The sequence below is a fragment of the Lentilactobacillus sp. Marseille-Q4993 genome, assembly GCF_951230165.1.
Taxonomy (GTDB): domain Bacteria; phylum Bacillota; class Bacilli; order Lactobacillales; family Lactobacillaceae; genus Lentilactobacillus.
In genome coordinates this window covers 1-43,476 of sequence record NZ_CATNVB010000021.1, presented here as the reverse complement: position 1 = coordinate 43,476, position 43,476 = coordinate 1, and the positions used below count along the sequence as shown (strand labels likewise).

The 43,476-nt window shown below is 40.4% G+C and carries 34 protein-coding genes, 2 pseudogenes and 1 other annotated feature; of the genes and pseudogenes, 20 read left to right on the top strand and 16 right to left on the bottom strand.

Annotation, left to right across the window (positions count from 1 at the left end):
* Positions 1–299: 299 nt before the first annotated feature.
* Positions 300–2,060: a thiamine pyrophosphate-binding protein gene (locus QOW94_RS07545; RefSeq protein WP_283679749.1), complete on the top strand. Its 1,761-nt coding sequence runs from the start codon at positions 300–302 to the stop codon at positions 2,058–2,060.
* Positions 2,061–2,136: 76 nt separating this feature from the next.
* Here QOW94_RS07545 and QOW94_RS07540 read toward each other — a convergent pair whose 3' ends face one another.
* Positions 2,137–3,102 carry a 2-hydroxyacid dehydrogenase family protein gene (locus tag QOW94_RS07540; protein WP_283679747.1) on the bottom strand — a complete coding sequence of 322 codons (966 nt, stop codon included), beginning with the start codon at positions 3,100–3,102 and terminating at the stop codon, positions 2,137–2,139.
* 141 nt (positions 3,103–3,243) lie between these two features.
* Positions 3,244–3,482 (top strand) — a binding site (T-box leader).
* 120 nt (positions 3,483–3,602) lie between these two features.
* Between QOW94_RS07540 and brnQ the strand changes: the two genes are divergently transcribed.
* A complete protein-coding gene (gene brnQ / locus QOW94_RS07535) occupies positions 3,603–5,003 on the top strand; it encodes a branched-chain amino acid transport system II carrier protein (protein WP_283679746.1) in 1,401 nt (466 codons plus the stop codon).
* Positions 5,004–5,284: 281 nt separating this feature from the next.
* Here the strand turns inward: brnQ and QOW94_RS07530 are convergent, their stop codons facing one another.
* The 3 genes from QOW94_RS07530 to QOW94_RS07520 all read right to left on the bottom strand — a co-directional run bounded on the left by QOW94_RS07530 (position 5,285) and on the right by QOW94_RS07520 (position 8,404).
* Complete coding sequence (locus tag QOW94_RS07530; protein ID WP_283679745.1) at positions 5,285–6,418, bottom strand: GH25 family lysozyme; 1,134 nt, start codon at positions 6,416–6,418, stop codon at positions 5,285–5,287.
* Positions 6,419–6,618: 200 nt separating this feature from the next.
* Entirely contained in the window at positions 6,619–7,365 is a 747-nt protein-coding gene (locus QOW94_RS07525; RefSeq protein WP_283679744.1) for a gamma-glutamyl-gamma-aminobutyrate hydrolase family protein, read from the bottom strand.
* 226 nt (positions 7,366–7,591) lie between these two features.
* The gene (locus QOW94_RS07520; RefSeq protein WP_283679743.1) at positions 7,592–8,404 is read right to left on the bottom strand and encodes a helix-turn-helix domain-containing protein; all 813 of its coding nucleotides are present in this window, start codon (positions 8,402–8,404) and stop codon (positions 7,592–7,594) included.
* A gap of 147 nt (positions 8,405–8,551) precedes the next feature.
* Between QOW94_RS07520 and QOW94_RS07515 the strand changes: the two genes are divergently transcribed.
* On the top strand, positions 8,552–10,300 hold the full coding sequence (locus tag QOW94_RS07515) for an ABC transporter ATP-binding protein (protein WP_283679741.1): 1,749 nt from the start codon (positions 8,552–8,554) through the stop codon (positions 10,298–10,300).
* Positions 10,300–12,096 carry an ABC transporter ATP-binding protein gene (locus QOW94_RS07510; protein ID WP_283679740.1) on the top strand — a complete coding sequence of 599 codons (1,797 nt, stop codon included), beginning with the start codon at positions 10,300–10,302 and terminating at the stop codon, positions 12,094–12,096. Before QOW94_RS07515 ends, QOW94_RS07510 begins: the two co-directional genes overlap by 1 nt.
* 96 nt (positions 12,097–12,192) lie before the next feature.
* Here QOW94_RS07510 and QOW94_RS07505 read toward each other — a convergent pair whose 3' ends face one another.
* A complete protein-coding gene (locus tag QOW94_RS07505; RefSeq protein ID WP_283679739.1) occupies positions 12,193–12,624 on the bottom strand; it encodes an Hsp20/alpha crystallin family protein in 432 nt (143 codons plus the stop codon).
* A gap of 206 nt (positions 12,625–12,830) precedes the next feature.
* On the opposite strand from QOW94_RS07505, the gene QOW94_RS07500 reads away from it, so the two are divergent.
* Entirely contained in the window at positions 12,831–14,192 is a 1,362-nt protein-coding gene (locus QOW94_RS07500; RefSeq protein ID WP_283679738.1) for a hypothetical protein, read from the top strand.
* A 96-nt stretch (positions 14,193–14,288) separates the two neighbouring features.
* Here the strand turns inward: QOW94_RS07500 and QOW94_RS07495 are convergent, their stop codons facing one another.
* Positions 14,289–14,987 carry a VIT1/CCC1 transporter family protein gene (locus tag QOW94_RS07495; RefSeq protein WP_283679737.1) on the bottom strand — a complete coding sequence of 233 codons (699 nt, stop codon included), beginning with the start codon at positions 14,985–14,987 and terminating at the stop codon, positions 14,289–14,291.
* Between the two features lie 3 nt (positions 14,988–14,990).
* A complete protein-coding gene (locus tag QOW94_RS07490; protein ID WP_283679736.1) occupies positions 14,991–15,674 on the bottom strand; it encodes a VIT1/CCC1 transporter family protein in 684 nt (227 codons plus the stop codon).
* A gap of 129 nt (positions 15,675–15,803) precedes the next feature.
* Here QOW94_RS07490 and QOW94_RS07485 point away from each other — a divergent pair, with 129 nt between their 5' ends.
* The 5 genes from QOW94_RS07485 (at position 15,804) to QOW94_RS07465 (ending at position 19,813) form a co-directional block, all read left to right on the top strand.
* Positions 15,804–16,556 (top strand): NADPH-dependent oxidoreductase, encoded by a 753-nt coding sequence (locus tag QOW94_RS07485; RefSeq protein WP_283679735.1) that lies wholly within the window; start codon positions 15,804–15,806, stop codon positions 16,554–16,556.
* 326 nt (positions 16,557–16,882) lie between these two features.
* The gene (locus QOW94_RS07480) at positions 16,883–17,542 is read left to right on the top strand and encodes an amino acid ABC transporter permease (protein WP_283679733.1); all 660 of its coding nucleotides are present in this window, start codon (positions 16,883–16,885) and stop codon (positions 17,540–17,542) included.
* The gene (locus tag QOW94_RS07475; protein ID WP_283679732.1) at positions 17,523–18,212 is read left to right on the top strand and encodes an amino acid ABC transporter permease; all 690 of its coding nucleotides are present in this window, start codon (positions 17,523–17,525) and stop codon (positions 18,210–18,212) included. The genes QOW94_RS07480 and QOW94_RS07475 overlap by 20 nt, the downstream gene beginning before the upstream one ends.
* Positions 18,205–18,945 carry an amino acid ABC transporter ATP-binding protein gene (locus QOW94_RS07470; protein WP_283679731.1) on the top strand — a complete coding sequence of 247 codons (741 nt, stop codon included), beginning with the start codon at positions 18,205–18,207 and terminating at the stop codon, positions 18,943–18,945. Before QOW94_RS07475 ends, QOW94_RS07470 begins: the two co-directional genes overlap by 8 nt.
* 16 nt (positions 18,946–18,961) lie before the next feature.
* A complete protein-coding gene (locus QOW94_RS07465; protein WP_283679730.1) occupies positions 18,962–19,813 on the top strand; it encodes a transporter substrate-binding domain-containing protein in 852 nt (283 codons plus the stop codon).
* A gap of 47 nt (positions 19,814–19,860) precedes the next feature.
* Here QOW94_RS07465 and QOW94_RS07460 read toward each other — a convergent pair whose 3' ends face one another.
* Positions 19,861–20,880, bottom strand: a complete 1,020-nt coding sequence (locus QOW94_RS07460) for a polysaccharide deacetylase family protein (RefSeq protein WP_283679729.1) — start codon at positions 20,878–20,880, stop codon at positions 19,861–19,863.
* 71 nt (positions 20,881–20,951) lie between these two features.
* Positions 20,952–21,566 carry a TetR/AcrR family transcriptional regulator gene (locus QOW94_RS07455; protein ID WP_283679728.1) on the bottom strand — a complete coding sequence of 205 codons (615 nt, stop codon included), beginning with the start codon at positions 21,564–21,566 and terminating at the stop codon, positions 20,952–20,954.
* A gap of 178 nt (positions 21,567–21,744) precedes the next feature.
* Between QOW94_RS07455 and QOW94_RS07450 the strand changes: the two genes are divergently transcribed.
* Both QOW94_RS07450 and QOW94_RS07445 read left to right on the top strand, forming a co-directional pair.
* Positions 21,745–22,674: an ABC transporter ATP-binding protein gene (locus QOW94_RS07450; RefSeq protein WP_283679727.1), complete on the top strand. Its 930-nt coding sequence runs from the start codon at positions 21,745–21,747 to the stop codon at positions 22,672–22,674.
* Positions 22,667–24,295: an ABC transporter permease gene (locus tag QOW94_RS07445; RefSeq protein ID WP_283679726.1), complete on the top strand. Its 1,629-nt coding sequence runs from the start codon at positions 22,667–22,669 to the stop codon at positions 24,293–24,295. The genes QOW94_RS07450 and QOW94_RS07445 overlap by 8 nt, the downstream gene beginning before the upstream one ends.
* 61 nt (positions 24,296–24,356) lie before the next feature.
* On the opposite strand, the pseudogene QOW94_RS07440 reads toward QOW94_RS07445, so the two are convergent.
* Positions 24,357–24,563: pseudogene (locus tag QOW94_RS07440) on the bottom strand (helix-turn-helix transcriptional regulator); the annotation flags it as partial.
* A gap of 577 nt (positions 24,564–25,140) precedes the next feature.
* On the opposite strand from QOW94_RS07440, the gene QOW94_RS07435 reads away from it, so the two are divergent.
* Positions 25,141–26,658: an MFS transporter gene (locus QOW94_RS07435; RefSeq protein ID WP_283679725.1), complete on the top strand. Its 1,518-nt coding sequence runs from the start codon at positions 25,141–25,143 to the stop codon at positions 26,656–26,658.
* Positions 26,659–26,878: 220 nt separating this feature from the next.
* Positions 26,879–27,160, top strand: a complete 282-nt coding sequence (locus tag QOW94_RS07430) for a hypothetical protein (protein ID WP_283679724.1) — start codon at positions 26,879–26,881, stop codon at positions 27,158–27,160.
* Positions 27,161–27,296: 136 nt separating this feature from the next.
* Here QOW94_RS07430 and QOW94_RS07425 read toward each other — a convergent pair whose 3' ends face one another.
* Positions 27,297–29,138 carry a hypothetical protein gene (locus QOW94_RS07425; protein ID WP_283679723.1) on the bottom strand — a complete coding sequence of 614 codons (1,842 nt, stop codon included), beginning with the start codon at positions 29,136–29,138 and terminating at the stop codon, positions 27,297–27,299.
* Positions 29,139–29,176: 38 nt separating this feature from the next.
* A complete protein-coding gene (locus QOW94_RS07420; RefSeq protein ID WP_283679721.1) occupies positions 29,177–30,049 on the bottom strand; it encodes a DegV family protein in 873 nt (290 codons plus the stop codon).
* A gap of 212 nt (positions 30,050–30,261) precedes the next feature.
* On the opposite strand from QOW94_RS07420, the gene QOW94_RS07415 reads away from it, so the two are divergent.
* Both QOW94_RS07415 and QOW94_RS07410 read left to right on the top strand, forming a co-directional pair.
* A complete protein-coding gene (locus QOW94_RS07415) occupies positions 30,262–31,350 on the top strand; it encodes a PTS sugar transporter subunit IIC (protein ID WP_283679720.1) in 1,089 nt (362 codons plus the stop codon).
* 616 nt (positions 31,351–31,966) lie between these two features.
* Positions 31,967–32,584 carry a helix-turn-helix domain-containing protein gene (locus QOW94_RS07410; RefSeq protein WP_283679719.1) on the top strand — a complete coding sequence of 206 codons (618 nt, stop codon included), beginning with the start codon at positions 31,967–31,969 and terminating at the stop codon, positions 32,582–32,584.
* A 181-nt stretch (positions 32,585–32,765) separates the two neighbouring features.
* Here the strand turns inward: QOW94_RS07410 and carB are convergent, their stop codons facing one another.
* A complete protein-coding gene (carB, locus tag QOW94_RS07405; RefSeq protein WP_283679718.1) occupies positions 32,766–35,834 on the bottom strand; it encodes a carbamoyl-phosphate synthase large subunit in 3,069 nt (1,022 codons plus the stop codon).
* On the bottom strand, positions 35,827–36,885 hold the full coding sequence (locus QOW94_RS07400) for a carbamoyl phosphate synthase small subunit (protein ID WP_283679717.1): 1,059 nt from the start codon (positions 36,883–36,885) through the stop codon (positions 35,827–35,829). Before QOW94_RS07400 ends, carB begins: the two co-directional genes overlap by 8 nt.
* Positions 36,886–37,404: 519 nt before the next feature.
* Here QOW94_RS07400 and QOW94_RS07395 point away from each other — a divergent pair.
* The 3 genes from QOW94_RS07395 to QOW94_RS07385 all read left to right on the top strand — a co-directional run bounded on the left by QOW94_RS07395 (position 37,405) and on the right by QOW94_RS07385 (position 40,369).
* Positions 37,405–38,349, top strand: coding sequence for an aspartate carbamoyltransferase catalytic subunit (locus tag QOW94_RS07395; RefSeq protein ID WP_502867257.1), 945 nt, complete (start codon positions 37,405–37,407; stop codon positions 38,347–38,349).
* A 5-nt stretch (positions 38,350–38,354) separates the two neighbouring features.
* Positions 38,355–39,626 carry a dihydroorotase gene (pyrC, locus tag QOW94_RS07390; RefSeq protein ID WP_283679716.1) on the top strand — a complete coding sequence of 424 codons (1,272 nt, stop codon included), beginning with the start codon at positions 38,355–38,357 and terminating at the stop codon, positions 39,624–39,626.
* Between the two features lie 149 nt (positions 39,627–39,775).
* Entirely contained in the window at positions 39,776–40,369 is a 594-nt protein-coding gene (locus QOW94_RS07385) for an NADPH-dependent FMN reductase (RefSeq protein WP_283679715.1), read from the top strand.
* Positions 40,370–40,424: 55 nt separating this feature from the next.
* Here the strand turns inward: QOW94_RS07385 and QOW94_RS07380 are convergent, their stop codons facing one another.
* Together QOW94_RS07380 and serC are read right to left on the bottom strand one after the other, a co-directional pair.
* A complete protein-coding gene (locus tag QOW94_RS07380) occupies positions 40,425–41,603 on the bottom strand; it encodes a 3-phosphoglycerate dehydrogenase family protein (RefSeq protein ID WP_283679714.1) in 1,179 nt (392 codons plus the stop codon).
* A 12-nt stretch (positions 41,604–41,615) separates the two neighbouring features.
* Positions 41,616–42,695, bottom strand: coding sequence for a 3-phosphoserine/phosphohydroxythreonine transaminase (gene serC, locus QOW94_RS07375; protein ID WP_283679713.1), 1,080 nt, complete (start codon positions 42,693–42,695; stop codon positions 41,616–41,618).
* A 420-nt stretch (positions 42,696–43,115) separates the two neighbouring features.
* On the opposite strand from serC, the pseudogene QOW94_RS07370 reads away from it, so the two are divergent.
* Positions 43,116–43,476, top strand: a pseudogene (locus QOW94_RS07370) (transposase family protein); the annotation flags it as partial.

Here is a 43,476-nt window from a genome sequence, read left to right as displayed (position 1 = left end):
TTACTTAGATCAACCTAAGAGATTAACGACGAAGCAGCCATTTTTTGTTACGGCATCAAGTGCCAAAAAGAACCTCGGCTTTGCTTCGCTACCACTTTATCAAAAAAATGGTGAATCCTAGCTCCGTCGAGTTTTGGATTCACCATTTATCTTAGTAAGTTTTTGTTTGTTAAGGACTTAAAATTTGTGAAATAAATAACTTACAAAAAGTAAGTCGTTTTTCTTGAAATCGATTACAATAGCGATAGAATGGATTTGTATTTAAAAATGATTACTTCATTGAAAAGGGGATCTTGATTATGACAAAGATGATTGCTGGAGAAGCTTTAGTTAAAGTTTTAGCTGACTGGGGAGTAGACCACGTCTACGGAATTCCTGGAGGCTCGATCAACCATACCGTTGAGGGACTGTACCTTCAAAAGGAAAACGTGAAGTACATTCAGGTTCGTCACGAAGAGGTTGGGGCAATTGCAGCTTCTGCCGATGCTAAGTTTACTGGCAAAATTGGGGTAGCATTTGGTTCAGCTGGTCCTGGTGCAACTCACTTGTTTAATGGTTTGTACGATGCCAAGATGGATCATGTTCCAGTGTTGGCATTAGTTGGTCAAGTTGGTCAACCAGTAATGAACACTAACTTCTTCCAGGAAATGGATGAATCACAAATGTTCGCTGACGTTTCGGTGTTTAACCGGACGGTTACTACTGCTGACCAAATTCCGTACGTTGTTAATCAAGCAATTAAGGAAGCTTACAGACAAAAGGGAGTAGCAGTGGTTACTTTGCCAGAAGATCTTACTTCCACTGAAATTGACTACGAACCAACAAAGACACCTAAGGTAGCTGAAAACAACTTCACTCAAGTTGTCGATGACAAAGCAGTGAAGGATACGTTAGCAATGATCAAGGAAGCTAAACACCCATTGATTTACGCTGGTCGCGGTTTGCTTGGAGCTCGAGATGTGCTGACTAAGTTCTCAGAGCAATTCAACATTCCAGTCATGAACACCGTTCCAGCAACTGGAGTAATTGCAACTGACCATCCTAACGCAATCGGTACTTTTGGCCGGCTTGGAAGTAAGTCTGGTTTTGAAGCCCTTCAGCACACTGATTTAATCTTGTTCTTGGCTTCAGAATTCCCATTCGCAAACTTCTGGCCAAAGAATATCAAGATTATTCAAGTCAACAACAATCCGTTTGATATTGGTAAGACAGTTGATATTGACTACCCAGTAATTTCCGATGCTAAGGCATACTTACAGGCCCTGATCGATACCGGTGAGTCAAGACCAAAGGATGCTTGGCTTGAAGCTAACCAAGAAAATAAGAAGAACTGGGATAACTGGCTAGATGAATTAGCTGAAGATGATAGTAAGGGACTTAACCCTGAAACGATCACGAAACACGTTGCTGAAATGGCCGGTCCTAATGATACTTTTGCCATTGATACTGGTAACGTATCTGAATGGGGAGTTCGTGGTGTTCCAATGAACAAGAATCAACGGTTTGCGATTTCTGGATTATTTGCAACTATGGGCTTTGGTCTTCCCGGTGGATTAGCAGGTGCCCTCAGTGTTCCAGAAGGTCAAGCTTGGTCACTTTCTGGTGATGGTGGAATTGCCATGGTAGTTCCTGATATCATTACTGAAGCTCGCTATGGCCTACCAGTTATCAACGTTGTGTTCTCTAACCAACGGTTTGGTTTCATTTACAATGAGCAATTGGAAACTAAACAACACCTTTATGGGGTTGATTTGACTGATGCTGATTGGGCAAAGGTTGCTGAAGGCCTTGGCGGAATTGGATTTACAATTCACAACAAGCAAGAAGCAAATGATGTCTTTGCTAAGGTTGCCGACTTACAAAAAGGTGGCAATAAGAAACCAATTCTAATCAATGCGTTGATCAAACAAGACGATCCAGTCACAACTGCATTCATGCCATTAGATCCAAAACTCTATGGTGAGGATACAGTTAAGGAATACGCTGCTAAGTACGGAATTGATACTGAGAAGCAACCATCATTGGGTGAGATTCTTCGTGCAAAGGGCGACAATGATTAACAATTAACGAAAACCACAAACTAAAAAAGCGGAAACCAAATGAATTTGGTTTCCGCTTTTGCATAGTTCTGAGTTGCTATTTATTTACAATATAATTTGGTTCGCCACCCTTACTTGCAATCACAGTATTCTTAGCAACGATTTCTGCCATTGCATCTCTGGCTTCGACGGTGGCATTACCAATGTGGGGAGTCAGAATTACATTCTTTAGAGACTTGAAACCATCGGCAACTTCAGGTTCTTTTTCGTAAACATCAAGACCTGCTCCAGCAATTTCGTGATTTTTAAGTGCATCTAAGAGTGCTGTTTCGTCGATTACTGGACCTCTGGCTGCGTTTATTAAGAAGGCCGTTGGTTTCATTTGTTTAAATTGTTCAGCCCCAATCATATGGTGAGTATCTGGTGTGGCTGGAATATGGGGACTAACCACGTCTGCAGTTTTGATTAATTCATCAAAGGAAACAAACTTTGCTCCCAGTTCGCGTTCGGTTTCCGAATCTAATGGATGCCGGCCACTATAGATGATATTCATATCAAAGGCTTTCATTCGCCGAGCAACTGCCTGACCAATTTGCCCCATGCCGATGATCCCTAGGGTCTTGTTAGCTAATTCAGTTCCAAGGAAGAAGAGTGGTGCCCAACCAGAAAAACCAGTGGTCCGCATTAATTGATCACCTTCAACTATTCTGTGAGCAATTGAAACAATGAGCCCACAGGTAACTTCAGCAGTTGATGTTGTCGAAACTTTAGGTGTATTTGTTACGGGGATTCCCTTGCTCTTTGCGTATTCGGTATCGATATTGTTAAAACCAGCTCCGTAGTTTGCAATCAGTTTGAGATTTGGAGCGGCATCGATAATATCCTTATCTACTTTGGTTGAAAGGGGAGTAATCAAGAAGTCCTTATCGGTAACTTTACCTTTGAGTTCGTCCTTGGTAATTAGTGCCTTACTATCATCAAACACTTCAATCTCTAGGCCCCCATCTTTGAGAATGGATATTGCACTTTCTGGAATTCTTCCAGCGATTAAAACCTTAGCCATAAAAAAATCACTCCTTAAAAGTTGTTGTTCCACCTTTAATTATAATAGTTTTGGAGGCTTTAGAAAGCGGTTACCTTTTTTAATTAAGTAATTTAAAGTTGACATTCAAAATTCTTAGTTATAATATAATGGCAATTATTAATAAACGCTGTGAGAAAGCTGAGTACTTTTTCTTTGTTGATTAGCGAGCTTCGTTAGGTGAAAGGAAGCACAACTGGAAATTGGAAAATCCCTTTTGAGCGATGCATCGAAACAAAAAGTAACGTGCATTGGTGACACCCATTATTGTGTTGGCGTATCGTCGTAAGACCGTACGCGAGAGTTGATTCTAGCAATAGGATCATAATGTAAGGTGGTACCGTGCTACTAGCACCCTTAGTCCAAGTGGATTAGGGGTGCTTTTTTTGTTTCAGCAAAGGAGATGGTTTAATGGAATCCCAGATTGATATTAGTCAGATTATGGTTTTACATCAGAGTTTAAAAAATAGGAGAGTGTCATTATGGAAAAATTACCAGACTTAAATAATAAGCCGTTAACGAAGAAACAATATTTTGTCGTGAGTTCAATGCTCTTTGGATTATTTTTTGGAGCCGGCAACCTAATCTTCCCAATTCATCTTGGTCAATTAGCAGGATCACATTGGGTGATGGCAACGGTCGGATTTTTGGTTACCGCAGTGCTACTACCCTTGTTATCAGTTCTAGCTATCAGTGTCACTAAGTCAGAAGGGGTTTACGATGTTGGTAAACCATTAGGACCCTGGTTTGCATTAACATTCATGGTTTTAATTCACGCAACGATTGGTCCTTTGTTTGGAACGCCAAGAACAGCAACTGTTCCATTTTCTGTTGGTGTTCAACCCTTGCTTCCCCAATCAATGAGTCACGTTGGTTTGCTATTATTTTCTGCAGTATTCTTTGGGTTAGCGTTTTTGGTTTCCTATAAGGAGTCAAACGTTCTTACATCAGTTGGTAAAGTATTGAACCCAGTATTCTTGGTAATGCTGTTTTCTGTTTTTCTATTAGGATTCTGGAATCCAATGGGAAGTGCAGCTGCCCAAAAAGCAACCGCTGCTTACCAACACGCTTCATTCTTTAATGGTTTTCTTCAAGGATACAACACAATGGATGCCCTAGCTGGTTTAGCCTTTGGAGTCACCGTTGTCACAGCTGTTAAACAGTTAGGAAAAACTGAGCCAAAGGAAAACGCAGCGGTGACTGCTAAAGCTGGGGTTTTCGCAACCGCCGCAATTGGTTTGATCTACGTGGTTCTCGTTTGGCTTGGGGCAACTACGCTTACTAAGTTTAAAGTTTCAGCTGATGGTGGGGTAGCTTTCAACCAGTTAGTTGGTTTTTATCTTGGTGGCTTTGGTCACGCACTATTGGCAACATTATTAACAGTTACTTGTTTGACAACTGCGGTTGGTTTAGTTGCCGCCTTTGCACAGGACTTTCATAATCATTTTCCAAAGGTTAGCTATCGGGCTTGGCTTGGAATGATGTGTGCAGCTTCATTCTTAACTGCAAACTTTGGATTGGACACTATCATCGCTTGGTCTACTCCAATGCTGATGTTCCTTTATCCATTCGCAATGGTATTGATTTTGTTATCAGTATTTTCACCATTATTTGGCCGCGATCCAGTTGTTTATGGACTCGTTGTTGGATTTACAACAGTACCTGCATTGTTAGATATGGTTGCTGCATTCCCTCCAGTTGTTAGCCAAAGCGCATTTGGCCAAGCACTGACTAACTTCCAGCATGCTGTCTTGCCATTCGCAAACCTAGGAATGGATTGGGTAGTTCCCGCAGTTGTTGGGGCTGTTCTTGGTTTAGGATATCATTTCTTAAAGCCGGTATTTGCGGGTCAGAAGGCTGTATCTGAATCAGAAAAGAATTAGTTTCTTCTATAAGTATAGAAATATAGGGAGTGGGACAGAAAGCATACGAAGATGCTTTCGTCGTCCCACCCCCGCACAACCAACAGTAACTGAGGGCCATGAATAATGGTCCTCAGTCCTGATGGTTACTGCGTGTAGCAACAATTTGGATAAAAGCAAAAAAGTAACGATAAATTTCAAGAAAATGAAATTTATCGCTACTTTTTTTCGGTTTACCTAGTTATGTCCCAACCACTTGGGTTGATAAAATTAGTTTAGAGAGGAAGTAACTTCACTTTAAGCTAATTCTGATTTGGGTTGACCCCTCTTGTCAGGTAACCTCTCCAGATCCAGCCGCCATGTTTATTATCGTGACTGCGAACGTGGTAGTAAATGTTGTATCTACCGGTAGTTTTCTTATAAAGTTTTTCGTGACCATCAGTATACCAAGTTGCGTTTGGTAAGTATTTGTTGTAGTCGTACCGAATTCCTAAGTGCTTTGAGTACCTAGCTCCCTTTGTTGTGTGGAATGCGTATCGGCCCATTGATTTTCGCCAAATTAACTTAACGGATTGTGACCGCGAAGCTGAATATTGGTTGGTTTCCGGTTTTGGACCTGGAATGATAACGGCCGTACCGTCACCAGAATTACCATTGTTGGCAGTTGAACTACTATCACTGTTATCACTAGGCGTAGTTGCTGTGTGGTTGGAAGAACCAGTTGATGAGTTTAGATAGAAGTCATTGTTTAATTGACTAACATCTAAATCTGAACTTTCACCAGGGAACCGATAATCACTTGCCCATTGCCATGCATTTGCATCTGGATACTTGTTTCCAGTTGGGGTTGATGGCCAGTTTGCGATCCATCCTTTGTTTTGATCGTTTAAATCAATCTTGGTACCTACCCAACTGGACATTGTGTAAAGGTCGGTCTTGTTATAACCAGCGTTGTTGATAACCTGGTCAAACGCGGCAAGGTTTGCGTTATTCGCAGCTTTTGATAATGACCCAAGTTCTGAAGCTTCGAAGTCAACGACCATGACAACATTCTTACTATCGGTGACTTGTTGAACTGCGTTGATCATGTTCTGGGCCTCTTGTTGAGCTGCACCGGTACTAGTGAACCGAGCGAAATGGTAAAAGTTGATACTTAAACCAGCTTGCTGAGCATACTTAACTTGTTGTGATAGGTATGGATTTATGTATCCAGTTCCCTCAGAAGCCTTAATTGTAACGGCTTTTACCCCGTTATCAGCTAAAGTTTGATAATCACTTGCTGATAAGTTTGACTGCCAACTTGAAAGATCTACCATGTCGGTCAGTGGATTGCTACTTGATGGTGTTAGTGAAGCATGAACACCAGTTGAAGCTAAAAACACCCCAGCGGAAGCAATCAGAGTAACCCCTAACTTTGTAAACATTGTTTGTTTCATAAAAACATCTCCTAAAGTTTTTCCGCATGTTTCAACCGAATGGTAACACATTATTTCCATTATCTGAATAGGGTTTACGCTGGATAAGCTTTAGATAATAAAAACTTAAAAATGTCATTTGAACGTAAACTTAATTTGTCATAATAGTAAAAAACGCCATCGAGACGTAAAGTCTTGATGACGTTTGTTAAGCCAAAGGATTAGTTAGAACTAGTCCTTTTTTCGGCAACCTTTTCTGCTCGGTTAACAAAATCTCTAAATAGTTTTTTGGAGTCCTCATAGTGTTTATAAATATTCTCAGGATGCCATTGAACGCCAAGAATTTGGTCACTATCAATAGATTCAACCCCTTCAATTACTTGGTCATCTGCTCTGGCGGTAACCTTTAAGTAAGGGGCAATGTCCTTGATTGCTTGATGGTGACGAGAGTTGACGTATGGCCGCTCACCAATAATATCGTGTAGCCGACTATTAGGGTCAACGGTGATGTGGTGGGATGGCAGGTTTCCAGGCGCATCTTGACTGTGCTTTAATGTGGCATGCAGATCTTGTGAGAGGTCTTGGTACAAGGTCCCACCAAGACCAACGTTAATCAGCTGCATTCCGCGGCAAATTCCAAAGATTGCTTTTCCAGCGGTGACTGATTGTTTAAGGAGCTCAATTTCAAATAAGTCTCGTTTGCGGTAAGTCATTCCTAATTTTTGGAATGGTTCTTCACCGTAAAAGGTTGGGTCGACATCTGCTCCGCCAAGAAAGCAGACCCCATCAAACATCGTGATATAATCGCGAACGTCTTCGGGATCAACGCTTGGTAAGATTACAGGAACTCCACCGGATTTCACGATTGCTTCGATTGCTTGGCGTGGTGCAAACGCAGCGTTTCGTTCGTTGATAATATTTGTTGCTTCCGTTAATGTATCTGCTGGCATGGCTATTCTTGGACGCACTGTTTTTTCCTCCGAATTATTAAAATAAGGTATGAATGTTATAAAATAAGTAGTAAAATTAAAATTTGATGATAATAATTTAACCCATGGTATCACGGATTTAGGAAGCCTTCAATTAATTATCCCTTTTTGTCTGTTATTACTTTATCGAAGAAAGTGATAAAAAAATCGGTGGGGGCCAAATCTGGTTGGCACCGCACCAATTGAAGGTGGTCGTGATATTGATTTACATAAGTGGTTTTTGCCAGAAATGCTTGAAGAAACCATCTTTATCTTTTGATTTGCTTTTCGAATTCAAGCTTTGTTCAACTCTAAAGTTAGGGTTTGGTAAGTAAATCGTGGTTGCTGACTGATCAAAGTTGGCGACTGAATTAGCAACAACGGTTACCACGTTTGGCAGTTGTTTAATGGCATAGTGAGATGTAAGTGTTGGTTCTACTTCTGATTCCGATTTTTCTTCATTAGTACCATCATTGTTACTCTTAAGAGCCACTGCTGTTGGTGATGATTGAGAATCGGAAACCTGTTGAGTAGACTGCTTCTTAGTTTCCGGTTTTGAAGCTGATTCACTTTCGTGAGCAATTTCAATTGGTTTGGCAACTTCAATCATCTTGATCTTAGATTCCAGCTCAGCCACCTTTCGCTCAGAAGCATGACTCTGCTTTTCAGCAATCATTTGTAGCTTCTGCGACTGATCAAGCAATCTGGTCAGGGTTTCAATTTGTTCCTGCTGGCTACTGATTTGTTCGTTCAATGAGCTGAAGATTGATGAATTGATATTTGCCGTCTGAGTACTTGGGGCAGTAGCCTTTGGCCGTGACGCTTTTTTAGCCTTTGGTTCTTCTTGATCAGGTTCATCACTTTGAATAATGCTGACGATCTTTTCTTTCGCAGCATCGTTATAGTAAAGGGTCTGGCCCTTTTTGCCCGTTTCAGAGATTGCGTTACGGGTAATGGTTCTGTAGACACGCATCTTATTTACGCCAAGTTCATCGGCGATTTCTTTCATGGTCCAACCGAACTGAGAATTTTCAGGCAAATTATTCACCACCAATCTAAAGGATTACATTAATTATTATACATTAATTAATGGCAAATGAAATATTTAGCAAGGCCCGATTTGCCATTATTTACTAATTTTATGCTATTGTATTTGGGTTTAAAAGACTAACTGCGAGGTGAGAAAATGAATATCTTCAAGAAATTGGGATGGTATTTTAAACAAGAAAGGAAAACTTATTTAGTTGGGTTACTAGGACTGCTATTTGTAGCGGCACTGACAATTATCCCACCGCGAATTATTGGGTTATTAGTTGATGGAATTCATGGTCGGACACTATCAACTAGCCAGCTAATGACGTTACTGATTATTTTATTGGTCGTTTCTTTCGGCCAGTACTTTAGTCGTTACCTTTGGCGGACAGCTATTTGGGGTGGAGCTGCCAAACTAGAAATGATTCTTCGTGGACGCCTTTTTTGGCACTATCTTCAAATGGATACGGTTTTCTTCCAAAAGTATCGGACCGGTGATTTAATGGCGCACGCTACCAATGACCTGTCAGCAATTCAGCGGGTTGCCGGTGGTGGAATTCTTCAAGCAGCAGATTCCGTGATTACCGGGGGCTCAGTGTTAATTGCAATGTCGACCATGATTGATTGGCGGTTAACGTTGATTGCGATTATCCCCTTTCCGTTACTTGCTGTTATGGCTCGGTTTCTTGGTTCAAGAATCCATGTTGCGTTTAGGAAGTCGCAGGCAGCATTTTCTCGACTGAACAACAAAGCTCAAGAGAGTATTTCTGGCGTTAAGGTAATCAAATCGCTTGGTCAGGAAAGTGAAGATACCACCGACTTTGATTCTCAAGTTGATGACACGATTAAAATCAACCGACGGGTTAACTTTCTTGATTCTTTATTTGATCCCGTTACAACAATGATTATTTCCATCTCGTATGTCGCTACAATCGTTTATGGCGGTTATTTGGTATCTACAAGTCAAATTACGATTGGTGAATTGGTTTCCTTTGTTTCTTACTTGGCAATGATGATTTGGCCAATGTTTGCCCTTGGGATGTTGTTTAATACCCTTGAAAGAGGTAACGCGTCTTATGACCGGGTTATGGACTTGTTGGCTGAGAAGAGTGCTGTAATCGATGATCCTCAAGGAGTCAGTCAGCGACCAAACGGGGAAATTGATTATCAAATTAAGAGTTTTACCTACCCAGACGATGATAAGCCGGTGCTTCAGGATGTTGATTTTACAATCAAAGCTGGTTCGACGGTGGGGTTAGTTGGAAAGGTCGGCTCTGGAAAGTCGTCGATTGCTCGACTAATTCTTCGAGAGTTTGATAACTATGATGGCCAGATTAAATTTGGTGGCACAGATATTCGCCACTACAAGATGGATGCGTTAATTCCGGCGATTGGGTACGTTCCGCAAGATACGTTCCTATTTTCTGATACGATTCGGGAAAATATTCGGTTTGCTAAACCGGATGCTACTAAGAATGAAGTTGATATCGCTGCTAAAAAAAGTGATTTATTTAACCAGATTCAGAACTTACCGGATGGATATGATACTCAAGTTGGTGAGGAAGGTATCTCGCTATCTGGTGGTCAGCGACAGCGAATTGCCATTGCCAGAGCATTGATTATTGATCCGGAGTTGTTGATATTGGATGATGCACTATCAGCGGTTGATGCTGAAACGGAAAGTGAGATTCTTGGTAATCTCCGTGAGGAACGCCGTGGCAAGACGACGCTTATTTCTGCTCATCGGTTAAGTTCAGTTATGGATGCAGATGAAATATTGGTTATGAATGAGGGTCGGATTGTTGAGCGGGGAACCCATGAAGAGTTAATGAATCAAAACGGTTGGTATAAAGAAATGTTTGATGATCAACAATTAGATACTTCAGTGAAGGGGGCAGAGTAATGGACAATTCAAAGCATCAATCAGCATGGTCGAAAAGTATCCCTGTCCATGAACAAATGCGGATTATTTGGAGATTGTTTGCATATGCCAAACCCTTTAAGTGGTACTTCTTCAGCTCGATTATCTTTGCGGCTGGATTAAGTGTTGTTAATATCGTTTTGCCTAAAATTATTCAGGTGTTTATGGATGATCACTTGCGAGTTGGCGACAAAGATATGCGGATAATGTGGTTCTTTGCCGGGCTGTATTTCTTCGGCATGCTGGTTAAGACAATCGTTCAGTTCTCCCAAACATACCTGTATGAAATGGGTTCTGAGTACATGCTTGAGGATACGAGAAAACGGTTATTTAAAAAGCTTCACACTTTAGGGATGCGCTATTTTGATCAAGTCCCAAGTGGTTCGATTTTGTCACGGTTGACTAACGATACCATGGCGTTTCAAAGTTTCTGGGAGTTGTTTGGTAACTTGATGATTACCGTATTTTCAGTGGGAACCTCATTTGTTGCTATGTATATGGCTGATAGGCAAATTGCGTTGGCACTGTTAGTGTTCATGCCGTTCTTAATGTTAGTGATCTGGTATTACCAGCGTTACAGTTCGCGAGTTTATCGGGGAATGAGAGAGAAGTTGAGTGAACTTAATGCCAAACTGGCTGAGGCGATTACGGGCATTTCAGTTATTCAACAGCTACGTCAGGAAAAGCGGATCGATAGTGAGTTTGACGAAACTAATGATCAGTACTTTAAAACCCGAAAGGCAATGATTCGGATTAATTCGTTGTTACTGAGCCCCATCATTGACTTGCTATACTCGCTGGGTGTGATATTAGCTTTGACGATGTTTGGAGTTAGAGGACTTGATAGCGTAGTTCCCGCTGGATTGATTTATGCTTTCGTTACTTATATTGATAACTTCTACAACCCAATGAGTAGGATGATGGAAAACCTGAGTTTCTTCCAAGATGGAATCGTGGCCGGCTCACGGGTGTTAAGAATCATGGACGATAAAACATATGCGCCAACTCAAAATGCTGATGAGAACGCTAAGGTTGAGTTTGGTAAGATTGAATTCAAGCACGTAACGTTTGCTTATGATGGTAAGAACCCAATCCTTAATGATATTTCATTCGTAGTCAATCCGGGCCAGACACTAGCATTGGTTGGTGAAACTGGATCCGGAAAATCATCAATTATCAACATTTTGATGCGATTCTATGAATTTCAAAGTGGAGAAATTCTGATTGATGATCGGGATATTCGAACATACCCACTCGCGGAGCTGAGACGTAAATTCGGATTGGTGCTTCAAGAACCGTTCATGTTTTATGGAACGGTGGCTTCAAATATCAGAATGTTTAATGAAAAGATTACTGATGAACAAGTTAAAGCTGCTGGTGAATTTGTTCACGCAGACCAGTTCATTTCTTCACTTGAGGATGGTTATGACTCTAAGGTGATCGAACGGGGAGCTAGTTACTCAAGTGGACAAAAGCAGCTGATATCGTTTGCCAGAACAGTTGTGACTGATCCAAAAGTGTTGATTCTTGATGAAGCGACTGCGAACATTGATACGGAAACTGAACAGTTGATTCAGAAGGGCCTGGAAAATATTTCTAAGAACCGGACCACTGTGGCGATTGCTCACAGACTGTCCACGATTCAAAATGCGGACAAGATTATCGTTTTGGAGAAGGGCCGAATCGTTGAACAGGGTGATAATGATACTCTGCTTGAAAAGCAGGGGTACTATTACGACATGATCAAACTCCAAAACACAGCACATGAAAACAGTTAGTTGTAATATGAAATAATCATATATAAAAAGGCCTCAGCGGGAAAATCTGCTGAGGCTCTTTTTGATGGGGGATTCTATTATTAACGGTTATTACAGTTATTCAATCTCGATGTGGTTGCTATCTGTGGTTCCTTCTTGCTTTGGCAACGTAATGGCGAGAACGCCATTGCTGTACTTCGCAGTAACCTTCTTGTAATCAACGTTTGGTAGTTGATAGCTTCTTGATAGCATACCATGTGATCTTTCACTTGCAATTATGCGACCATCATCATCTTTGGTTGTTTTTTCAGAACTATGGTTGATACTTAGGGATAAAACATCATTTTTATAAGCAACGTTAATATCCTTCTTATCAACACCGGGGATGTCTACCTTAACTTGATAGTCGTTATCAGTTTCCTTGATATCAGTCTTTAAGTTGTCTTGGTCGAAAAAGCTATTGTCGACGTCATTAGGGCTGAAGAACCTTCTTGATAGTTTGTCAAAGAATGGATCCATATCAAACCGATTCATTAATGCGTTAGCCATAATCTATCGATCTCCTTTGTATCTTGATTTATCTTAATTGAAAGGCCCTTTATCAACCTTTCAATTATTATATTAGCACTCTCGTTCATAGAGTGCTAATATTTACATTTTTTACTTATCCTATGGCGTTTTCATGCAGAAAGTGATAACCTTAATGCTAGGATTGTACGCACTATGCGTATTTTAACTTGGTAGGAGGATGCTCAATGGCTTCAAAAAATAAGTTATTTAGGCAAATTATTGCGACGATGTCGGCGTTTGTTTTCTTTGCGCCAATCGCCAGCAGTCCAGTGGTAGCAGCCGCTGATGCCCCAGATTCAGTACAAACTAAAAAGGCTGAAAGTAAGACCAACGTGAATAAAGTTGTAAAATCTGAAATCGTTTATTCTGAAAAAGTTCCGGTGCTTAAGGTTAGTGTAAAGCCAACTAAGCAGGACAGTTTCAAGAAAAACGATAAATTAGTTTACAAATTTAGCACTAAGAACGTTGACCTTAAGAATATGAAAGCCAGCATCGAAAAGAACCTACCTTTCAAGTACCATAAGAAAAATAACCACGAATTGGATCTTGTCTTTACCAAGGATGTTGATTCAGGTAAGTATAGCCAAGCCTTCGCCATTCCTACCAAGCGCGTTGGCAAGAAGAGCAAGATAGAAGCTAACTTCGAAAAACAAACTATTAAAATTGAGAATAATATCATCAAATCAGCTAATTTTAAGAATGAAAAGTTAAGCGATGATGATTCAAAGAATAGCGATAAGAAGAAGGATAACAAGGATAAAAAGTCCGATAATAAAAGGGATTCTAATAAGGATGATCAAAAAGAATCCGCAGATTCAAAAGACTCTAAAGGCGTTGTAACAACTTATGATTCTGAGAGTGGCGTTTACACCACGACACCTACCAAGCAATTCTTTAACGACAACGAATCAGCAGTTTCAAGTAGTTCAACGGTGACAGCAGGAACTGCATCAAGTAATTCAGCAAGCACAACAACAAACAACCAAGTAGCCCAGACAACTGGTAATTACAGTGCCCCAGCAACTAATAATGGTTACTACCAACAACCAGCTAGTCAGTCAACTTCAAGTAATGGTTCTTATAACCAACCTAATTACCAAAACAGCTCAACTCGAAAGACCAGCTCTAATGGGTATGTTAAAGCCAGTTCTTCAAAACGAGCTACATCTAATAAGCAAACTCAAGCTCCAAAAAAGGCAACTACTAACAAACCAACTAGCACTACAAATACTCCTAAGAAACCAGCTACCAGCAAACCATCAAGTACTAACAATGGTGGTTCATCGAACACAGAGCAACCAGTTGAACATGAGAACCAACCTTCAACTACTAACGACGCACAAGATACTCCAAGTACGGTTGTTTTGAATCCTGAAGATCGTATCAACCAGAATATTGCCAATAGTAGTAATTCAGATCAATCTTCAACAACCAAGACTGATAGTCAAAGTCAGTCAACTTCTTCAGAATCTAACCAAGCATCTTCAACTACTTCTACTACTGCCACAACTTCATCAACAACTAGCACTGCAAACCAAGCAGCTTAGTTTGCGAATAAAACAATGTGAAAATAAAAAGCCATCTTAACACCAAAGATAGGCGGTAAGATGGCAACTTAAAACTGTTTGAATTTTTCCACTTAATTAAAGTAAAATTCCAATGCTATAGTGAATGATCATCGTGATAATTCCAACGATAACGTTTCTGATCATTGCAGTCTTCACAAGACCATTTCCAAGCTTGGCACTTAGGAACCCAGTAATTGCAACTGACAGACAAACTGCCAGAATGGTGGCTGGCCACTTAATTAATTCTGGAGATAAGGTCATTGCTACTAGTGGGAATAAACCACCGGCAGCTGCTGAAAATAATGATGAGAAAGCTGCGTTCCAAGGATTCATGTAATGCCCAATTTTAAGGTTGTACTTCACATCAATAATTGTTTTTAGTGGTGCTTTTGCCATTAAATCTTTTGCAATCTTCAAAGAGGTTTCTTTAGTGACTCCTTGGTCCATGTAATAATCGGCAACGGTTTGAACTTGTTGATCAAAATGAGTTTCTAATAATTGCTTTTCAGTACTAACTACGGATTTTTCAGTGTCTTTCTGGGTACTTACTGATGCGTATTCGCCGGAAGCCATTGAAAAGGCACAGGCTAACAGGTCAGATAAACCAGCAATAAAAATGGTAAAGTTATTTGTTGTGGCTACAGCAACACTGAACAATACGCCGACAACGGTAAGAATACCATCATTTGACCCTAAGACTCCTGCTCTCAGAGTGTTTAATTTTTCCTCGAGCGTTTGGGATTTATCCCGTTTCTCTTGCTTACTTGCGTCCATTGGTTATCTTCCTCCAATCAAACGGCCAATCGTATATGTAACTATCATGGTTAGCAAACCGGAAACCACGTTTCTGATTACACCGCGAGTTTTATTTGAATTGCCTAAATGAGCAGCGGTAAAACCGGTAACTGAAAGAGCAACGATTACTGATAAAATTGTGGCCTGCACTCGGATAGCGGTGGCAAAGCAGGTAATAGCAACCATTGGTAAAATTGAACCTAGTGGGAATGATATCATTGATGCAATTGCGGCAGAAAATGGGTTGGTAAATTCACCCATGTTAAAGCCATATCGTTGACGAACTGTGGTGCCCAAGGCGTCTTTAGCCATCATTTCCTTTGTGGCTTGATTAGCTAGCTCTGGGTTAATATCATCACTGATCAGCTGTTCCTTTACATAATTAAATTCATCGTCGTATGAGTTTTTAAGTGCCCTTTTCTGGGTTCTAATGGCATTTTGTTGGGAATCTTTCTGGGTGTTAACTGATACCCATTCTCCCATTGCCATTGAAACCGTCCCGGCTAACATGCCCGACATTCCGGAAATAAAGATAGCGTAAGTATCTGAAGTTGCCCCGGCAACGCCCACAACGATTCCGGCCACTGATAAAATGCCATCGTTTGCCCCCATTACCGCGGCCCGCATGACGTTAATTCTTTGGGCTAAGGTTTTCTTTTTTGGCATAACTAATTTCCTTTCTAGTTTAGAATAATTATTATCTAGCGACTCTTATTATACCCGATTACCTGATTATTGCAAATCAGTTTATTTGGCGTATCATTAACGGATAGTTTAAAAGAATGGGTGAAAAAAATGGAGAATAGTACTTTAAATGTGATCAATGACCATCGAAGCGTCCGCAAATTTACGGGTGAATTATTAACTAAAGACCAAGTTGATACCTTAATTGATGCTGCGACTCATGCATCAACGTCCACTTTTTCCCAACAGTATTCAATCATTAGTGTTACTGATAGGGATAAATTGGAAGCGATTGCTAAATTAACTGGTAATAAACAGTGGATATTAAAAAGTGGTCACTTTTTCGTGATGGTGGTTGATCAGTATCGGAACCTTCAGCTCGCTAAAACTGAAAACCAGGATCCATATATCTTAAGAACCTTTGATAAGTTCTTGGCTGGTACATTTGATGTTGGAATTGCGACCGAGAATATTATGCTGGCGGCTGAAAGTATGGGTCTTGGTGGTACCGTACTAGGAAGTATTCTTAATGATAGCCAGCAGATGATTGATTTGCTAGGGTTGCCTGAATTGACGTTTCCGCTTTTGGGGATTGCGGTTGGAGTACCAGCTAGTCGACCTGATTTAAAACCAAGAATGCCACATCCAATGCAACACTTTGATAATCAGTATCAATTAGGTAAAGAGTTTGAGCATAATTTAAACGAATATAATTCACAGCTTGGCAGCTATTACCAAAGTCGGAATAGTAATCAAAGAACGGAAACATTCACTTCTCACATAGTTTCCGAATTAGCTCGGGACCGTACGTTGAGATCTGAGTTGATTCAAATGATTTCTAAGCAGGGGTTTATTGTTGACTAGAGCTATTATTAGAATTCTTTAATATAAATCAGTTGACATTTTGGCTTTCTCATATTAAATTAATACGTAATCAAGAAGTTATGAAGAGATGTTGAGGAGAAGAGTAAATCAGTTTGAAGTATTCAGAGACTGTCGCTGGTGGGAAGACAGATTTCAGCTGATTGAAAGTGCGCTCCGAGTCCAACTAAGTTAATATTTATCAATTTGAGGCGACTGGTATTTGTCGCGAAATTGGGTGGAACCACGATTTATTCGTCCCTGTTGCTTATGCAATGGGGACTTTTTTAGTTACTTTTTGAAATTTAATGAAAGGGAGATGGTAATTGATGAGCTGGCCAATTATCCAGCAAAGTCTACCAATGTTTGCCAAGGGTTTCGAGTTGACCTTGTGGTTATCGTTTATTGGAATCCTTGGTTCAATAATCGTTGGGATCGTTGTCAGTATGGTGAGATTATTCAAGATTCCAGTTCTCCATCAGCTTGCAAGTATTTACGTTGAGGTCTCTAGAAACACGCCCCTGCTGATTCAGCTATTTTTCTTGTACTACGCGTTTCCAGTTATCGGTATTAAGCTTGGCGCAGAGCTAAGCGGAATTATTGGCTTGATTTTTCTCGGAGGTAGTTACATGGCTGAGGGATTTTCGGGTGGCTTTAACGGTGTCCCTAAAAGTCAGGTTGAGTCGGGCAAGGCAATTGGCCTTAGTCGATTCCAATTGGCAAGGTTTGTGATTTTTCCTCAGGGGTTCTCGAAAAGTGTCCCGGCATTAGCTGCCAATATTATCTTCTTGATTAAGGAAACATCGATCTTCACGGTCATTGCGATTCCTGAACTTACTAATACAGCTTTGGATTTAATTGGGATGTATTACCGTTCGAATGAGTATCTGTTTGTCTTAGTGGTCGCCTATGCAATCATCTTGATTCCGTTGTCCGTTATTCTGACTTATTTAGAAAAGAGGGTTCGCTATGGCACATTCGGGAATTAATGTTTTATTAGAGGGTGACAACTTTATCCGATTGCTTGGTGGCCTCTGGGTGACAATCAAGATTGCGTTTACGTCACTAGCGTTTGGTTTAGTGCTTGGGGTCCTCCTCGGAGTCCTAAGAACATTCAAAAACAGGCTGTTGAGATTTGTTTTACGTATCTATCTCGAGTTCTTTCGGGTTGTTCCCACTGTGGTGTTACTATTCCTTTTTTACTACATCCTGCCACGCCAACTTAACTTCAATTTACCAGCAAACGAGTTGGCAACCTTTGTATTTGCCCTTTGGGTTGCCGCTGAGATGAGTGACATTGTTCGGGGAGCGTTGATTTCGGTTCCTAAACACCAACAGGAGTCAGGAAAGGCAATTGGCCTTAGTCGCTGGCAACTTTACCGTTATGTTTTGATTCCCCAAGCCTTCAGTTTGGAATTACCAGCTACGATCAACCTAGCAACTCGGGTTATTAAAACGACCTCGATTTTGATGCTGATTTCAGTGATGGATGTTATCAATATTGGGCAACAAGTAATTGAAGCAAATAACCATACGTATCCAAACGGAGTGTTCTGGGTTTACGGAATTATTTTTTTGTTTTACTTTCTGATCGACTACCCGCTTTCATGGTGGGCGAGAAGATTAGAGAAAAAAGGATTGGAGAGAGAAAATGGCTGAAGAGATTCTTAAAGTTGAAAACATGCATAAGTACTACGGAAAGAAACACGTTCTTCACGACATCAACTTTTCGGTTTCCGAAGGCGAAGTTGTTACGTTACTAGGACCTTCTGGTTCTGGAAAGAGTACTCTAATCAGGACTTTGAATGGGCTCGAAGATTATCAAGAAGGGGCAATCTTTTTTCAAGGGACAAAAATAAATCCCGACGAAAAGCACTGGCAGCAATTACGCCAAAAGATTGGCATGGTATTCCAGAGCTATGATTTGTTTCCAAATTTAAAGGTTATCGATAATATTCTGCTTGGTCCAACCAAGGTTCAGGGAAGAAATAAAGAGGAAGTAGAATCAGAAGCTCACCAACTACTCGCCCAAGTGGGGCTTGAAGAGTTTGCGAATGCTTACCCAAGGCAACTGTCTGGTGGGCAAAAGCAGCGAGTTGCCATAGTTAGAGCGTTAGCACTTCATCCAGAGTTTATGTTGTTTGATGAAGTGACGGCTTCACTTGATCCGGAGATGGTTCGCGGGGTTCTCGAAATAATCGAAAACCTAGCCAAGAACGATAATATGACAATGATTGTAGTTACTCATGAAATGAACTTTGCCCAGCAGATTGCAGACCGGGTTCTGTTCCTTGAGGATGGGAACATTCTTGAACAGACCCCTGCTGATCAATTTTTTACAGATCCGCAAACAGACCGAGCTAAAGAATTTTTAGACAGTATGGATTTCTAACATTAGGAGGAAAACAATGAATAAAACTAGTTTGAAAAAAATTATTGCCGTTGTTGGTGTCTTAGCAACCTTATTACTGGTACTTGCAGGATGCGGTTCAAGTAAAAAGTCTAGCGATAGTAATAATCCAAGTTCAGTTCAACAAATTAAGAAAAACGGAACCATCAGAATTGCCGTATTTGGTGATTTACCACCATATGGTTGGGTAAACAAGGAAGGTAAGCGAGTCGGATACGATGTTACTTTAGCTAGAAAAGTCGCTAAGGACTTAGGGGTCAAGGTAAAATTCGTTCAAGTTAATGCCAACAACCGAGTTGATGCGTTAAATTCAAACAAGGTGGACTTAGTTCTCGCCAACTTCACGGTTACTCCTGAAAGAAAGCAGGTTATTGATTTCGCTAAACCATACATGAAGGTTTCCGTTGGGGTTGTTTCACCACGGAACAAACCAATCACTAAGACAAGTCAATTAAAGGGTAAGAACTTAATTGTTACCAAGGGTACAACAGCTGAAACCTACTTCACTCAAAAGCAAAAAGGTGTGGACCTATTGAAGTTTGATTCCAAGACTCAACAGTTTAACGCCTTGAAGAATGGTCGTGGGGTTGCGCTTGCTGACGATAACTCATACCTGTACGCATGGTCAAAGAATAATCCTAAGTACACAGTTGGGATTAAGAGCATCGGGCCTAAGTCATACATTTCTCCAGCAGTTAAGAAGGGTAATAAGTCACTTCTTAAGTGGACAAATAAGGAAATTAGTAAGTTGACTAAGGATGGCTTCTTCGAAAAAGATTATAATTCTACTTTGAAACCATACTTCGGTAAGGATGTTAAACCATCGGATATTATTTTACCAATTAAATAAAAACCAAAAAAGGAATTCGGAAACCTTGGTTTCCGAATTCCTTTTTATTATGGGTTGCGATAATCATTACGGCCAAAGTACTGAAGATCAGCTAATAATGGCTTTTGATTTAATTGTTCAAGAGTGACAAAATGATAGCCCCTTTTTTTAAGGGTTTTGATAATAGTTGGAACAGCTGCAACGGAGGTTGCGTGAATATCATGCATTAAAATAATTGACCCATTGTGGGTTGTCGCCAGAACGTGGCGGGCGGTTTTTGCTGTGTTTAGATATGCCCAGTCCCTTGAATCAACGTTCCATTGAATTAATGGTCGATCGAACAAACTACCGATACGACTGTTTACTGCCCCATAAGGAGCTCTTACATACTGAGGAATGATACCTGTTGCCTTATAGATTGCAGCGTCCGTTAATGCAATTTGGTGCAATGCCTTAGTGCTAGTCAACGAAGTTAGTTGCGGATGGTTCCAAGAATGGTTTCCGATTTGGTTTCCGGATTTCACAACCATCCGGGAAACCTTTGGGTAGCGTATTACACTACTGCCAACTTCAAAGAACGTTGCAGGTACGTTGTATTTTTTAAGCGTTTTTAGTAATTTTGGTGTCAGGGTTGGACTTGGCCCATCATCAAATGTTAAAGCAACAACCTTTTTAGGGGTTTTGATTGTTTTGAACTTATACTGTTTTGGCATATAACGATTGAGGATGACCCCTTTTAGCTTACTTAGGGGAATTGAGACCCGTTTGATTTTAAACTTATTCTTGGTTAAATGCATTGTTAGCGCCTTATCACTAATCGAAAAATTAGTGGCAGTTAGATGCCTAGGCAGTGGTAAACTGGCCAGCGCTTGGACTTGTTTACCTGTTAGTTTGTGAGTTGTTGCAATTTGAGATCTTGTTAGTTGGCGGATTGTCCCCAACCGGTGAAGGTTATTATTGGTTATTTTACCAAATGTTAACCTAGTAGTTTTGGCATCCTTTGCACTTGCTGGTTGAGGTGAGCTAATAATCACTGCCCCTAAGCTCAACGTAGTTCCAATGATTAAAGCGAGTTTTGTAATCTTCATGGGAATCCCCCCTTATTTTCTTTAATTTTACTACTTAACATAAAATTTAAGTTGCTAGAGGACCGTTTTATTTAACTGTTTTTAGGCTGTTTTCCCATTAAGCCATAAAAGAACAACTGGGTCATTTCTTCAGAAATTGGTAAGTAACCATTTGCGGTCGGCCCTGGGTTACCATTTGCCTTGGCATTTGAATAATACTGAATAAACATATCAAGATATGTCATTACCGCCTGATTGGAAATTTCGGGTTTAATGAAGCCATCTCTGCGCCCGCGAGTAATTACGCCTTCCCAGAATTTCACCTTCCCATGCTGGTAAACTTGCATGGCTTCATCACTACCGAACTGTCCTTGCAAGTCTTTCATTAAAAAATCAGCAAAGTCCAGATTCATGTTTTCGGTTTCCGAATGGCTTTCAAAAATCATTTTTTTGGCTAATTCTGGGAATGATAAGCTATCATCATCAACAAACTTCTGGAATTTATCGTATCCATCGGTAACTAAATCGAGAACTACTTGGTGAGCTAAGTTTTGCTTGCTGCCAAAATACTTATATATAGTCACTTGAGAGGAATCAGCTGCCTTGGCCAAATCGGCGACGCTGGTTTGCTTATAACCTTGCTTCAAGAAAAGTTTGGTTGCAGCCCGTTTAATTTTGGTTGCCTTGCTATCTTTGATTGGAATCACCCCCAACTTTATTCACTGAAATTATAACACTAAATAATTTCATTTTTTTAACAAATGCTCTTAAAATAGCGACTTAAGCAACTGAAATATAATTTAAAAATATTTCACTTTTTGTTTGACTTTCTACAAATTCCGAATTAATATTAAGGCGAAATATCGGGGTGGGGAGGTAATTATTATGAAAAAAGATGTCGTATTATCAATTGATCATTTAAGCAAAAAATTCGGGAAATTTGAGGCTTTAAAGGACGTCTCATTTGACGTTAATAAGGGTGAAGTTTTCGGGTTCATAGGTCCAAATGGAGCTGGTAAATCCACGACGATTCGAATTTTGCTAGGAATTTTAAAAGCAAGCGGTGGCACAGCAACTGTTTTTGGGCAAGATGTTTGGAAAGATAGTGTATCGATTCATAAACGCCTGGCCTATGTACCTGGTGATGTTTATTTATGGCCTAATTTGAGTGGAGGAGAAATTATTGATCTACTCCTCAAGTTAGGTGGTGCTAAGCATTCTGCTAGAACTGATGAGCTGATTAAACAGTTCAAACTAGACCCAACTAAGAAGGCTAGGGCTTATTCAAAGGGAAACCGGCAAAAGGTTGCCTTGATTGCTGCTTTTTCTACCGATTCAGACTTCTACATTTTTGATGAGCCCACATCTGGTCTTGATCCACTTAACGAGGAAATATTCCAGCAAAACGTTTTGAAACTAAAGCAAGAAGGTAAATCGGTCTTACTTTCAAGTCATATCCTTTCAGAAGTTGAAAAAATGTGTGATCGGATTGGCATAATTCGTGAGGGCCAAATTATTGAAACTGGCTCGCTTGACGAAATGAGACATTTAACTAGAACAGTGATTAGAGTAACTACCTCAGAACAATTATCTGAATTGCATAATCAACCTGGTGTTCATGGAGTGGAATCAGGAACGAAAACCAATGAAGTTACGTTTTCAGTTGATTCGGAGTATCTGGATAACGTAATGAAGTATCTAGCTGGTAAGGGAATAACCGCTTTGCAAAGCACACCACCAACCCTTGAGGATTTGTTTATGCGCTATTACAACGCAAATGGTAAGCAAGTAAAGGAAGTGGGTAGCCATGACTAACTTATTTGCAAAAACGGGTTTTCTGGCCCGATTTTACTTTAAGAAGGATAGGAATAAACTGATAATTTGGGCGGTAGTGTTGTTGATGTTGATGGTATCAATTGCCTACAAATTTGGTGATCTTTATGGTTCCCAAAAGCAGATTCAAGCAATCATGCCAACTCTGCGCTCAAAGTCGATGGTGTCCCTATTTGGAACGCTTGGATATCCTGCTAGCCTGCATATTCAAACTGCTAATGTGTTTGCCCAGGAAATGGTTATTTTCATGGCAATTATTACTGTCATTATGAACTTTGGGTTAGCGGTTTCTGGTAGTCGTGGGCAAGAAGATAATGGTGTCATTGAGATGATTAGGGCAAAAATGGTCGGCAAGATAGCGCCACTAGCTGCATCAGCAATTGAGATCATTATAATTAATCTTATTTTGGGAGTTCTGTATGGTGCCGGAATCCAAGCTGCAAATATGGCGGAATCAGACACGAATGGCGACTGGTTGTTGGGATTATCAATGGCAGCCGTTGGAATTATGTTTGGAGTTTTCGGTCTTCTTATGGCCCAGATTGCAGATCATTCAAATAATGCTATGATTCTTAGTTACTTTGGGTTTGCGATTGCCTACGTAGTTCGAATGGCCACGGATGTTACTAACCCTGATTATACATGGTGGTCACCAATTGGCTGGCTTGAAAAGACATCACCGTATCATGGTAATAACTGGTTGCCAGTAGTATGGATGATTGTCCTAACAATAATCTTATTGGGGTTGACCTTTTATCTTAATTTGCATCGAGATTTGGGTAGTGGGATTATTAGTTCGCGACCAGGTCGCCAACGAGCATCTGCTACCTTGATGGGTCCTGTAACTCTCTTGATGCGACTTGAGCGGACAACTATTATCGCTTGGATTCTTGGTAGTTTGATGCTTGGAGCATCATATGGGTCAATCTACAATTCAATTGGTGATATTTTGAAAACTAATCCTACAATGCAACAAGTATTTGGCAAGGCGGCAGTGGATTCTGCGAACCAGGGATTAGTGCTTAACTTTTCGGCGACAATTGCAATTGTTATCGCTGTAGTAGCAACTATACCAGCGATTCAAATCATGCTCAAATTAAAATCAGATGAGTCAAAGGGATGGCTTGAATTAATTAATTCTAAACCAGTATCGCGAATTAAAATGGTTTGCAGTTACTCTGCAGTTGCAATGGTCACTGGAATCATAACTTGGTTAGTTGGCATTGGCACGTTATTTTTAGTGGGTAATTCCACTTTGAAATCAAGTCAACAAATTGATGGCGCCAAAATATTGGCCACAATTTGGACTTATATTCCCGCAATCTTAGTAATGATGGCAATTGCAATGCTTATTATTGGCTGGCTTCCTAGGTTCGCCTCTTTTGTCTGGCTATACACGGCTGCTGGATTTGTAATTATGTATATGGGTGGTTTGTTAAAACTACCTGACTGGACGAAGAACGTTATTCCGTTTGGCTGGGTCAACAAGGTCCCCGTAAAAAATATTGATTGGTCAGTCTTTACATGGATGCTAGTATTATTTGTTGGGCTAATGATCATCGGTTGGATTGGTTATCGAAAACGGGATTTTCAGACTGACTAAACTGACTTAAAAGTAAAAAGAGGTTCCTTCGATAGAAGGAGCCTCTTTCAGTTTGCGATTATTATTTAACTGATTCCAAGTATGTCCAGCCGTTTTTATCCAGCAAGTCATCAATTGAAGTGCCGTAAATGCGGCTCAACTCAATCAGGTTGCCAATCTCTGGCTTTGCCCGGTTATTTTCCCACCGTGATACAGACTGCCGGGAAATTGATAATTTATGAGCAACTTGCTCTTGTGAAAAGCCTGAGTGAATTCTGGCGGATCTTAATTTTTCTGCTAAGTTTTTCGTAGGTAGTCACTCCTTTGACCTAATCCGTGTAACTTTGTTTTAGCTTACATACTATTAAACCGCCAAGGAGTGAAGAAATCTTGCCCAATTATGAAATTTTTAGTGAATGTTTTGTGAACGTTGAGCCTGTTTTTTGTGGAAAAGGACATAAATTAACGAATAATAGAAGCCAGCGAACGCAAAATTAACCATACAGTCGATTAATAGGGTCCTAGTTGAGAAATGAATTCCGATAACAAAAGTTGATAATACGAGTAGGACTGCGACTATTTTCATTACTCTAAATATAGTTAAAATTGAATTTTGGGGGTTATTTGCTGTCATATCTATCCTTTACTCCTTATGTCATTTTAATTATAAATTATCACGAAAGTGACTTTCTGAAAAGCAACCAACGGTTTACATAGCGATTTTTAAGGGTTCTTAGATTAAAATACAATGATAAGAAATGTTGGCGTGAAAGGGATTAGCCGTTTTTTCATAAACTGTCTTTTATTCATTAATAATTGTTGTAATATAGTTAGGTAAGCTTTTTTAAGGAGGTTTGGTTAACGCCATGACAAAGAAACAGATTGTCATCGTTACGGCAGCATTGTTGCTGTCTAACGCAATGGGAGGGCTGGATAATACGATTATTAACACAGCTCTTCCCGCCATTATTTCAGATCTCCATGGGATTGAATATATTGGTTGGATTGTCGCCGTCTTTCTATTGGGAACGGCAATTAGTACACCATTATGGAGTAAGTTTGGTGAGTACGCCGGTAATAAACGAAGTTATCAATTATCGGCCCTTTTGTTCGTTATTGGTTCGTTTTTATCTGGATTCGCTCCCAATATGATTTTTTTGATTGCGGCCAGAGCACTGATGGGGATTGGTAATGGGGGAATGGTCTCAATTCCTTACATTATCTATTCAAAAATTTACCCTAATCCTCGAAAACGGATGAAGGTTCTCGGTTTTGTCTCTGCTAGTTATAGTATGGCAACGATTATTGGCCCGCTAGTTGGAGGCTATCTGGTCGACACTTTTAGCTGGCACTGGGTATTTTATATTAGCGTTCCGGTTGGGCTAGTTTCTGTTATATTTGTTCAGATTTATTATAAGGCTAGCAAACTGGTTAAAAAGACCACCCCGGTTGATTATAAGGGCGCGATTCTGATGACTCTGGGGTTGATTTTCCTACTATCCGGAATTGAGATGATTGGAACCGTTAATATCATTTTGGTAGGACTAGTATTAATAATTGCCGTGGCACTGATTGTCGCAATGATAAAGGTAGAATCTCAAGTCGATGATCCGATTATCCCCAACCGGCTATTTAAGAATCGGCCATTAGTTATTGATTTTCTCTTATTTAGTTTAATCTGGGGAGCATTTCTTGGTTTCCTTATCTACAGTCCAATGTGGGCTCAGGGATTACTGGGGACGACAGCATTGATTGGTGGAGCTACGCAAATTCCTGGATCAGTCACGGATTTTATTGGGGCGGGTTCGGTTGCCTCGATGAGACGGTTTATTACGCCTCAGAAAGTCATCAATATTGGTATCTGGACGTTGGTTATCTCGTTTGTGGTAATGGTCGTTGCCGGGAAACAAGCCCCTTACTGGGTGATTCTAGTTGCAGCAGCATTTGAAGGCTTTGGTAATGGGGTTTGTTTTAATGAACTTCAAGTTAAGGTTCAGCAGGACGCTGCGAGTGAAGACGTTCCCGTGGCAACTTCGTTTAGTTTCTTAATTCGGATGCTTAGCCAGACGTTCATGGCATCGATTTTTGGAATTATTTTGAATAATAGTTTGGCAAATGGGGTTGCTGATTCAGCTGGCAAAATTACAATGAAGATGATGAACAAGTTGTCGGATGCCTCCTCTTCTGGTAATCTACCGGCTAACTTGTTACCCCAAATGAGAACAATCTTACACAACGGTTTGCATAACATTATGCTAGTTGCACTAGCACTAATGGTAATCGCGCTGGGAATCAATATCTACGCTCAACAACTTGAAAAAATTAAGATGAAAAAGCAAGCAGGGGAATCGATTAGGAATAAAGTTTCACAGTTTGAAAATTAGAACAATAGATTGGCACAGCAAAAAAATGTATCCTTAATTTCAGCTACAAGCTAACTGTAAGATGGAAACTGCAAATCAAAAGGTTTGTGGTTTTTTTAGTCTTAGTTTAAGCAAATCTATACAGATAAATGTTATTGTGTTATAACTATGGTAATTTAGGTGTTTTCTAATGACACCTCTAATTCAAAATTGGTATTAAACCTTGTTAGGAGTGGTGAAAATGGACAAAGTTATCAATAGGTATAAGTTCATTAACAGGTATAGTATAACGATAATCTTCACCGGTTTAGCGGTTATGAGTATGATTACAGGTTATCAACACTACCGAGAAGTTTTAATTTTTATTCTTTGGAATTTAGTAACCTCTTTTGGTAATGAGTACTTAGTGAATGCCAGGTTTATAGACAAACCAGAGTACCCCAAGGTTAAAGCAATTTTAGCCTTAGTCCAGCTAGTTTTATTGTTAGTTGCTTTCTTCGTCCTTAGTGAATTCATAGCTTAAGCTAGCGATGATAGTTTTAAAACAATAGCGAACTTAACATTATGCTATCCATTTGAATAAAGTAAAAAAGCCGCGACAATTTCAAGAAAATGAAGTTGTTACGGCTTTTTTTGATGAATAGTTATATTATCTATCCTTATTTTGCTTCGCTTAACGATGAATCCTTAAAGGTCTTTAATTCTACTGATGATGTTGCCAATGTGTTTTCCGTGATTGGGTTAGCCTTAAAGCTGACTTTATCACCCTCGTTTATAAATGAGAACATTGGTTTGAAGTCATCACTCTTAGTATCAATCTTGTAAACTTGAGGATCATTTTTTAGAATGAACAGAATTTGGTTTTCGCTAGTCCGAACCACTCTGTATACTTCACCCTTAACCGATTTTTCAGACTTGGTATTGATGGTTTCCGGTGCCTTGCCATTTACTCTCTGGTTGAAGAGTGCAAGGGTTGCCTTGGCATCATCACCAACCGCATAGGTTCCTGATTGGTTGTTGCCGTCAGCTTTCAAGTAAACAAACTTCATGAATGAGTTATTATCCCGATCAAGCATTGAAACGACCCAGGTTGGATCATTATTGATCCGGTAGAGAAGAGGTAACGTTCCCTTGTAGTTTTGAGGATTGATATCCTGTTGGGCGTATGAAATTGCCCGTTCAGGAGTCATAACGTTCCCGTGCTCCTTGTAATAGTGAAGGGTGTTCGTTCTGGCATCAACGAAGGTGTAACCAAGAATTGAACTCTGGTGGGAATTAATACTGGTCATTCCAGTGAAGTAGTAAACCCGTCCTTTATAGGCATATGGGGTGAGGGTGTCGCCACCTTCAGTTCCAGCTTCAGTCGGTTTCATAACATCGCTATGACCACCAAAACTTGTGGCGTTCCAGAATCCGTGACGGTACTTACCGAACGCAGAAACTTCCTTAGCTACGAAGTCTGGTGAAACTGAGATATCCACGAACTTTGGTACCTTGGTTGGTGAATAAACGGAAACCTTACCCGTAATTGTGTTCAAAACGGCAACCTTATAGTTGCGGTAGTCATAGTTCCGGTTAAAGTAAGAGATTGGTTTGACAAGCGTTCTAACGTAGTATGGAGTTCCCTTATCGTCGACTTCAAGCTGAGAAGTATTGCCGACCATTGAGTAACCAAGGGTGTGAGCGCTGATCCGCCTATCAGCATCATTATTGAAATACGCACTAGGCGTGTACTTCATTGGTTTGCTAATGAACTTAGGATCTGCATTCTTGTCGGTTGCGTTAGTCATAAAGTAACCGGGAACCTTTTGGTAGTGGATGTACCGCCAAAAACCACCCGAAAATTCAACGGGAGCCACATAAACCATCTTGTTCTTGTACATTTGAACCCGCATGTGGTTGAGATCATACACGTTTGAGTTTTTGAAACTGTTTAATGAGTTGTTCATATCAGTTGAAACGGTTTGAGGGGCGTTAACAACTGGACTCTCATCGCCTCCCTTGATAACTGGCATTGGGGCTGACTTAGTATCATTGTTAAGGTCAGTTTTGATTGAATTCACTGATGGTAGTGGGTTCAATTGGGTAATTAGGCCGGTGACTCCTGAAAGAAGGAACATGATAACCACCGCAATAACAGCGACTGCAGCCACTTTACCGGTGATCCCAATGGTATCAGTAAGTTGGTTAAATAACTGCCCTAAAACCCCAGTTCGTTTGGAGCTACTCTCTTTAACGGTGGTTGTATAGAGTAGTCGTTTGAGAGCCCAAACCGCAATCATTCCACCAATGAACCAGAACAGCCACCCGTCGATCAGTGATGGGTAAGCAAGGTCAGGTAGGTTGAAGTAGGTATTGATATAGCTAACGATGAACAGAAGGACAACGATTGCGGTGCTGATGGCTCGACCCTTGCGGTCAGAAATAAATAAGAACCATAAGTATGGAATTAGTAACCCAGATAATTTAACGAGCGCAATTAGAGCAAAATATAGTAGCATTTATAAACTCCTTTGATTGAATAAATTGAATACAATAGTTAGTTAAGCTGTGAAACCTGCTTTCCCCAAAACAGGACGAATGCATTAGAGCCCAAATGAGTTCCGACAACCGGGCCAATTTGACCAATCTGGTAACTCGCATTTGGATATTTATTAGCTAAATCTGATTGCCATTCCTCAACGGCAGCTAGATTGTTGGTACCAGTAACCATAACATGTAACGGAAACTCGGATGCTTGATAAGCAGCTGCAAATTTAGACTCGATATCTTTCTTTGCCTTTTTCATGGTCCGAATCTTATCTACAGCCACAATCTGATGGTTTTCGTTTAGTGACAAAACCGGTTTGATCTTAAGAATCCCGCCTGCAAACGCAGCAGCATTTGTAAGTCGGCCACCATGGACCAAATTTTTCAAATCATCGACAACAAAGTATTCGTCAAAGGATGATCTGATTTCGGAAACCTTATCAGTGATAGTTGCGACTGATTTGCCTTGGTTAGCAAGAAGGGATGCATATCTAACTAAATAGCCCATTGGTTCGACTGTAATGTAAGAATCATAGACAGTCACTTCAGCTTTATCATAATTATCAGTGGCCATCTTCAGATTGTTCACAAAACCGGTAATTCCTGCGGTTAAATGGATACTGATGATTTTGGTGTAGCCCTTGGCAACCAATTCGTCGTACTTTAGAATCATTTGCTGTGGAGTTGGTGGGGCCGTTGTTGGCAATTTGCTTAGGTGGGATAGTTGACTGTAAAAATCCTCGTTGGTGATGTCAATGCCTTCCTGATAGCTGTGGCCGTTAATGGTAACGGAAATTGGGACTACGTAAACGTTATCCATTTCGGTCACCTGTTGATCAGTTAGGCCGGCTGTGCTATCGGTGACAATTGCAATTTTTTCCATAAAACCGTCCTTCTTCGCATAATATCAAGGAAAGTATAACACATTAAGGAACAGGTCGTTGACGATTTCTTATGAAAAGATTATGAAAAGCGCGACATTTTTTTGGAAAAATTTTCATTTTTATATTGACATTCGATTATTATGATGGTTTAATTGCAACAATCTCATAATTTTAATGCTATTTTAATTTTATTCGAATCGAGGTAATGCGTATGAGTAATGCTGTTAGTGAACCAGAAGAAAAACACACAGTTAAGGAATATGTCTATTTAGTATCTGCAGGGGTGTCAAACGCCGTGTTAGTCATGTTAGGAATTGGTTTGTTAACTCAAGCTATTGCTAATTTCGTGCATTGGCCTCAATTACATCAAGTGGGTGCAATCGCTCAATGGTTATTGGCGCCAGCTTTCGGAGCAGCCGTCGCATCACAGTTGAAAACAAATACTTTGGTATTATTCTCATCAATGATTTCCGCAACAGTGGGTGCAAACGCGGTTTACTTCACTCAATCAGCTGTCCACGCAAATACTGCAACCGGAAACCAAATGGCTGAGGCCGCTTCGTCTGGAATTTTCACCACAGGACAACCAATCAGTGCGGTTGCTGCTGGATTAGTTGCTGCTTTGGTTGGTAAGTACCTTACGGGTAAAACACCACTTGATATGATGTTAGTACCTTTGGCAGCTACTCTTGTGGGTTCAATCGTTGGATTAGGGTTAGCTAGTGTTACCACTCCAGCTTTGAACTGGTTGAGTGCTTTCATTGCCCAATCAATGCAAGTTAATCCATTGATTGGTTCAGTTGTAATCTCACTTGCATGGTCATTATTCCTAATGACGCCCGCATCATCGGCGGCTCTTGCGGTTGCGATTATGCTTGATCCATTATCATCAGGTGCTGCATTGATTGGAACTACTGCTCAGTTTGTTGGATTTACAATCATTTCATGGAGACAAAATGATCTTGGTGCAAACATTGCTCAAGGAATCATTACTCCTAAGGTTCAATTCCCTAACTTGTTGGCCAATCCACGGTTAGCTATTCCAACCTTCACTGCTGCTGCAATTGCAGCCCCAATCGCCACCCTATTCTTTAACTTCAAGGTTAGTTACACGCTTGGTGGGCTTGGATTGAACTCATTAATTGCCCCAATTACATTGGCTTCAACTGATTTGAATATGCTGGTTGCGTATATCGTAATGGGTATCGTAGTTCCAGCTATCATCTCAATCGTTGTATATAGGTTGTTGTTGGCACTTCACTGGGTTACAAACCAACAGTTGCATTTGGAAATCGTTTAGATTTAATTTGACATAGTAAGAAATTTTAAAAACACATAGTAAAAGAGGCAATCAGGGTTTCTGATTGCCTTTTTTGTCATTAAAGATTATTTTTGTAAACTTAATCGCAATCCACAAAAACAGAATCGCAAACCCAATTGAGATTATGATTAGTAACCAGTTTCTCGCTGGGAATGCCGTGGTTAATAACCAGAAAAATACCAAAAGCATAATATAGGATGGTAATAAGGTGATGAATCTGATCCACTTTGGTTTGCTACTATCCTTCCAAAATGATGTGAGTGAATCTGCGAAAAGAGACATGATAATATCAGAGATAAAATCGAACAAGGTGTCCTCCTGAAGATACTGTGCTTATTATCATAAATCGTATCAAGTATTTTTATGTCGGTCAATCAACTCCACATTACATTTTATTCAAAACCCATCATGATTTAACAGCTGCAATTCACCCGTTTCGGCATTAAGGTTTCCGGAAATTTGGGTTTGTTAGGTGAAGGCGAACACTTTGAAATCAATATTTTTTACGAATCCGCTGATATCACTGAATGCAAAGATTCTTTGCTAGTAATGGCTGTAAAATGCCAGTATTCTTAAAATGAAAGAAGGGATAAACGTGGAATTTGGTAACAGAATTAAGCAAGGCCGAATTAATAAGGGGTTGACGCAACAGGAAGTTGCCGATGAGCTTAACGTGTCTCGACAGACGATTTCAAGTTGGGAGAATGAGAAGAGTTACCCCGATATTAATAGTCTGATTGAACTAAGTAATAAATATCAAATTTCACTAGATGTCCTTCTTAAGGAGGATACTGGTATGAAAGAATACTTGGAAAAGCAGATGGTCTTGAAAAGGATCAAGCCGATTGGTCGGGCATTAATTGCGTTGGACTTATTATTAGTATTAATAATGACGCTGAATGTTTTTGATATTATTAAGGTGCGTGGCGTAGCAATGTTAGTTATGTTAACTGTGCTACTATTCACGTTATATCCTTTAAATAGGTTTAATGATTTTGAATTAGAATTAACTGGAAGAGATCGGTTTCCGAAACTAATAGCCTTTTTATCTGGTAAATGGCTGTGGTATTTGATTTTGGCAACTGTGTTAATTTCGATCGGTTCTTACTTTGTTTTTGGTGTTGATCGATTGTCTGGATATTTTACGGGAACCGCTGCTGCTTTGATCATGTTGAAAGTAGCGGTCAAATATAGAAAAAAAGCTGAGAGATAAAGTAAATGATGTGTAGTTGATGGATATTGTCCCATTTTAGATAAAAAATATGGCGTTTAAATAATGCACCCCATAAATGTTAGATTTATATCTAACTTTTATGGGGTGCTTCAACTTAATACCGTTTTTTAGAGGTATTAAGGTATGTCTGAGTCTATTAAATGATTTGGTTGGCCAATTATTACCCAACCGTTACGCGTTCTTTTCCAACGCTCAATACCGTATCCTTGGCTGTAAACAGTGGGATTTGGTGATTAAGGGTTTCGAGAACTAAGCTTCGGTCAATTGTTTTTTGGTCGTCAGTTGCCACAACGAATGCAACATCTTCAGGCCAATCCATTCCCTTTGCATAGTTGATAATGGTGAAACCATCATCTTGTAGTTCCTTACCAAGCGCTTGGTCGTGGCTGTCCGTATCAGACAGGATAACGTTCTTAGCGGTGGAATTAGTGACGTAGTGATATGAGTCAAAGAGAGCGTTATGAAGGGCCTCTTGGAGGGTTGCCCCTTCACCGATATCTTCACCGGTTGATTTCATTTCTGGACTCAATGCAGTTGGAGCATCAGGGAGTTTAGCAAACGAGAACACAGGGGCTTTGACGTACACATTATCTGGTTCTGAGTGCAAACCAACTTCCAAGCCAACTTCAGCTAATGATTTACCAAGAATCAGTTGAGTAGCCAATTGAGCTAAGTGAAGTTTAGTGATCTTACTCATGAAAGGTACGGTCCGTGATGCTCGTGGGTTAACTTCGATAACGTAAACGTCGTCAGCAACGATAAACTGAATGTTCATCATTCCGATGGCATGAACTTCCTTACCAATCATAGTAGCAATGTTGACGATCTTTTCTTTCTGGTCGGCAGTTAGGTGCTGTGGTGGGTACATAGCGATAGAATCTCCTGAATGGACACCAGAGCCTTCCAAATGCTCCATGATACCAGGGATGAAGACATCCTTACCATCACTTAAAATGTCGACTTCACATTCAATTCCGCGAACGTACTTGTCAATTAAGATTGGTTGACCAGGGCTAGCCTTCAAGGCTGGCTCGATGTAAAGTTGGAGGTCAATTTTCTTTTCAACAACGGCCATTCCCCGACCACCTAAAACGAAACTAGGGCGAACAAGAACTGGGTAACCGAGGTTATTTGCAATTTCCTTAGCTTCTTCGGCGTTCATAGCTGTAGCGCCTTGTGGATGGGCAATATCGTGCTTGATCAGCAATGATTCAAAGTCGTGACGGTTTTCAGTTTGTTCAATTCCGTCCATCGAAGTACCGAGAATCTTAACGCCATGCTTGGTGAGATCTTCAGTCAAGTTGATTGCGGTTTGACCACCAAACTCAACGATAACTCCGATTGGTTTTTCAAGATTAATAACGTTCATAACGCTGTCAATCGTAAGTGGTTCAAAGTATAGCTTGTCAGAGATTGAGAAGTCAGTTGAAACTGTCTCGGGGTTATTGTTGATGATAATGGCGTTGTAGCCAGCAGCCTGAATAGCTTGTACACAGTGAACGGTTGCGTAGTCAAATTCGACACCTTGACCGATTCTGATTGGACCGGCACCGATAACTAGAACACTGTTACCAAGTGGTTCACTTTCGTTTTCAGTTCCCACTGTACTGTAGAAGTATGGGGTTGAACTTTCAAATTCGGCAGCACAAGTATCAACCATTTTGTAAACCAGTTTTTGGTCAGTTTGCGTTTCTAACTTAGCAATTTCTGATTCTGAAATTGAGTTGACAGCCATGATTATGTTGTTGGTAAATCCGAATTTACGGGCTTGTTGCAATAAATCAGCTGTTAACTGGGTAGATGCAAGTTTGCGTTGTAGATTGATAATGTTTTCAAGCTTGGACAAGAAAAACTTGTCAATTTTGGTGGCATCGTAGATAGTGTCCAATGAGATTCCCTTACCAATTGCAGTGAATAATTGGAAGATTCGAACGTCGGTTGGGGTCTTGATGTCTTCTAACAGGGTGTCAACTGAGTGGCTTGCATCCTGTTCTGAAATTAGTTCAGTTTGCAGTTTGTCATTTAACTCGAGTGAAGAAACAGCCTTAAGGAGTGATTCCTCAATCGTTGTTCCAATAGCCATTACCTCACCAGTAGCCTTCATTTGGGTTCCGAGAGTATTGTCGGCGTGGGTAAACTTATCGAATGGGAAACGAGGAATCTTGGCAACCACGTAGTCTAAAGCTGGTTCAAACATTGCGTAGGTTGTCTTGGTGATTGGGTTGATAATTTCATCAAGATTCAAACCAACGGCGATTTTAGCCGCAATCTTTGCGATTGGGTAACCAGTTGCCTTTGATGCAAGGGCAGATGACCGACTAACCCGCGGGTTAACTTCGATGACGTAGTATGCTTCGCTGTCTGGATCTTGGGCGAGTTGGACGTTACAGCCACCTTCGATTTTAAGGGCGTTGACGATTTCAAGAGATGCGTCACGCAGGCGTTGGTATTCTTTATCGGTCAAGGTTTGCGTTGGGGCAAACACGATTGAGTCACCGGTGTGAATTCCGACTGGATCAAAGTTCTCCATTCCCGTAACGATAATTGAGTTACCGTTGTGGTCTCGCATAACTTCAAATTCAATTTCTTTATAGCCAGCGATACTTTGTTCGATCAAACACTCTGTGCTTGGTGACATTGTCAAACCGCGACTAAGAATCTTTTTCATTTCGGCTTCATCTTTGGCGATACCACCACCGGTTCCGCCAAGGGTGTAGGCTGGTCTGATGATTACTGGGTAGCCGATTGAAGCCGCAAAGTCTAAACCAGTTTGCAGGTCAAAGACAGTTTTAGATGCGGGGATTGGTTCGCCGAGTTCTTTCATCAATGATTTGAACTCTTCCCGGTCTTCGGCTTGGTTGATAGTGTGTAAACTAGTTCCGAGAAGTTCGATATCTAGTTCATCAAGAATTCCATCCTTGCTCAATTCAACGGCAAGGTTCAAACCAGTCTGACCACCAAGGGTTGGTAGGATTGCATCTGGTTTTTCATCTTTGAGAATTTTCTTTAGGCTAGGAACGGTGAGGGGATCAAGGTATACCTTATCCGCAATTTCATCGTCAGTCATGATAGTAGCGGGGTTTGAGTTAACAAGAACCACTTCATAACCTTCTTCACGAAGGCTCAGGCACGCTTGGCTTCCTGAGTAATCAAACTCGGCAGCTTGGCCAATAACGATTGGGCCAGAACCAATGATGACGATTTTGTTAATGTCTTTACGTTTAGGCATTCTTTACTCCTCCTTCAATCATTTCAATGAATTGGCTAAATAGTTTGCGAGCCTCATGTGGTCCAGGGGCTGCTTCGGGATGGTATTGGACTGAGAAGATTGGCTTACCTGGGTAGCGTAATCCTTCACAGGTCTTGTCGTTAACTTCTACTGCTGTTAGTTCGAGTGGAGTATCAGCGAGTGAATCAATGTCCACAGCGTAACCATGATTTTGAGAAGTAATGTAGATTTCACCAGTAAGGAGATTCTTGACGGGGTGATTAATTCCCCGGTGACCAAATGGTAACTTGTAGGTTTTAGCACCATTAGCAAGTGCTAGTAATTGATGGCCAAGACAGATTCCAAACGTTGGGTACTTTTCTTGGAGCTGTCTGATAATTGGTAGGAAATGCATGTAATCTGTTGGATCGCCAGGCCCGTTAGATAATAGGATGCCATCCGGATTCAGGTTTTCGATATCTTCAAACGTTGCATCAGGTGTAACAACCGTTACATTAGTTCCCTGATACTTAAGTTGGGATACGATATTATCCTTAACCCCAAAGTCGACTAATACCACGTGGTGACTGTTTTTATCGGCTGAATTAGAAATCTGTTGTGATTCGATAACTGACAGCGATGGGTTTCCGGTTTGCTTAGCTGGCAAAGGCTTATTAGTAAGACTTGCCTTCATGGTTCCAAAGTTTCTGATAATTTTAGTAAGTTTCCGAGTATCAATGTTTGCGATTCCAGGTACTCGCTCTTGCTTTAAGAATGAGTCAAGGGTAATCACGCTTTGATAATGAAATACCTTATCGCTTACTTCGTGAACGACTACGGCACTGGCTTGAGCGTTCTTAGATTGGCTGGTTTCCATTGAGATACCGTAGTTTCCAATCAGTGGATAGGTAAACGTAATGATTTGGCCCTGGTAGGAAGGATCGGTAATTGACTCCTGGTAACCTGTCATGCTGGTGGTGAAGACGATTTCGCCGTCAATTTCGGCTGCTAAGTCACCGAATGCGGTTCCGACAAACGTTTCTCCATTTTCCAAAGTTAAATATTTTTTCATTTCCAAACCTCCCGGTTAATAACATGGCAAAGTAATTTTCTAAAGAATAAAAGTTTTTTGGGAAAGTGTCAAGAGTAAATATGCAATATTTTGGACTAAAACTGAATAAAAATAGTTATATACCAAAATTATTGAATAAAATTCATCGCATGTAGTGACAGATTAAACTGTTTTTTATTATTCTCATCCTATAACCGCCCCTAAAAAAATACTGATGGTGATGAAATTGGATAAATACCCAAAAAAATAACTTGCCATTAGCTGAGATTGGGGTTTATAATTACAGACAAATAAATAGCCTTTAACGATAACCCAGAGAGGTTAGTAAGGATTCTAAACAGTAAGCCATTGATGAAACTGGTCAGCCTCCTTACCCAAACTGGGTATCGGGGCTGATTTTTATTTAGATTGTTAATTTGCTCCCGTGAGGGCAAAACGCGAATATTAATACAACGGGATTTCTGTATTAAGGCGCTTTGCACACACGGCAAGGCGTCTTTTTTAGGAGGAATTTTGACCATGATTGATATGACAACCCAATTACTAAGTTTGGAAAATGTTGTAAGCATGGAGGATTTAAGCGTTGCCGATGTAATGAGTTTGATCAGAGAGGCTAATGATTTTAAGAACGGTAAACAGGTGGATCTGGTTAGACCTACATACGCTGCCAACCTGTTCTTTGAAAATAGTACGAGAACTCACACTAGTTTTGAAATGGCAGAAAGAAAGTTGGGAATGACCGTTGTTAACTTTGACCCTGCCGCTAGCTCAGTGAAAAAGGGCGAAACTTTAGGAGACACATTAAAGACTCTCCAAGCAATTGGGGTTGATATGGTTGCTATCCGTGACCGCAAGAACGAGTACTATAAGGATTTAGTTGAAGATCCAAATATCCACATGGCAATTGCTAATGCTGGTGATGGTTCGGGTCAACATCCTTCCCAATCACTACTTGATATGATGACCATCTACCAAGAATTTGGTAACTTTAAGGGACTCAAAGTTGCCATTGTCGGTGACTTATCCCACTCACGTGTTGCTCGTTCAAACATGGAAGTTCTTACTAAATTAGGTGCCAAGGTATACTTTGGCGGCCCAAAGAAATGGTTTACCGATGACTTTGCTGAATATGGCGAATGGCGGGAAATTGATGAATTAGTCCCAGAGATGGATGTAATGATGTTTCTCCGAGTCCAACATGAACGGTTAGCCGCAGATGAGAACGGCTCATTCTCAGACGTTAAGTATCACCAACAATACGGTTTGACTAAAGACCGCGAACGACAAATGAAGGACGATGCAATTATCATGCATCCAGCTCCAGTTAATCGGGATGTTGAAATTGCGGATGAGTTAGTTGAATGTGACCGTTCAAGAATTTTTGAACAAATGAAGAACGGTGTCTTCGTTCGGATGGCAATTATCGCAAGTATGCTAAGATTCAAAAACCTAATCGAGGAGTAGTTAACGTGAAAACAATTATCAAAAACGGCAAGATTCTCCAGGGTAACCAACTAGTTTCAAAAGATATTTTAGTAGAAAATGAAAAAATTACTTCTATAGATAGTAGAATTGATGAGGATAAAGCTGAAAAGGTAATTGATGCAAAAGGGGCGTTCGTTGCTCCGGGACTGATTGATGTTCATGTTCATTACCGTGAACCGGGCTTTACAGATAAGGAAACGATTGAAACTGGAAGCAAGGCTGCAGCTCGTGGTGGATTTACAACGGTGTGTGCGATGCCTAATCTTGACCCAACTCCAGATACGGTTGACCGGTTTAGGGCCCAAAGTAAGTTAAATGAAAATAAGGGTGTTGTTCGTATCAAGCAGTATGCCACAATTACTGAAAATCGAGAGGGCAATCAGTTGGTTGACTTCGATGGTTTGAAACAAGCTGGCGCATTTGCCTTTTCAAATGATGGTAGTGGAATTCAAACTAGCGAAACAATGTTTAACGCTATGAAGGAAGCCAAGCGCGTTAACATGGCGATTGTTGCCCACGTTGAAGATATTAGTTTAGTAGCCGGTGGTGTCCTTGCCGAAGAGGCCGCTGCAAGATTGAATGTAAAGCCAATCTCATGGGTTAGCGAAACTGCGCAAGTTGCCCGTGATTTAGTGCTTGCCCAAGAATCTGGGGCGCACTATCACATCTGTCACGTTTCTTCAAAGCACACCGTTGAGGCCGTTAGACAGGCTAAAAAAGCGGGAATTAATGTGACGTGTGAAGTTACTCCTCATCACTTATTGCTTACCGAGGATGACATTCAAACTGATAATTCCTTCTATAAAATGAACCCACCATTGAGAAGTAAATCAGACCAAGAAGCATTAGTTGCAGGTTTGCTTGATGGAACGATTGATATGATTGCGACTGATCATGCTCCTCACACGGCTGCTGAGAAGGACCAATCAGTAACTAAAGCCCCATTTGGAATTACTGGTAGTGAAACGGCGTTTGCTATGCTATATACTAAGTACGTAAAAGCCGGGATTTTTTCTCTTGATCAATTAATTAATTGGTTAGCTGGTAACCCAAGCTCTGTATTTAATATGGGCGATCTTGGAACTTTAAAAGTTGGTGGTCCCGCTGATATTGCTGTATTCGACTTGGATAACAGTGAAGAGATCAAGAAAGCTGATTTTGCTTCAAAGGGAAAGAACAGTCCATTTGTTGGCGAGAACGTGTATGGAAATACATTGCTGACAATGGTTGACGGCAACGTAGTTTATCAAAAATAGGTTAATAAAAAGAAGAAACGAAAACTTGGTTTGCTGCCAGGTTTTCGTTTTTTGTTTATAGAAATTCAAATTAATATCATAAAATTTAATTTAACAATATTCCAAAAATATGTAATAATGAGGCTGAATAAAACTTTTGGAGGTCCACAATGACATATAAAATTGGTGTGATTCTCGGAACAACCCGAACGGCTGCTCTTGGGGACAAGATTCTTAGTTACTTAAAGAATCGGTTTCAAAGTAATGATGAGTTTGAATTTACTTGGTTACGGTTGAAAGATTACCCACTTCCCTTGTACGACCATGAGGAAACGCCACTTTCAAACCCAATCCAGAATCTGGAAGGGATTGAGAAAAAGTGGCTTAATGATATTGCCGCTCAGGATGGCTACATTATCCTAACGCCAGAATATGACCATGCAATTACCGGAGCCCTTAAAAATGCCCTTGATTATATTGGCGGTGAAGTTGACCATAAGCCAGTTCAAGTGATTTCATACTCGCACTTTAGTGATGGTGGGATGTTAGCAGCGGAGTCAATTGTTGAGATTCTTCAAATGTTAAAGATGATGGTCCTACCAGAACCAGTGTTAGTTTGGAACGCTGACCGCAACTTTAGTGATAACGGTGAGTTGGTGATGAGTGCGGAAAACAGTTCTCACTTTGAGAAGCGGTTTGGTGACGCATTTAACGATATTAAGTTCTATACTAAAGTTTTAAAAGATAATCCATTTCATAGATAAAAATATAAAAAAGTCCAATCGGAAACCAATTTAGTTTCCAATTGGACTTTTTGTATTATTTTGGTTCTGGGCTACCGATTACTCGGACCTTGAACACTGAGTCAATGCCGGCTAGATTATCTGTTAACTTATCTTCCTGATTCTCATTTAGGTGGTTAACATCGATTACTGTGTAAGCAACTTTCTCTTTAGCTGCGTTCGACATACTTTCGATGTTGATTCCCATGTTGGCAAGTGAAGTAGCGATTTGACCAACCATGTTAGGAATGTTTTTATGAATAATCGTGATTCTAAATGGACTGTTCATTGGGACAGTTAGGTTTGGTAAGTTAACTGAACCTTCAATGTTTCCAGTTTCTAGGTACTGGACGATCTTTGATGCTGCCTGAGTTGCCCCGTTGATTTCAGCTTCTTCCGTTGAGCCACCGATATGGGGAGTGATTACTACATCATCTCGATTTAGCAAAATGTCGTCGCCGAAGTCGGTCATATAATTCTTTAAGTGGTGATTATCTAAGGCAGTAACTGCTGCTTTATTATTAACGATGCCACCACGAGCAAAGTTGAGGAGAACAGCATCATCTTTCATTACAGCTAGTTGGTCATCACCGATCATACCAGTGGTTTCTTCGTTTTTTGGAACGTGGACTGTCACGAAATCAGCGTTTTCAAGGGCTTCATCTAAACTTTGAGCCCGTTTGATAGAAGTTGAAATTCTCCATGCGGCATCTGACGAAAGGTATGGATCGTAACCAATAACCTTCATTCCAAGGGCGTTAGCAGCATTCGCAACAAGAGAACCAACGTGACCAACTCCAATAACTGCCAGAGTTTTGCCAGTCAATTCCTCCCCGTTGAATTTGGTCTTATCCTTTTCTGCCCGGAGCGAAATGTCAGCACCACTATTTTGGGCGGAGTATGCTGCAGCTGCAAACAGGTTTCTAGATGCGGCAACTAACATTGCGATTACCAACTCTTTAACGGCGTTAGCGTTACTTCCTGCGGTGTTGAAAACGGCAATTCCTGACTCTGTAGCACGGTCTAGTGGGATGTTGTTGAAGCCGGCACCTGCTCTGGCAATTACCTTTAAATTAGCTGGAAATTCGTGTTTATGAAGGTCAACTGATCTAATTAGGTAACCATCCGCATTATCGTCTTGGTTGATTTGGTACTTATCGGTAAATTTATCAAGTCCTGCTTGGGCAATAGCGTTAAAAGTTTTAATCTGATACATATTTATTTCCCCCTAATTGTTAGTTTCAAATTGATGTAGAAATTCAACGAGCGCCTTAGCCCCTTCGAGTGGCATGGCATTGTACAAACTAGCTCGCAAACCACCAACGCTTCGATGACCTTTTAGGTTCATCAGTCCAGCTGCCGTGGCTTCACTAACTAGTTTGGCATCTAAGTCCTCATTACCGGTTGTGAACGGAATATTGGTGAGTGACCGATCGGAAACCTTGATGTTATTGCTGAATAGTTTGGAGTTATCAAGGAATTCGTACAAAATTCCGGCTTTTTCCTGATTGATTTTTTCCATGTTGGCAACCCCACCGATTTCGTTCAGTAACCATTTGAGGACCAAATTAACGGAGTAGATTGAAAATACTGGTGGTGTATTGAACATCGAATTCTTTTTGATCATCAGATTGTAGTCAAGAATGCTTGGGACAAACTCAGCTTGACTGATGAGTGATTCCTTAACGATGACAATGGTAACTCCCGCCGGGCCAACGTTTTTTTGAGCTCCCGCGAAAATCATGCCATAATCGGAAACCTGGTACTGTTCGGCTAAAAAGTTAGATGACATATCCGCCACGACAGGGATTCCTGGATTACCAGCATTCTTATGGTAAGCCGTTCCTTCAATGGTATTGTTCATTGTGACGTGAAGGTAATCGTAGCCTGAGAGGTTGTTTTCTTGATTTAGCCGAGGGAGTTCAGTGTACTTTTTGCTCTTAGTGGACTTTAGAACGTCGGCTTTGAAGCCGATTTTTAGAGCTTCTTGATATGCTCTGTCAGCCCAATGGCCACTGTCTAATACGGCGATTTTCCTTTGATCACCAGCCATATTCATTGGAGCAGCGGCAAACTGACCAGTTCCGCCGCCTTGAAAAAATAGGACTTGATAACCGGCAGGGATGTTTAACAGCTTCGTTAAGTTATCCTTAGCTTCATCGATGATTTCATCAAACATTTGGGAGCGGTGAGAAATCTCTAGAATACTCATTCCAGAATCATTTAAAGATGGTAGTTCTGCCTGAATTTGCTGAATTACGGGTTTGGGTAACACTGCTGGACCTGCTGAAAAATTATAAACCGTCATTTTTTCCACTCCTTAAAATATAAAAAGGCTCCTACAGAATTAGTTCTGTAAGAGCCCAAGTTGCACAATTAGCGGTCTTACAGAGATAGTTCCATGTAAGACCTTTCGTAAATTCACGCGAAAGTAGGCCTACATAGAAATCAATGCAGACCAGGAGGATGAGCTATTTAGTTGATTGATTTGAATCGTCATAGTGACCTCCACTTATTTCGTCTATACATAAAATTTAACAAATATTAGATTATAAAGCAATGAAAATAACTAATTATTTTAAAATAAAAGGTTCTACAATATCTGTTGTTGGTGATAGATTTTTCTATCACTGATAGCAGATTTTTTTGTATATTCTAAAGGTACACAAAAACGGAGACCTTCCGTTTAAAATCACCCGACTAAAAGCGTTCAAAGAAAGGACTCCGCATGGATAATATTAGCAAAGATTTACTAAGTATTAAAGATGAAAATATAACTTTGATTGATAGTTCGGTTGGCGATGATGGTATTACTAGAATCCAAGCTACGCTTGATTATGTTCCTAAGGCATGTGAACACTGTGGAATTATTAATGAAGGCCAAATAACAAAATATGGTTGGCGGACGACGACCATCAGGTATCCAAGAGCTATTGGTAACACAGTGATTTTAATTTTGAAACGCCGTTATTTCTGTTGTAAAGAAGATGCTAACAAACCACATTACTTCTTAGCACAAACCAGTATCGTCCCAAAAAACTGCACTATTTCATACGCTACTCGAAAACTTTGTTTAGAAAAGCTGACCG

Coding starts and splice junctions, on each gene's coding strand:
- QOW94_RS07545 (WP_283679749.1), top strand. CDS start 300: ATGACAAAGATGATTGCTGGAGAAGCTTTAGTTAAAGTTTTAGCTGAC.
- QOW94_RS07540 (WP_283679747.1), bottom strand. CDS start 3,102: ATGGCTAAGGTTTTAATCGCTGGAAGAATTCCAGAAAGTGCAATATCC.
- brnQ (WP_283679746.1), top strand. CDS start 3,603: ATGGAAAAATTACCAGACTTAAATAATAAGCCGTTAACGAAGAAACAA.
- QOW94_RS07530 (WP_283679745.1), bottom strand. CDS start 6,418: ATGAAACAAACAATGTTTACAAAGTTAGGGGTTACTCTGATTGCTTCC.
- QOW94_RS07515 (WP_283679741.1), top strand. CDS start 8,552: ATGAATATCTTCAAGAAATTGGGATGGTATTTTAAACAAGAAAGGAAA.
- QOW94_RS07510 (WP_283679740.1), top strand. CDS start 10,300: ATGGACAATTCAAAGCATCAATCAGCATGGTCGAAAAGTATCCCTGTC.
- QOW94_RS07505 (WP_283679739.1), bottom strand. CDS start 12,624: ATGGCTAACGCATTAATGAATCGGTTTGATATGGATCCATTCTTTGAC.
- QOW94_RS07500 (WP_283679738.1), top strand. CDS start 12,831: ATGGCTTCAAAAAATAAGTTATTTAGGCAAATTATTGCGACGATGTCG.
- QOW94_RS07495 (WP_283679737.1), bottom strand. CDS start 14,987: ATGGACGCAAGTAAGCAAGAGAAACGGGATAAATCCCAAACGCTCGAG.
- QOW94_RS07490 (WP_283679736.1), bottom strand. CDS start 15,674: ATGCCAAAAAAGAAAACCTTAGCCCAAAGAATTAACGTCATGCGGGCC.
- QOW94_RS07485 (WP_283679735.1), top strand. CDS start 15,804: ATGGAGAATAGTACTTTAAATGTGATCAATGACCATCGAAGCGTCCGC.
- QOW94_RS07480 (WP_283679733.1), top strand. CDS start 16,883: ATGAGCTGGCCAATTATCCAGCAAAGTCTACCAATGTTTGCCAAGGGT.
- QOW94_RS07475 (WP_283679732.1), top strand. CDS start 17,523: ATGGCACATTCGGGAATTAATGTTTTATTAGAGGGTGACAACTTTATC.
- QOW94_RS07470 (WP_283679731.1), top strand. CDS start 18,205: ATGGCTGAAGAGATTCTTAAAGTTGAAAACATGCATAAGTACTACGGA.
- QOW94_RS07465 (WP_283679730.1), top strand. CDS start 18,962: ATGAATAAAACTAGTTTGAAAAAAATTATTGCCGTTGTTGGTGTCTTA.
- QOW94_RS07460 (WP_283679729.1), bottom strand. CDS start 20,880: ATGAAGATTACAAAACTCGCTTTAATCATTGGAACTACGTTGAGCTTA.
- QOW94_RS07450 (WP_283679727.1), top strand. CDS start 21,745: ATGAAAAAAGATGTCGTATTATCAATTGATCATTTAAGCAAAAAATTC.
- QOW94_RS07445 (WP_283679726.1), top strand. CDS start 22,667: ATGACTAACTTATTTGCAAAAACGGGTTTTCTGGCCCGATTTTACTTT.
- QOW94_RS07435 (WP_283679725.1), top strand. CDS start 25,141: ATGACAAAGAAACAGATTGTCATCGTTACGGCAGCATTGTTGCTGTCT.
- QOW94_RS07430 (WP_283679724.1), top strand. CDS start 26,879: ATGGACAAAGTTATCAATAGGTATAAGTTCATTAACAGGTATAGTATA.
- QOW94_RS07425 (WP_283679723.1), bottom strand. CDS start 29,138: ATGCTACTATATTTTGCTCTAATTGCGCTCGTTAAATTATCTGGGTTA.
- QOW94_RS07420 (WP_283679721.1), bottom strand. CDS start 30,049: ATGGAAAAAATTGCAATTGTCACCGATAGCACAGCCGGCCTAACTGAT.
- QOW94_RS07415 (WP_283679720.1), top strand. CDS start 30,262: ATGAGTAATGCTGTTAGTGAACCAGAAGAAAAACACACAGTTAAGGAA.
- carB (WP_283679718.1), bottom strand. CDS start 35,834: ATGCCTAAACGTAAAGACATTAACAAAATCGTCATCATTGGTTCTGGC.
- QOW94_RS07400 (WP_283679717.1), bottom strand. CDS start 36,885: ATGAAAAAATATTTAACTTTGGAAAATGGAGAAACGTTTGTCGGAACC.
- QOW94_RS07395 (WP_502867257.1), top strand. CDS start 37,405: ATGATTGATATGACAACCCAATTACTAAGTTTGGAAAATGTTGTAAGC.
- QOW94_RS07385 (WP_283679715.1), top strand. CDS start 39,776: ATGACATATAAAATTGGTGTGATTCTCGGAACAACCCGAACGGCTGCT.
- QOW94_RS07380 (WP_283679714.1), bottom strand. CDS start 41,603: ATGTATCAGATTAAAACTTTTAACGCTATTGCCCAAGCAGGACTTGAT.
- serC (WP_283679713.1), bottom strand. CDS start 42,695: ATGACGGTTTATAATTTTTCAGCAGGTCCAGCAGTGTTACCCAAACCC.